This window comes from Polaribacter vadi (assembly GCF_018861005.1).
In the GTDB taxonomy this organism is placed as follows: Bacteria; Bacteroidota; Bacteroidia; order Flavobacteriales; family Flavobacteriaceae; genus Polaribacter; species Polaribacter vadi_A.
Map to the genome: position 1 here is coordinate 323 of NZ_JAHKQL010000020.1, position 45,940 is coordinate 46,262.

Below are 45,940 nucleotides of genomic sequence, written 5' to 3' on the forward strand. Positions count from 1 at the left end.
TTTTTTCTTAAAAATAAAGCTCACTTCATTCGTAAAAACATCCGAAAATGAACAATTTCCTATTCTTCAGTATTAACAACTGAAAATTTTGTGTAAACAAAAACTAAAAAATAAGAAACAAACCAATATCCAAGCGCTATTTTCAATCCGAAGAAAAAGTAAATAAGAAGTGCTTGTAAAAGGTAAAAAACAGGAAAAGCAATTACATTTACAGCATATCTCATAGTATCTACAAACTCAATTTCTTGAATGTTTTTCTTCATTTTTTTCCATAGTAAATAAGGGAAAACTCCATTGAGAAGTACCATATAAAATAAGACTTTTAAAAGATTAGCAGTTTTTTTTACAGGTTTAGGAAAACTGTTTTCTGCAATCATTTTATTTACTTGCGCTACTTTTGTAAAATCTACATTTGCTTTATTTAATTTACTTAAAACATGTTGGTAATTTTCATCATCAGGAATATGAACAGTGAGTTTTTGGAGCTGACTGCTTACAGCTATTTTTAAAATATTTATGGCTTTGGGTTTTTCGTTGTCATTAAAAATGGCTCTTGAATCTATTGCTTTCCCAAAATTTACAGCTACTTTACAAGGATAACTAGATGAGTTTTGATAAGTAATACCCACAGGAATTACAGCAATTTCTAAATCAGGATTTTGTTCTAAAGCACCAAAAACTATTCTTGTAAAACCTTTACTTAATGGTTTAATATTTCTATCTCTAGAATGGCCACCTTGTGGAAAAATAATTAATGTTTCTTTGTTTTTTAAAATTTTAAAGCACTTTTCAAAAACTTCTTCGTTGTTAGATAATTGTTTTCTACCATCTCTAATTCTGTAAATGGGCATTAAGTTTAAAGAACCCAATGCTTTTTTAATTAATGGTTTTTTAAAAACATCTGCTCTTACTAAAAAATGATTTTCTCTAGGGTTAAATGTAGTTACAAACAAAGGATCCATTAACGCATTTGGATGATTGATGGCAAATAAAACTGCACCTTTTTTTGGAATGTTTTCTTTACCAGAAATCTTAATCTTATTTGCATAAAAGTTTAAACTAATTTTTAAAAAAGCTTTTACGCTTTGGTACCATATCTTTTTAATCATCGCTTTTAACTTCTATTTTTTTTGAATTTCTTCCCCAAAAAGTGGCTAATGCCATTCCAGAAAACACATCCCATATTCCCCAAAAAGCAGCTAATAAAGCCATGCCTCCTAAACCATCAAAAAAACCAAAAATTAACAGTAACCCTAAACCACCATTTTGTATTCCTGTTTCCATAGAAATGGTTTTACAATCTTTTTTATTTAAACCAAAACTTTTAGCGGTATAAAAACCTAAGATAAAAGCAAAAATATTATGAAAAATAACCAATGCTAAAACATGGTGAATATGATTTATAAACACATCTAAATTTTGAGAAAATGCAACAAAAATTAGAGCAATAAAAACTAACATAGATAAAGGCTTTAAAACCTTTTCTATTTTACCAGCCATTTCTGAATGGTAATGTTTTATGAGCATTCCACAGATTAATGGAATTCCTAAAATTAGAGAAACCAATTTTAATAAATCTACCCAATTGAGTTCTACTGTTTTTAGAATTGTGTTAGTTGGCTCATATAAACTACCCCAAAATTGTAAGTTAAAAGGCGTCATAAAAATGCAAATTAAGGTAGCAAAAGCAGTTAAGCTTACAGAAAGTGCTGCATTACCACCAGCCATTTTGCTAAAAAAGTTCGAAACATTTCCTCCTGGGCAAGCAGCAATCATCATCATTCCTAAAGCAAAACTAGGATGGGGTTTTAGCAATACAATTGCTAAAAATGTTAAGGCAGGTAATAATATAAATTGAGACAAAACACCAACAAAAACAATTCTAGGATTTTTTAATAATCGTTTAAAATCATCTATAGTAATTGCTAAAGCAACACCAAACATAATAATGGCAATTGCAATATTTAAAACCCACAATCCACTAGAATCGAAGTTTATTTTTATGGCATCTATGTTTATTTGATTTTGCATATTCTTGTATTAGATTCAAGATTCAAGATTCAAGATTCAAGATTCAAGATTCAAGATTCAGGGTTTAAAATTTAAAAGGTTTTTCATTTTTGCCAACAGCCAACATCTAATTTGTAAACGCGTACTCAATAATATTTGCGCCCATTTTTAATGCTTTTTCTCTAACTTCTTTTGGGTTATTATGAATAATTTGATCTTCCCAACCATCACTTAAATCGGTTTCATAATCGTAAAAAACAATTAATCTACCTTCGTAAAAAAGCCCAAAACCTTGTGCGTTTTTCTTGTCATGTTCGTGAATTTTAGGAATTCCGTTAGGAAATTTAAACGTTTGATTGTAAATAGGATGGTTACTAGGTATTTCTTGAAACTCTAAGTTTGGAAAAACCTTTTTGAGTTCTCTTCTTATAAATTTATCCAAACCATAATTGTCTGAAATGTGTAAAAATCCGCCAGAAATTAAATAGTTTTTTAAGTTTTGTGCTTCATCATCAGAAAAATAAACATTTCCATGACCAGTTAAAAATAAAAGAGGATAATTGTAAATGTCTTCGCTATTTACAGCTACAGTCTGTGTATTTTTAGAAATATTGGTTTTAATAGTTTGATTGGTAAATGAAACCAAATTTGGTATTGCAGTTGGGTTTGCATACCAATCTCCACCACCATTGTATTTTAGAATGGCAACGTCTTGTGCATTAAACTGATAAAAAATAGAGAATACTAAGAGCGTTATAAATTGCTTCATAAATTTCAGAAATAATTTATAGCAATATAGTAAAAATGATTTTACTGATTTACAAAAGAAACTGTATTTACAGCAACTAAAGCAGCAGTTTCAGTTCTTAATCTACTTTCGCCTAAAGAAATAGGAGTTATTTTTTTTTCTAAAGATTTTTTAATTTCATCCAAAGAAAAATCGCCCTCTGGGCCAATTAAAATGGTAATTTTTTCTGATGGATTTATACTGTTTTTAAGTAATGTTTTATCATCATCTTCACAATGCGCAATACAAACTTTGCCTTCAAACTCTTGGTTGATAAATTCATTAAATTTTACTGAAGGGTTTAATTTTGGTAGCGTGAATTTTAAAGATTGTTTCATTGCAGACTGAATGATTTTTTCAAATCGTTCTAGTTTTACAACTCTACGTTCAGAATTATTACATATAATTGGTGTAATTTCATCAATACCAATTTCTGTAGCTTTTTCTAAAAACCACTCAATTCTATCGTTATTTTTTGTGGGTGCAATTGCAATGTGTAAATAATAATCCCAAGGTTTTGGTTTTTCTTGATGAGCTATAATTTCTGCAATGCATTTTTTATCACTAGCAATGGTAATTTTTGCATCAAACAAAAAACCTTTTCCATTGGTAATGTGTAAAACATCATCTTGTTTTTTTCTTAAAACACGAACAATATGTCTGCTCTCAATTTTATCAAAAGTTATAGAAGAAGTTGAGGTGTTAATATCAGAATTATAAAAAAGCTGCATTGGTAAATGGTCAAAATTAAAGTTAGTAGCAAAGTTACATAGTTACAGATTGAAAAAATAACAAAATTTCAAAGCAAAAAGTTGTAGACGTTTAATTTTTGCAAACTGCAAACAGACCTACTGAATACTCTTTCTATAAGTTCTTCTTCTTTTATGAGTTACAGGATTAAAGTCTTCCCAAATCTTTTTGATAGATTCATTTTCTTCTAACTCAGGAGTACGTATACAATTAACGATTCCTTTTTTAGTGAATGTTTTTGTGTATTGGTCAAAAATAATTGCAGTAACTCCTTTGTTTTGATAATCAGGATGTACACCAATTAAATAAAATGTAACGTCTTTAGAATGTTTTCTTGCTTTTAATAAACGAAACATGCCTAATGGAAATAACCTACCTTTTGCTTTTTGTAACGCACTTGAAAATGAAGGCATAACAATAGCAAACGCAACAAGTTTATTACTTTCATCTACCACAAATTTTATATATTCTGGGTTGATAAATGTGATATATTTTCTTTTAAAATAATCTATTTGAGATTCTGAAATAGGTACAAAAGTTGATAGTTTAGAGTAAGAAGCACTAAAAACTTCGAACATTTCATCTACATAAGGCATTATCTCTTTTGTTTTTGTGAAATCTAAAGCTTTAAGTTTAAAACGTCTTTTTATAATGTTGCTTACTCTATCAAAATAAACAGCATCAACATTTTTAAATTTAAATTTATTTTCTAAATATTCTTTTTCTTTAACAAAACCTAATTGCTCTAAATGTTCTTTATAATAAGGATGATTATACCAAGTAATCATTGTTCCTTGATGATCAAAACCATCAATTAAAACTCCAGTTTTGTCTAAGTTATTAAAACCTACAGGTCCTTCTATGTATTCTAAATTGTTTGCTTTACCAATTTCATTTATTTTGTTTAGAAGCACTTTGGTAACTTCAATATCATCTACCACATCAAACCAACCAAAACGCATTTTTTTTAATTGTTGATTATTTACTTCGTACCAATTAATAATAGCAACAACTCTACCTACAATTTTTCTACCTTTATAAGCAAGAAAAAATTGTGCATCCGCATTTTTAAAAACAGGGTTTTTTTTAATATCGAAATTGGCAATTTCATCTTTAATAATTGGTGGAACCCAATATTTGTTTTTTCTGTATAAAGAGAAAGGAAACAAAACAAATCGTTTTATTTCTTTTTTAGTAGTTGCTTGTTTTAGGGTAATCATAATTTATTTGGGGGTTAATTTTTCCTTTTTCTACTTCTTGTTCTTGCTGTTTTCTTCTCTTTCTTTTTGGTAAAAATACCGAAAATTCTACTAAAAAAACCTTTTTGTTTTTTATTGTAATTAGAAACAGGTGAATCTTTTATTTCTCTTCCATTTTCATCTAACTCTTTATAAGAATCTTTGTGTTTATTAATTCTGTAAGAAACACCAAAACCTCCATAAAAACCAGTAGACTGTCCTTCAGAAAGCAATCTAACAGAAGAATTAATTTGTAAATCTTTACTAAATAAATAAGCTAAACCAAAGCCCAGGTTTGTGTTATTTTGATATTCTTTAAACACAGTTTGGTTTTCTAAAAAAGAAGACCATCTGTCACTAAAATTATAAGTACCAGTAATTATGTAAGAGAATTCTGCAAAATCTGTACCTATTTCATCGTAATAAATATTGGTAATTACATTAAATTTAGAACTTAAGTTATTTTGTAATAACACACCCACTTTTGGAGACATGCTTTCTTTTTCATAAAATTCACTTACAAAATTGGTGTTTAAACCTGCATAAATTGCTACAGAAGGTATTAGTCGTTTTTTATCGAAAGCAAACCTTTTTTTCCAGCTTCTTACTTCTTTGCTTTTATCTTCATATTCTTGTTGAAAAATTAAATATTTTGCACCAACCGTAAATTTGCTTAAACCAGTTGTATTATAATGAGAAGTAAAAATATTTTTAAAAGCAATTTTATCTTTTTGATAACTTGCTTGTGCATTAATTTCTAATTTTTCTAAAAAAAAACTAGTTCTAAAAAGCATGTCAAACCCTAAAGTTTGTGGTCTAGAAAAAGTGGGTTCTATAGATGTGTTTCTAAAAAATATATTACTTTCAAACTGATAAACACCTGTGCCTACACTATATGGGCTTTCAGAAAAACCGGGTTTATTAGAATTTATAACCTCTGTATATTGGCTATATATTGATGAAAAACACAATAGAAAGAAGAAAAGAAAGGTTTTCAATTTAGGGTTTTTCATCGCCAATAAACAATTTTAATTTAAATATTGAATTACTAAACAAACATAGAACAAAAATGCTGTTTTTAAAAGCATTGCATACTTTTTTAGCTTTGTTAAAGTTTTATAGTTTGTTAACGCTACAATTATTATCAAATTGTTATTTTTGATAGATTTTTTAATACAATTATGAAATGGGTTTATTGAAAACTATATTTTTTATTTTAATTATTTACTACGCTCTTAAATTTTTAACAAAATTATTAGCGCCTTTACTGATGAAAAAAGTTGCAGATACAATGCAGAAAAAAGCAGAAGAACAATTTGGGGGCAGAACACAGCAACCAAAAAGTAATATTAAAGAAGGAGAAACAATTATTGATAAAGCACCTAGAAATGCCACACAAGGTAAAAACTCAGTAGGTGAATATGTAGATTTTGAAGAAATAGAATAATTCTATTAATCTTAACTGATACAAAGCAAAAACCAACTTAACTTTTAAATTAAGCAATTGAAACTTAAAAAAATATTTCCATACGCAATTGCAATTGCAATTTTTGTAATTGCTTCTATTATTTACTTTCATCCTGTTTTAAAAGGACAAAAAATAGCCCAATCAGATATAACTCAATTTACTGGTATGGCTAAAGAAATTAAAGATTTTAGGGCTGATAATAATGCAGAACCTTATTGGACAGGTGCTTCTTTTAGTGGAATGCCAGCGTACCAAATAAGTGCATATTATCCCTATGACTTTGTAAGAACTTTAGACAGAACAATTCGTTTTTTGCCAAGACCAGCAGATTATACTTTTCTTTATTTTTTAAGTTTTTTTGTGTTAATGATGGCTTTAAAAGTAGAATGGAGATTGGCTATTTTAGGTGCACTTTCCTTCGGGTTTTCTACTTATTTAATCATCATTTTTGTGCCTGGCCATAATGCAAAAGCACATGCAATAGCATATATGCCTTTAGTTTTGGCGGGTATTTTGTGGGTTTTTCAAAAGAAATATGTGTTAGGTTTTATTGTTACTGGTTTGGCAATGGCTTTAGAAATTTACACCAACCACATACAAATGACCTATTATTTAGGCTTTTGTTTATTGATTTTAGGAATTGTAGAACTCGTAAATGCGATTAAAGAAAAGACAATACCGAGTTTTATAAAACAAGCAGCAGTAATTATTGCTGCAGTAGTTTTAGGTATTGGTGCAAATGCACCTAGATTAATGGCAATGAAAGAATATGCAGATTTTAGTACCAGAGGTAAATCTGAATTAACTATAAATGCAGACGGATCTAAGAAAGAAGCAACCAAAGGATTAGATAAAGCGTACATTACAGAATATAGTTATGCCAAATTAGAAACTTTTAACTTGTTTGTACCGCGTTTTATGGGGGGTGGAACTGTAGAAGAGTTAGGAGAGAATTCAGCCTTATACAAAACTTTTGAAAAATCTAAATTAGGAAAAAAAGGAGCAGATTATTTCACAGAACAAACTTTAACCTATTGGGGAGACCAAACTATAATAGAAGCTCCTGCATATATTGGTGCAGTTGTATTTTTCTTATTTTTCTTAGGTATTTTCTTAGTGAAAGGAAAATTAAAACAATGGTTGGTTGCAGCAACAGTATTTTCTATTCTGTTGAGTTGGGGTAGAAACTTTGAAGGTTTAACCAACTTTTTTATTGATTATGTACCTCTTTATAATAAGTTTAGAGCAGTTTCATCAATACAAATTATAGCAGAATTGTGTGTGCCAATTTTAGGGATTTTGGCTTTAAAAGAATTCTTTACATCAAAAAAATCGGATAAAAAGAAATTAAAAGCGCTAGAAAAAACTGTTTTTACTTTTGGAGGGCTAATTGTTTTTGGTTTTATTTTAGCACATAGTTTTTCTACTTTCGAAGGAATACGAGATGCTAGATATTTAGAGATTGAAAGTGAATACTCTATATCAAACGTTTTAAACTCCCTTATTGCTGATAGAAAATCGATGTTATTAATGGATACTTTACGTTCTTTAATTTTAGTGATTTTATCTGGAGGAGTATTGTGGTTTTTCTTAAAAAACAAATTAAAACAACAATATGCAATGATTGGTTTATTGGTTTTTATTTTATTCGATTTAATATCTGTAAATAAAAAATATGTAAACGAATCTGATTTTAAACCTTCTAGAAGAGTTGAGCAGCCTTTTGTAAAATCGAATGCAGATAAACAAATATTAGAAGATAAAACACATTATAGGGTTGCTAATTTTGCTGCAAACCCAATGCAAGATGGATCAACTTCTTATTTTCATCAATCTATAGGTGGTTATCATGCAGCAAAAATGGGGCGTTACAAAGAGCTGTTCGATTTTCAAATTGCAAAGAATAATATGCAAGTATTAAATATGTTGAATACTAAATATTTTATTGTTGCAGATAATGATGGTAAAAAACAAGCACAATTAAATCCAGATGCCAATGGCAATGCTTGGTTTGTAGAAAATCTAAAAACTGTAAATTCTGCAAATAATGAAATAACAGCTTTAGATTCTTTAAATACAAAAACGACTGCTGTTTTAGACAAAAGTAAATTATCTGAAAATATAAATTTTGATATTCAAAAAGATTCTACAGCTACAATAGAATTACAGAATTATGATGTTACTACTTTAAGCTATCAATCAAAATCAGAGAAAGAACAATTTGCCGTTTTTTCTGAAATCTATTATAAAGATGGTTGGAATGCTTATATAGATAATAAGTTGGTGCCACATTACAGAGTAAATTATGTTTTAAGAGGAATGAGAATTCCTGCAGGCGAGCATAATGTTGTTTTTAAATTTGAGCCAGTAGTAATTCAGAAAGGTAGTTTTATATCTCTAGCTTCTTATGGTTTATTGATTTTAGTAACTTTTGGATGGTTGTTTTATGATGAAAAGAAGAAGAAAAAAGTAGCTAAAAATGTATAAGAAACTCCCATCAAAAAGATACGAACACACTTTGGCTTTTTTACAAAAAACAGTTCCTGCACCAGCAACAATTTTAGATTTAGGTGTTCGAAATCCGTTTTCTGAAATTATGGAAGCCAATGGTTATACTGTAATTAATACAGAAGGCGAAGATTTAGATCTTTTGCCAGAAATTGTAAAAAAGCATAAAGTAGATGCTGTTTCTGCTTTCGAAATTTTTGAACATTTAATAGCGCCATTTAATGTGTTAAGAGAAATTGAAGCGACTAAATTAATTACAACTATCCCTTTAAACTTATGGTTTGCTAAGGCATACAGAAGCAAAACTGACATGTGGGATAGACATTATCACGAATTTGAAGATTGGCAATTTGATTGGTTGTTAGAAAAATCGGGATGGGTAATTAAAGACAAATTAAAATGGACAAGCCCAATTAAAAAGATTGGTTTTAGACCCATTTTAAGAAAGTTTACACCTAGATATTATGCTGTTTTTGCAGAAAGAAAATAGTAAATATGAATATAGGAATGATTTTAGACGAGGAGTTTCCTCCTGATCCTAGAGTAGAAAATGAGGCTATTGCATTAATTAATGCAGGGCACAACGTTTTTCTTTTTTGTTTAAGATATAATAATAGTCAAGCTTCATCAGAAAGTATACATAAAATTCAAGTTAAACGCTATTTATCTAATAAACTTGCCTATAAATTATCGGCTTTAGCCTATACTTTTCCTTTTTACAAATTGATGTTAAAGAGTAAGATAAAACACTTTTTACAAGAGAATAATATTGATGCTATTCATATTCATGATCTTAGAATAGCTGATACTGTTTTTAGTACCAACCAAAAATTAAAACTTCCAACTATTCTAGATTTGCACGAAAATAGACCAGAGATTATGAAGTTTTATCCGCATTTAACAAAGTTTCCAGGTAAGTTTTTAATATCACCCAAAAAGTGGAAAAAGAACGAGGAGAAATTTATTAAAAAAGCAGATAAAGTTATTGTTGTAACTAAAGAATCTAAGAAGGAAATTAATAAAAGAGTACAAATTAATGCTGATAAAATAATTGATGTTCCTAACACAGTTCGTAAAGATTTTTTTACAAAGCATTCTACATATCCTGATATTTTAAATCGATATGAGAATCATTTTGTGTTGCTTTATATTGGTGATACTGGTTTAAGAAGAGGTTTGCAAACTGCTATTAAATCGTTAGTTTTTTTGAGTTATAAAATTCCAAATATTAAGCTAGTTGTTGTAGGTAAAAACTCAACAGATTTAATTCTAAAACAATTGGCAAAAGATTTAAAAGTAGAAAAGTATGTCGATTTTTTAGGATGGAAAGACCCAAAATATTTTAGTTCTTACATTTTATCTAGTGCTGTTTGTATTTCTCCTTTACACAGAAATTTACATCATGATACCACTTATGCAAATAAGATTTTTCAATATATGAGTTTTGGTAAACCTTTGTTGGTTAGTGATGCAACAGCTCAAAAAAACTTGACAGAAAATTACAAATCTGGTTTAGTACATAAAGCAGAAGATGTAAATGATTTTGCTGATAAAACTATGCAATTATATAAAAATGAAGCGTTAAGAACTGAACTTAGTGCAAATGGAAAAGGTTTTGTGAGAAATAAATTTTCTTGGGAGCAAACATCAAAAAAACTGATATATTTATATGATAATCTTCTAAATTGAAAGTACTAATTATAACATATTATTGGCCTCCTGCAGGTGGTTCTGGAGTTCAACGTTGGTTAAAATTTGTAAAATATTTACAAAATTTTGATATTGAACCAATTGTTTATACTGTTGATAATGTAAATTATCCAAAAGAAGATGCGTCTTTGGTAAATGAAATTCCTAAGGATGTAACAATTTTAAAACAACCCATTTGGGAACCTACAGATTTACTGTTTTGGAAAAAGAAAAATCAGCAAAAAAAAGACATTTCTAATAGTACAAATAGTGGCTTTTTATCTTTTATAAGAGGTAATTTCTTTATACCAGACCCTAAAATATTTTGGGTAAAACCTTCTGTTAAATTTTTAAATCAAATTTTAAAGGAAAACCCTGTTGACGTTATAATTTCTACTGGTCCACCTCATAGTATGCATTTAATTGCAAAAAAAATCAGCAAGAAAAATAATACAAAATGGTTGGCAGATTTTAGAGATCCTTGGTCAGATTTGTATTATAATAAAGAATTTAATCAGCTTTCATTTGCTAAAAAGAGAAATATTGAATTAGAAAATTCAGTTTTTAAATCTACAGATTGTCTTTTAACTGTAAGCAATACCTTAAAAAAGGAGTTTACAAACAAAACCCAAAGAGTAGAAGTAATTACTAATGGTTTTGATGATGAAGTTACCACTAAAAACAACGTAAGATTAGATAAAAAATTCACGATTTCTTATATTGGTTTATTGCCAAAACAAAGTAACCCAAAGTTATTGTTTAAAGTGTTACAAAAACTTTGCTTAGAGAATTCTGGTTTTAAAAATGATTTAAAAATAAATTTTATTGGTGATATTTCTGATGAGGTAAAAAAAGAAATCGAGTTCAATAATTTAATTGATAATACAGAGTTTAAAGGTTATGTTTCTCACAAAGAAGCGATTGTTTATCAGAAAAAAGCACAAGTTTTGTTGTTGTTAATTCCTAATGTAAAAAAATCAGAAGGAATTTTAACAGGCAAACTTTTTGAATATCTAACAGCAAAAAGACCTATTTTAGCTTTAGGTCCAGAAAAAGCTGATTTATCAGAAATATTAGAAAACACAAATGCTGGAGTTGTTGTTGGTTTTAATAATGAAACCAAACTAACCTCAGAAATTAAAGAATTATATCAAAAATATAAAGATGGGTCTTTACAAGTAAATTCTAAAAACGTTGAGCAATATCATCGTAAAAATTTAACAGCACAATTAGCCATCATCTTAAAAAGTATGAAATCGTAAAATGGGAATCGTATTAAAACAATCTTTTAAAAATACATTAATCATTTATTTAGCTTTTTTAATAGGAGGTGTAAATACTTTAATTTTTTATCCAGAATTCTTAGAAGCAGAGTTTTATGGTTTAGTAACTTATTTGTTGTCTACTTCTAATATTATTATGCCATTAATTGCTTTAGGAGTGCATTTTACAATGGTAAAGTTTTTTTCTTCTTACAGTACAAAAGAGCAAAAAGATAGGTTTTTAACTTCTTTAATTTTTTTACCATTAATAATTGCAATTCCACTTGGTTTTTTTTGGAACTACGCACATGAATTAATAATGAATAGAATTGCAGAGGATAATAAAACCATAGAAGATTATACTTTTTCTATTTATGTTATATCTGTTTGCTGCGCTTATTTTGAGTTTTTTTATGCTTGGACAAAAGTACAACTGAATACCGTTTTTGGTAATATTTTAAAAGAGCTTTGGAATAGAGGGGTTGTTATGATTTTGTTATTGTCTGTTTTTATAAAATTAATTACAAAAGTTGAATTTATTACATATTTAACCATTGCCTATGTTTTAAGAACTATTGTAATGATGTTATATGCTTTTAAAGTTTATTTACCAAAATTTCATTTTAAACTACCAGATAATTTTTCTGAAATTTTAAAATATTCTGGCTATATAATTTTGGCAGGTAGTGCAGGAGCTATTTTATTAGATATAGATAAGAATATGATACCTGGTAAAGATGCTATAGAAAAAGTTGCTTACTATACAGTTGCTGTTTTTATAGGTTCTTTTATAGAAGCCCCAAGTAGAGCTATGACTCAAATTTTACAACCTTTAACCTCTAAATCATTAAATAATTCTGACATAAAAGAAGTAGAAAATTTGTACAAAAAAAGTTCAATAAATTTATTTTTAATTGGTGGTTTATTCTTTTTATTAATAAATTGTGGAGTTCATGAACTTTTTAAATTGATGCCAGAAAAAGGTTATTCTGGTGGTGAATTGGTAGTGTTAATGATATCATTAGCAAAATTATATACTATGTTTTTAGGAAGCAATGGTGCAATTATAACTAATTCTAAGTTTTATAGAATTACTTTACCTGTTGGTTTAGGTTCTGCTTTAGCAGTGTATTTTTTAAATAAACTTTTTTATTTTAAATTAGATTTTGGAACAGATGGTTTGGCTTTAGCGACTTTAATAACTATTCTGATTTTTAATACAGTAAAGCTATTCTTTGTAAAAAGCAAGTTCTCAATAACTCCTTTTACTAATAAAACATTTACATTGTTTTTATTAATCTCTGTTCTAATGCTATCATTCTATTTCTGGAATTTTTCAATTCCACAAATAACTATTTTTAATAGAAATATTGCTCCATTATTTAACATCATTTTAAAAAGTATCATAATTTCAGTAATTTATATCTTTTTGATTATCAAATTAAATATTTCTGATGATATAAATCGAATTTTTAAAAGATTCTATAAGTAGCAATCTATAAAATCTGTGAGCATATGAAACAATAATGCTATACATAGAATTCTTGTCTTTTTAATAAATAAGCCTGTAACATAAAAAATCATTGCAATATAAGTATGCAAAGGATGAAAGTTTATACTGCATCTGCTTTCTTCAAAAATTGGATTGGCTACTAGATGATCTAAATCTACTAACATCGATAATAGAAAAATAAGGTAAACTTTCTTCCATTTATCCTTAAAAAAGAAATAAGCAATTAAAACAGGTACAACAAAATGAAGGGAGTAATGAATGGCAAATTTTAGCATAAAAAAAAGACTTATAGTAAAAATAAGTCTTTTTTTACAATATGAATAATTATAGAATAACTGGGGGAATCCATATTATGTGGTAAATGTAAGTGTTTGATTAACTTAGTGCATTTACATATGTTAATAAAACGTATTTTTTTAGTTTTTTTATATAAAAGACTATGATTAGTTGGGTTTTTAAAATGAAATTTCAATAAAAGACTTAAAATTGAATTAAATCTTTTTTACATTAGAAAAAAAATGAATAAATTTTGGGAACTTTAAATTTAAATTTTAGTTCCGAAAAATTATTTTATTTACGTTAATAAAATTATTGAGAATATAATTTTTTTCTAATTCTACTTAATTGAACTGCAGAAATATTTAAATAAGCAGCAATATGATATTGCGTTATAATATTCTCTATTTCTGGTATTTCATTTTTAAGTTTTAAGTATCTTTCAGTTGCATCTAATATGGCAAGATTGTAAATTTCAGATTCCATTATAAAAAACACATATTCTAATAACTTAGCATATAGATTGGCTATGTTAATATCTGTTTTTGTTAAACTCAAAAAATCTTTGTAATTTATTTTATACAGTGTGCAATCTGTTAAACATTCATAAGCAAGTTTACTTGGTTGTTTAGATATGAGTGAGTTTAAAGAAGCTGCAGGTTTACCATGGGTAAAAAAGGTTCTTGTGTATTCTTTCCCTTTTTCATCAACCAAATAAGACCTAATGATACCAGATTTTATAATATAAAAGTTTGTGGATATATCATTAAATTTAATAACAAATTCATTTTTTTTAAACTCAACTTTCGATGCTAATTTTATAAATGTGTCAAGACTTTTTTCTGGAATATCTTTAAATTGATACGTAAATTCTTTTAATGATAGCATACATTTAAGATTTTCTTTTAAAGATAAGAAAACTTAATGACTTATAAATAACTTATTGCATTGGGGCCTTCCATAAAAAGTAAATCTAAAATCGATAAATTAGGGATAAAACCATGTTTATCATCAAACATTTGTATATATCTTTCAACCATTTTCTTTGGTTGATGTTTTTTATCAGCCAAAATTCTAAAGTCATTTACTAAGTTTTCATTCTTATATTCTTTAGTGAAAGTAAAGTCTGAATTCAATTGTAAACCATCAGTAATAAAAAGAAAGGTATCAATATTTAAATCGTGTAAATATTTATATTTCTTATTAAATATAGGTGCAATGTCATCTTCTAAAAAATCAAAAAAAGGAGAAGTTCTGTAAGCTATTTTTAAAGATTTAAAATGTTGGTCTTGCCAGGGAACATTATTTTCTACTAATGTGTCTTTGGTTTTCTTTCTTCCATCTTTAATTTGATGTTTTACAGGAATAGTTAAGAGTTGTTTGCCACTAGAATTATAAATATAACAACGATTTCTATAACTCTGCTTTTGAAAATTATCTTCTACTTCAAAAACAATGTCTTTAGCTTTTACAATTTCAGAATATTGTGAAATAGGTGAAAAATATGTTGGTATAAATAATGACATAAGTCCCTTTTAATTCTCTAAAGAGAAAAATTAACTAGTTTATAAAGAGTTTTTAAGTTTTAAATCAAAAGAAATTAAAACAAAACTTAAGCTTTCTTTTTAGATTTATAAAAACTCCAACCAATATAAAGCGCAATTAAAGCAAGCACTAAATACCTATAAGAAACTGGTTCTCCATCTCCATGAACAGTGGTAAACATTCTGTCCCAACGAATTGATTTTAGTTTTGCGCCAAAACTAGGTGCATCAGCATCCCAACTAAACCAAACCATAACTGGTTTTCCTAAAACGTGATCGAAAGGAACATAGCCCCAATATCTAGCATCTAAAGAATTGTGTCTGTTGTCACCAATTAAATAAAAATAATCTTGTTGAAAAGTGTAAGAATCTACTTTTTCTCCGTTTATAAAAATATCATCACCATTTACAACCAAATCATTATACTCGTAATTTTTAATAATTTGCTCATAAAAAGGAAGCGACTCTGTATCTAATTTTACAGTGGCTCCAGCTTTAGGAATATAAATAGGGCCAAAGTTATCTTGGCTCCAACCTAATTCTTTTACATGAGGGAAAATAGCATTATCTGCACCATGATTAATTTTTGTAACAGATTTAGTTAGAGGATATTTTTCTAATCTAGCTACTTCTTCTTCTGTTAAATTAATATTGATTTTATTCTCAACATTAATCATTTTAATTTTTCTAGCAAACTCAGGGTTTATACCTCCAGCAACTTCTGTGTATAAAGAATCTTGCCCTATTTTAGATAAACTTCCATTTTCTTTTATTGCAATTTGTACTTTATCATTTTCCCAGTATTCTGTAAGTATTTTGTATACTCCAGTTCTTTCTTTAGATAGTAAAAACTTAGGGAAACTAGTTTGACTTATTGGTTCTTTACATTCAAAAGTGTAGTAAAACTGCAATTTTGCTCTGTAAGGCAATTCGTTCTTTTTACCATTTATGTAAAAATAACCATCTTTCATTTCTAAAGAATCACCAGCAATACCAACAGAACGTTTTACATAATTTGTTTTTTTATCTACAGGTTTATAGGTGAATTTTCCAGAATTATCACCCCACATTGTAGCTAAAGAATCTGCAGGCCAGTTAAAACAAACAATATCGTTATTCTTTATTTCTTGTAAACCAGGTAAACGTGTATAAGGTAATTGAGGTTTTTTTAAATAAGAAGGTAAACCAGTAAGAGGCAAAGAATCGTGAACCATAGGTGCAGCAATTACTGTAGATGGAACTCTAGCACCATAATGAAATTTACTAACGAATAAATAATCACCAACTAATAAAGATTTTTCTAAAGACGATGTTGGTATTGTAAATGGCTGCATAAAATAAGTGTGTACCAAAGTTGCAGCTATAATTGCAAATGTAATAGAGCTAACCCATTCTCCCATTTCAGATCTTGGTTTTAAACTTCTATTTGCATTGTATTTAGCATCTGTTGCATAATTGATATAAAAAATATACAAACCTAAAGTAACAATAGCTAAAAGCGAATCTGTTTTTTTATAATACCCGAAAGTTCTAATAGTTTCAATCCAAATTACAGGAAACATTAATAAATTAACAATTGGTATAAAAAGTAGAATAATCCACCATTTTGGTCTGTTAATTATTTGCATTAAAACAATACCATTATAAACTGGCACTGCTGCTTCCCAAGCTTTTTTACTTGCTTTTACATACAATTTCCAAGTACCTAAAAAGTGCAATACTTGCACTACTAAAAAGAAGATAAACCACTGTGAATAAGTCATAATATATTTTTAATTTCTTAAAATAGAAATAATTTTTAATGTTTTATAAGGCGCAAAATAGATAAAATGTTACAGTAATTAAGAGATGTTTAACACATCTTTCATAGAAAATACACCTGTTTTATCTAAAATCCATTCTGCTGCAATTACTGCACCTAAGGCAAACCCTTTTCTGTTATGTGCAGTGTGTTTAATCTCTATAGTATCTACCTCAGAATTGTACCAAACTGAATGTGTACCTGGTACATCTGGTATTCTTTTAGCCACAATTGGTATACTATTTTCTTCGGATGTTTTATCACCTAAAACCCAACCTTCTTTTGATGAATTTTCTATAACCCCTTCTGCCAAAGTTATTGCGGTTCCACTTGGTGCGTCTAATTTTTTAGTATGATGAATTTCTTCCATAGAAACATTGTACTCTTTTAAAGTACTCATCATTTTTGCCAATTGTTTATTCAGTTCAAAAAAGATATTTACTCCTACACTAAAATTGGAAGCGTAAATAAACCCTCCTTCTTTTTCTTTACAAAGAGCAACAGCTTCATTATAATTTTCTAACCAACCAGTAGTTCCAGAAACTACAGGAACATTGTTGTTAAAACAATTTGTTATATTGCTAAAAGCTGAATCTGGTATACTAAAATCAATAGCAACATCTGCCAAAGTTATGTCTATAACATCATTGGCATCTTTACGAATTACTATTTCATGGCCTCTAGAAACTGCAATTTTTTCAATTTCTTTACCCATTCTTCCATAACCTAAAAGTGCAATCTTCATTTTAAAAAGTAAATTTAATTTGTAATCCTACTGTTGGTGCTTCAAACTGAATTGGATCAGGAATAAAAGCTGGTTTTATAGATAAGTTATCATCAGTATTAAACTGTATTAAATGTGCATTTACACTTGCTTCTACAATTTGTAAAACATAAATAATAACTCCAGATAAAAGAGAGAAATCTCTGTTTTCTTTTAACTGTTCTTGTGCAGTCTCTAAAGTTTCTGTAGATACTAAAACGCTTCCATCATCTGATGTAAACTCATCTTGCAACCCTGCTTTTCTTAATCTATAAGCAGTTCTATAACGTTTGTAATCGTTGTTGTTTATTTGATAATAATAAGTTGGTATTGCTAAGGCTCCCCAAACAATGGGTGCTTTCCAATATTTTTTATTATAAATTTGACCCATCCCTGGAAAAATAGCTGAATAAAAAGCTGCTTTTGATGGTGCTAGTGGGTCATAAATTCCTTGTGAAGTTTTTATGTTGCCTAAAATTTTTACATCGTTAATTTTAACGTCTGTAGAATCTTTTTGAGCAAAAGAAAGAACAGCATTAAATATGAGTAAAATAATAAGTATATTTTTTTTTAAAAGCACTTATTTTAATAAGTTTTTTATTCGATTAAAATCTTCTTCAGAATGAAAAGGTATTGATATTTTACCTTTTCCATTAGATGCTACTGAAATGTCTATTTTATGGCCAAAAAATTCGCTAATTTCTTTTTTACTTTCTCTAACAAAAGGAGGAATTACGATTTTCTTTTTAGGTTTAGCTAAAGCACCTGTTTTTAGGCTTTTTACCAATTCTTCTGTTTGTCTTACAGATAATTTTTCGCGTAAAACTTTCTCATAAATGGCTAATTGATCTTCTGTATTATCAACATTAATCATTGCACGACCATGTCCCATAGAAATAAATCCATCTCTCATACCAGTTTGTAAAATAGGATCTAATTTTAACAAACGTAAGTAATTTGTAACTGTAGATCGTTTTTTACCCACTCTTGTACTCAACTCTTCTTGTGTTAACTGAATTTCATCAATTAAACGTTGGTAAGAAAGCGCAACTTCTATTGGATCTAAGTTTTTACGTTGAATGTTTTCAACCAAGGCCATTTCTAGCATTTCTTGGTCGTTTGCCAATCTTATATAAGCAGGTATTGTAGGGTTACCTATTAATTTAGATGCTCTAAAACGACGCTCACCAGAAACCAATTGAAACTTATTGCCTTCTAATTTACGAACTGTAATTGGTTGAATAACACCTAATTCTCTAATAGAACTAGCTAATTCTCTTAATGCTTCTTCATCAAAATAAGTTCTTGGTTGATAAGGGTTTACATCAATTAAATCTAATTCTATTTCTATAATATTACCCACAACTTTATCTGCATTCTTGTCTGATGCAGAGTTAATGTTAGGTGTTTCTTGTAATAAAGCAGATAATCCTCTTCCTAAAGCCTGTTTCCTTGTTGCTTTTGCCATTATTTTACAAATTCTTTTTTAATAATTCTTGGGCTAAATTTAAGTAATTTATTGCACCTTTACTAGTAGCATCATAGGCTATAATGCTTTCTCCATAACTTGGTGCTTCTCCCAAACGTGTATTTCTTCTAATAATTGTATCAAAAACCATACTAGAAAAATGTTTTCTTACTTCATCTACAACTTGGTTTGATAAGCGTAAACGAGAATCGAACATTGTTAATAATAAACCTTCAATATCTAAATTAGAATTATGAATGTTTTGTACACTTTTTATTGTGTTTAGTAACTTTCCTAATCCTTCTAAAGCAAAATATTCACATTGTATAGGTATAATTACAGAATCTGAAGCCACTAAAGAGTTTAAAGTTATTAAACCTAAAGAGGGTGCACAATCTATTAAAATATAATCGTAATCATTTTTAATTTTTTCGATAGATTTTTTAAGCATGTATTCTCTTTCTTGCTTATCTACCAATTCAATTTCAATAGCTACCAAATCTATATGTGCAGGAATAATATCTACATTAGGTGATGTTGTTTTAACAATAGCATCTTTTGCATCTATAGTATGCTCTAATACTTGATAGGTGCCAAATTCTACAGCATCTACATCAATTCCTAGTCCAGAAGATGCATTTGCTTGTGGGTCAGCGTCTATAAGTAGAACTTTTTTTTCTAAAACCCCTAAAGAAGCTGCTAAATTAACACTTGTTGTAGTTTTACCTACACCTCCTTTTTGATTTGCAATAGCAATTATTTTCCCCATAATAACTCAATGTTAATTAAGAGTAAAATTACATTTTTTTATGATTTCTGAAATTTAAAGATGTTAACAAAAAGATAAATTAATAAATATCTAAAAATCAAGTAAATATACTTTAACTTTAATCTTTTTTAAACAATTTTATAAAAAAAGAATGTAATTTTAATTCATTTATAAAACCTAAGCTTTTTCAGGTATCTTTTTAAGAACTTCTTTTAATAATTTCCAGAATTTTTGGGTAGATTTAATACCTGCTCTTTCATCTGGTGAATGTGCTCCTCTAATTGTTGGGCCAAAAGAAATCATTTCCATCTCTGGGTAATTTTGTCCTAAAATTCCACATTCTAATCCTGCATGACATGCAGCAACATGAGGTTGCTCATTAAATAATTTAATATAATTACCCTCAACAATTTTTAAGATTGATGAATTCATGTTTGGCAACCAACCAGGATATGTACCAGAAAATGTTACTGTAAAATTGGCTAATTCAAAACAAGATTTTAATGAATTTGCTAAATCCCATTTACCACTTTCTGATGATGAACGTGTTAAACAACCTATTTTAATAGTTCCATTTTTTATAGTTATTTTAGCAATATTATTAGATGTTTCTACTAAACCATTAACATCAGGGCTCATTCTATAAACTCCGTTTAAAGCTGCGTAAATAGATTTTATAAAGTCTTCTTGGGCACTAACTTCCATTACTTTTTCTGGTGATTGAACTTCTTGAATTTCAATGGATAATTTTTGTTCGAGTGTTAAAAACTCAGCCTTTATTTTGTTGATAAGTACAGTAGTTTCTGATAAAAATGTTTCTTTATTTTCGTTATTAATTACAACAGTTGCAAAACTTTCTCTTGGTATTGCATTTCGCAAACTACCACCATTTAATTCTGCAATTCTTAAGCCATAATTTTTATAACCCTCAAATAATAAACGATTCATTATTTTGTTGGCATTACCTAACCCTTTAATAATATCCATACCAGAATGACCACCATTTAAACCCCTAACTGCAATTGAAAAAGCAGTTGTATTTTTTGGAAGGTTTTCTTCTGTATAATTTTTTGTAGCAGTAACATCTACGCCACCTGCACAACCAATACCAATTTCATCATCTTCTTCAGTATCTAAGTTTAGTAAAATTTCACCTTTTAAAACACCACCTTCTAAACCCATAGCTCCTGTCATACCAGTTTCTTCATCAATAGTAAAAAGTGCTTCTATTTCTGGGTGAGGAAAATCTGTTGAAGATAAAACAGCCATAATTGCTGCAACACCTAAACCATTATCTGCGCCTAAAGTTGTACCATCTGCTTTTACCCAATCACCATCAACATACATTTTAATACCTTCTTGATCAAAATCGAAAACAGTGTCAGAGTTTTTTTGATGCACCATATCAATATGGCCTTGCATAACAGTAATTTTTCTGTTTTCCATTCCAGAAGTAGCTGGTTTTTTTATAATAACATTTCCAACTTTATCTACAAAAGTTTCTAGGTTTAAACTTTTACCAAAATTAACCATAAACTGTATAATTCTTTCTTCTTTTTTTGATGGTCTTGGTACTGCATTTAAATCTGCAAAATGATTCCAAACTGATTTTGGTGCTATATTTCTAATATCTTGATTCATAAAGTTGTTGTATTAATAAGCTACAAAAGTACCAATTTTAAAGGCCAATAAAAAAGCCTTCTTGTTAAAGAAGACTTTAAATTGAGTAATATTTAATTGATGTGTATTATACTGTCATCAATATTTTTTCTAACTTTTTTTAAGTCTTTCATGTAATCATCTTCAGCTCTAAAACCAACAGGTAAAACTAAAACAGAAGTTAAATTTTGCTCATATAACTTTAAGACTTCATCATATTTTTCAGGTATAAAACCTTCCATTGGGCAAGCGTCTATTTTTTCTATAGCACAAACTGTTAGTAAATTACCTAAGGCAATATAAGCCTGATTTTTATTCCAAATTGTTAATTCTTCTTGAGTTTTATTAGCAAGTTGAGCTGTTAAAAACTCTTTAAAAGGATTGATGATTTCATCTGGAGTTTGCCTAACTTTTTGAACTAAGTTAAAGTAGTTTTCAATTTCTTTAGTTTCGTATGTTTTAGGGATACAAATTACTAGTAGGTGAGAGGCTTCTAAAACTTGCGGCTGATTCATAGAATGCAAAACCAATTCCTCTTGAATGGTTTTATTTTGAACTACTACTAATTTTAATGGTTGTAATCCGTAAGAAGTAGGTGTAAGGTTAAATGCTACTTTTAAAATATCTATTTGTTTTGCAGAAAGTGTTTTGTTTTTATCAAATTTCTTAACAGCATATCTCCATTGTAAACTTTCTATTGTATTCATAAATTTAAAATATACTACAAAAATAAGGGATTCATAGTTTTAAAAATTAAGTTTCTATTGGTAAAATTGATGCGCTTATAAATTTTTTGTACTTTTAAAATAAAAAGGATGAACGAAGATTTTTTGTATTATGTATGGCAATACAAACTTTTTTCTAGTACAAGTTTATCTACTTCTGATGGACAAAAAATCCATATAAAAAAGGCAGGAACTCATAATAAAAATGAAGGTCCAGATTTTTTAAATGCTCATATTGAAATAGACAATCAGCTTTGGGTTGGTAATGTAGAAATGCATTTAAAATCGTCTGACTGGTATTTACATAAACACGAAGAAGATGTAAATTATGATGCTGTAATTCTACACGTTGTTTGGGATTATGATGCAGATATTTTTATGAAAAACAACAAAGCTTTACCTACTTTGGAATTAAAAAATGTTGTTGAAAATAACATTTTATTGAATTATAAAAGTTTAGTTTATCAAAAACAAAATTGGATTCCTTGTGAAAATCAAATTGATTTAGTTGATGGTTTTTTGATTGATAATTGGTTAGAACGTTTGTATTTTGAACGTTTAGAACAAAAATCGATCTTTATAAAAGAATTACTAAATGTATCTAATTACGATTTTGAAGCTGTTTTATTTCAGCTTCTTGCAAAGAATTTTGGCTTAAAAATAAATGGAGACGCTTTTTTACAATTGGCAAAATCTATTGATTTTTCAGTAGTAAGAAAGGTTCGTTTTGATGAGAATCTATTAACAGCTTTATTTTTTGGTCAAGCAGGTTTTTTAGAAGATGAAATTGAAGACAGTTATCATCAAGAATTAAAAAAGGAATATGAGTATTTAAAGCATAAACATCAACTAAAACCAATTTCTAAAAATACGTTTCAATTCTTTAGAATGCGACCTCAAAATTTTCCAACAATAAGAATTGCACAATTGGCTGCTTTATTTTTTACACATCAGAATTTATTTTCTAGGTTGATGAGCATCAGTAAAAAAGAAGATTTTTATGAGGTTTTTAATTTTGGGATTCAAGAGTTTTGGCAAACTCATTATACTTTTGAAAAGTCATCAAAAAAAACATCTAAAAAATTAACAAAAACTTTTATCGATTTAATTTTGATAAACACCATTCTGCCTTTAAAGTTTGTGTATTTAAATAACAGAAATGAGTTTTTAAATGATGATTTTCTAAAACTGATTAAACAAATAAAACCAGAAAAAAATAGTGTTATTTCTAAGTTTTCTGATTTAAAAATAGGAGTAAAAAATGCAATGGACAGTCAAGCTTTGTTAACGCTTAAAAACAACTATTGCACAAAGAAACGTTGTTTACAATGTGCAATAGGTAATACTTTATTGAGAAAGTAAGTTTACAAAACATAAACTTATCTATAAGAAATTTAGATTATTTTGGATTTAAAATTTCTTTAATTTTAGCCATACAATCTCTGTAATGGTACTTTGTAATTCTATTTACACCTCTGTTTTTTGCAATATTTAATTGAAAGTTTAAGCTCTCTAATTCTCCTCTAAGAATAGAAGAAATATCAGAATTTTTAGCATCCTTAGAATTTAGTAAAGTACCCATTCTGTCAATTAAAGATTTCTGTAAATTACGTCTAAAAACATCAACATTTTTAGTGTAATTTGCTTCAGAAAAAATACCTGTTCTTAAATCACGAACCATACTTAAAGCATCGTAACTTTTTGGGTTTAAAATTTCTGCATCAATCATTCTTTCTAATTTTGATGTGTTTAAAAGCGAAAATAATTGTCTGGTTTGCAAACGTAGCATTGTATTAGTATAACCACTTTCATCAATATTTGCTAAAATTTTAGGATCTAGTAACCAATCTTGAGTAGCAAAAGCATTTTTTTGCAACCAAATCATAGATTCTTTTTGTTTTTCTTTAGATACAGGTTCGTAAATAATTCCATCTTGTACAGGTTTTTTATTGTATTCGTAAATACCACCAATATTACCAGTAACATGACCAACATATCTGCTCCAAACACTTATAAGTTCACCATATAATTCTGATAAATCTTCGTAATTATTAGTTTGATCAGAAGTCCATTCAGGTAAATTTTTTGCAACTATTTTTAAGTTTTTTACACCATAAGTAGATGCTTTTACTTGATCATTTCCTATGCCTTCTGTTTGAGCTGAAGGATCAAAACGTTGTGCACCAAATCTGTAAATAGGATCATCAGCTTTTTCTTCAATCCATTTATCTAGAGTTTTAACTTCTTGTTCTGGTGTTTTTGCTAATGGTACTTTACGATAACCCCAATTAATTGAATAATGATCATAAGGCCCTAATTGGCGTACAAATCTTACGTTTTCATCACCTGGTTGAGCTATATAGTTATAACGAGCGTAATCCATAATTGTAGCAGCAATTCCCATTTTTTGAGTAAACTTCCCTGATCGTAAAGAATCTACAGGATAAGCATAACTTGCAGCCATATTATGAGGTAAACCTAAAGCGTGACCAACTTCATGAGAAATTACCATACGCATCATTTCACCAATTTCTTCAGCAGGTGTATCTAAAGTTCTTGCAGAAGGATTTGCAGCGCCAGTTTCTAATAAATATCTATTTCTATAAGAACGTAAATGATTGTGATACCAAATAATATCACTTTCAAGAATCTCTCCAGTTCTAGGATCAGAAACACTTGGTCCAGTAGCATTTCTAGTAGTACTTGCTACATACCTGATAGAAGAATAACGAACATCTTCCATACTAAACTCAGGGTCTTCTTCTTTTGTAGGTGCATATTTTGCCATAATTGCATTTTTAAAACCAGCAGTTTCAAAAACTTTAGCCCAATCATCTACACCTTGTTTTATGTATTTTTTTAATTTATCTGGTGTACCAGGATCTAAATAATACACAATTGGTTTTATAGGTTCTACTAATTCACCACGATTGTAAGCATTAATATCTTTAGGTTCTAAACGCCATCTTCTTATATATCTTTTTTCATCTGCTTTTAAGGCTTCTGAACTATAATCTACATTTCCAAGAGAGAAATAACCTACACGTTTGTCATATAATCTAGGCATCATTTTATCTTCTGGTAACACAATCATAGATTGATTTACACGAATTGTAATGGTATTTGTTCTTGAATTGCTTGGTGGTTCATCTGCATCAAAAGTAAAATCTTGTACTACTTCTATGTTATTTGGATAACTTTTTATAGAGTTGATAAAACTTCTAGAAGCATCTAATCTTTTTACTTTATAAGTTCTTCTATAACGTGCAGGTAATGCTGTAATTGCTTTAATATCTGAAGTAAAAAATTTAGTAACATCAACCAATACAGCAGTTGAATCTGTATTTTGAGTTTTTATATCGAAAGCATAAATAATAGGTTCTAGGTTATTGACTTTTACAGATTTGTAAATTGGTAATGAATCATTGGCAACTGCGTTGTAAGATTTTACTTTTAATAAAATTTTATCCTGAAATTTTTCCCAAACAACAACTTGGGTATTTATTTTAGAACCAGCATTTACGTAACCACCACCTAAACCTGCAGGAATTTCTTTAATTCTAGTTACAAGTAGCATTTCTTTGCCTAAATGTGATTCTGGTATTTCATAAATGAATTTGTTATTGGTGTTGTGTACTTTAAATAAGCCTTCATCTGATTTTGTTTTTGCTGTTACAAAATCTGAATATTTTGGACTTTTGCTTTTTTTAAGTGTTGATTTTGTTGGTGTTTGTTCGGTTTTTTCTTTTTTTGATTTCTTTTTTTGTGCTTTTATTTCTGTCTGAAAAGCAAATACAGAGATCATTGAAAAGAGTAATAGTTTCTTCATGAGTTATGTTTATTGGGAATTGAAGCTTCTAAAGTAAGTAAAACTGAAAATAGAAACTCTTTAGATTTTGTTAAAATATTTATAATCTGATTTCTATTTGTTATTTATTTTATATATTTTCATTAAATTTATTTTATATGTTAAGTAAAAAATGAAATTAAAAACAAAATTATATAAAGAACAATTACAAGAATGGCCAGAAAAAGGGCATCATATTATGGCTCAGTATGATGAAGAAAAAGTAGTTGTTTATCAATCTTATAGACCAGAAATAGGGAATTTTGCATTTGAAAATCAGTATTTTGGTGGTGCTTTTAGTTTAAAAAGAATGACATGGATTAAACCTAATTTTCTTTGGATGATGTATAGAAATGGTTGGGGAACTAAAGTTGGACAAGAAATTATTTTGGCAATTCATTTAAAGAGAAGCGCTTTTGAACGATATTTGAATCAAGCAGTGTATTCTGGTTTTCAGAATGATATTTATAACGATATTGAAGAATGGAAAATTGCTGTTAAGAATTCTAATATTAGATTGCAATGGGATCCAGATCATGATCCTTATGGAGTTAAATTAGAAAGAAGAGCAATACAGATTGGTATAAGAAATAAAGAAATTGAACAATATGCAAAAGATGATATTTTAGAAATTGAAGATATTTCTGAATTTGTGAGAACACAACATCAGTATGTAATTAATCAACAACTAGAAAAATTAATTGTTCCTGAAGAAAAACCTTTTATCCCAAGTAAAAAATCAACATTTAATCACTTAAAATTAACTGATTTTTAAATGATTATTAATACAAACTTTTAAATTTAGTTGGATTCGATTCGTGCATAATGGCATATACTTTTTCGAAAATATCTTCTACAGAAGGTTTAGAAAAATAATCGCCATCAGTACCATAAGCAGGCCTGTGTGGTTTAGAAGTTAGTGTAGATGGTTTGCTGTCTAAATATTGATACCCATCTTGGTTTTCTATAATTTCTTGTAAAATGTAAGCAGAAGCTCCACCAGGTACATCTTCATCAACAACTAATAACTTGTTGGTTTTAGTTAAGCTTTTTACGCAATCTTTGGTTAAATCGAAAGGCAATAAACTTTGAGCATCAATAACTTCAATATTAATACCAACTTGATTCAAATCTTTTGCAGCTTCAAGTACTAAACGTAGAGTAGAACCGTAAGAAACTACAGTTAAATCTTTACCTTCTTTAACAGTTTCTACGATACCTATTGGCGTTTTAAAATCACCTAAATTAGTTGGTAATTCTTCTTTTAAACGATAGCCATTTAAACATTCTATAACCAAAGCAGGATCATCACCTTCTAAAAGTGTGTTGTAAAAACCTGCAGCTTTTGTCATATTTCTTGGTACTAAAACGTGTATACCTCTAATGTTATTTATAATTCCACCCATAGGCGAACCTGCGTGCCAAATACCTTCTAATCTATGACCACGAGTTCTTATAATTAAAGGTGCTTTTTGTTTTCCTAAAGTTCTGTATCTTAAAGTGGCTAAATCGTCACTCATAATTTGAAGAGCGTACAATAAATAATCTAAATATTGTATTTCTGCAATTGGCCTTAAGCCTCTCATTGCTAAACCAATTCCTTGGCCTATTATAGTAGCTTCTCTAATTCCAGTATCAGAAATTCTGATGTTACCAAATTTTTCTTGTAAACCTTCTAATCCTTGATTAACATCGCCAATAAAACCAGCATCTTCACCAAAAATTACCACATCTTTATGTTTGTTAAGAATGGCATCAAAATTATCTCTCATAATAATTCTGGCGTCAACTAAGTTTTTTTCTTGAGCATAAATAGGTGCTTTGTCTAAAACCTCTAAAGCACTTAAATCAGTTTCGCTTACTAAATGTGTAGAATATTTTTGATATGCATCTTTGAAAAATGATTTTATGTAAATCTGTATTGCGATTTTTTCAGCAGAATTTTCATCTCTTAAATACCATAAACATTTTCTAACTGTGGATAAAACATCTTTTCTTGTTGGTTCTGATATTGCGTTTAAATCATTTTTATATTTATTGATAAAAGGTTTGTTAGAGCTTTTATTTGCAGCTTTTTCTAATAATTCAGAAGCGTCTAAACGTTCTGATTTTATTTCATTTAAATAAGCGTTCCATGCATTTCTTTTTGCATTGGTTACTTCTTTTTTAGCTTCTTTTTCTAAAATGATTAAATCAGTTTCATCTTCTACAAATCGTAAAACATCTCCAGTTTCTGTTTCTAATTCAAAATCTAAAATCCATTCACGTAGTTTTATGATACAATCATGGTTTTTTTCCCATTGTAAACGTTCTTTAGATTTGTATCTTTCATGAGATCCAGAAGTAGAATGGCCTTGTGGTTGTGTTAATTCTTTAACATGTATTAAAACTGGGACATGTTCTTCGCTAGCTAATTTTGCTGCTTTTTGATACACATCTACTAATTGAACATAATCCCAACCATTGATTACAAAAATTTCGTAACCTTTATTTTTTTTATCTCTTTGAAATCCTTTTAAAATTTCTGAGATACTTTCTTTTGTTGTTTGATGTTTTGCGTGTACAGAAATTCCGTATTCATCATCCCAAACACTCATTATCATTGGTACTTGTAGAACACCTGCAGCATTTATGGTTTCGAAAAATAAACCTTCGCTTGTACTAGCATTACCAATTGTACCCCAAGCAACTTCATCTCCATTTATAGAAAAGTTGGTGTTGTTTTGTACACTTTTTTCGTTTCTATAAATTTTTGATGCTTGTGCTAAGCCTAATAAACGTGGCATTTGGCCAGCAGTAGGAGAGATGTCTGAACTAGAATTGTATTGTTTTGTTAAGTTTTTCCAGTTTCCATTATCGTGTAAACTGTGGGTTGCAAAATGGCCTCCCATTTGTCTTCCTGCAGACATTGGGTCTGCATTTATATCTGTGTGAGCATATAAACCAGCAAAAAATTGTTGTGGACTAAGCTCACCAAGAGCCATCATAAAAGTTTGATCTCTATAATAACCAGATCTAAAATCACCTTTTTTAAAGGCTTTAGCCATAGCTAATTGCGGTACTTCTTTTCCATCACCAAAAATACCAAACTTTGCTTTACCAGTAAGTACTTCACGTCTTCCTAATAAACTGCATTCTCTACTAATTCTTGCAATTTTGTAGTCTTTTAACACCTCTTTTTTAAATTCGTTAAAAGAAATTTCTTGAGTGTTTAAAGCTACTGGTTGTTGCAACATAGTTTTCTGAATTTTTATGGTGCAAAGATAGTTTTTTTAATTGATATTTAAAAATATCAAATTTGATTGAGAATATGATAATTAAATCCTGTTTTACTTGTGTTTTGTTAATAATTACACAATATATGTGTTTTTGTTTGAATTTATATGAAAATACCTTTAAATATTGAGAATATTATGTGTTTTTTTAGGTTGAATTTTTATATTTTCTTCAATGTTTTATTTATTACTGAACAATTAAAAAAGAGATATTATTTTCATAATATCTCTTTTAAATGATTATTTTTTGTTCTAGTTAGAATAATCGATCACATAATTCAGAAGGAATTTCATAACTGTCATTTACATATTCTGTTTTATCAAAAGTAATATTCTGATAAAAGTATTGACCATTAAAGTAAGTTCTGAATTCGTATTCTTGATTTAGGTTAATGTTTCTTATTGTAATTCTACCATTATAAACATATCCTAAATATTTCCAGTATGTATAGCCATAATATGATTTTGTTTTCATGTAAAGAGGTATGGTTGGTGCTATAATCTTGTCATTACATTCCCCTTGATAGTTAACAGTTACATTAACTGGTTGTGGAGGTAGTTTAGCTACAATACTTGAAACATCTATGTCTACAGATCCTATTGTACAAAGGTTAAATGCTTGAGATCTAAACAGTATTTCTCCTTTATCATATCTGCTAGATCCACTATATACAATCATTTGAACTTTTCTGTTTGAAGGGGCATTAGTCATTTCAAAAGTTTGACCATCATACCAAGAAAAAACTTTTCCAGAAAAAGGTGATATTGGCTGATTCCCATTTTCATAATAGAAATCACTAAACAATCGATAACCATCAGAACTATTAACTCCACTCATAGCTATATTTATTTTAGCAACACCTGAAGGATAGTAACTTGAACATCTACTTCCTTTATAGTCTAAATTGTACCAAGATAAATGTGTTGTTGTATACTCTACGATTAAATTACCATTATCAGCTTTTACTACACCATCTGTATGATAATCCCATTCACCATTATCTTTACTATAAGACCAAATAGGAATTATATCTCCGACTTTAATATTAACACCAGTTTCTGGATTGATAAAATCAGGATCTATTTGCATTTTAATGATTATTGGCTGAGAAAAGTTTTTAACTTCTTTATTTCCTATTACCATATCTATTGAAGCAAAACCAGCAGTTATAAAATACGCATCATTTACACTATCACCATTTTCATCTGTAATTTCTGTAGGCATAAAACCACCAGGAAAAGAATCTAAAGATTCAGAATCGCTACTATTAAAATGAACCAATTCACTTTCAATTTCGGAACCAGAAATATCATTACCATCTATATCCTTAAAAACTGTACCAGATTTAATTGTTATTTCTGTATTAGTACCAGCTTTAGTTCCTGTTGTCTCAAATGTAAAATCTTCTGTTAATGTGTTGTTCGCCAATGTTTTTGTAGTTTTTATATAATCAATACCGGGTGCAGTATTTAATTTATTAACTACGTTGGCACTGATTGATGCAATTGAATCTGTTGGAGATAAAACTATAGGAATTGTTGTTGTTAAGTAATTGTCTCCAGTAATTTTAACCATAAACTCTACAGTTTCGTTACTTACGTTTTTATTTGGGTTAACAGCAAGAGCAATTGTACCACCAACAACTTTTGCAGTACTTACGTTATTACCAGCATCTGTAACAATTTTGTCAGCATCTTTTCCCATAATTTCAACTTGTAATACATTGTCACCTTCTAGGTTTTGTTGGTCTACTGGGTCAAAAACTTCTACAATTACTTGTTGTTTAAATATGGAGTTTTTTACAATAACGTCAAAATCATCAGCAATTTCATCAATGCCTTTACAAGACATAATGATTGTAATTGATATGGCAATAAATGCAATGGCTGTTGTTAGTAATTTTCTTGTTTTCATAGTGTTTGTTTTTTAAAATTTGTATGCAATTCTTAGTTGTATTCTCGGAATAAATTTGAAATCTTCTAAAGATTTTTGTAGGTTTTCTTTTTGTGAAGCCGTATTTTCTAATAAGTTTGTTGCGTTAAGGTCTATTTCTGGAGATGAGGTTATGTAAGAGCCAAACTCAATACCAAACCCTAATCTGTTTTTCGGAATTGCTCTACCAAAACCTATACCAACATAAGGGGCTACATCTGTCCATGTAACATCTGCTATAATTTGACCTGCATCTTCGTTAGTGATAATTACATCACCAAAAACAATCTCTTCATTATAAGTAGCAACAGCATTTAGGTTTACCTTATTTAATACACCTAATCCAGCTGTTAGTTTAAAAGAAGATTTTTTAAATGGCAAATATTCTATACCAATATCTACAATTGAAACATCTAGATTGGCTAAAATGTCTACAATATCAGATTTAATTTCTACATCTTCTATTTCGAAATCCTCTAGTTTGAAAAAGTGATAAGCTACTTTGGCATTAAGGTGAGGAGTTAGTTTTCTTGCATATTCTACACCAAAACCTGGTAAGCCAGCAGAAATGGCTAATGCATTCTTTTTTTCAGGAACTTCTTCTTCTTCTTGCGAGTATGTATTTAAAGCAATAGCAGCAAAAAGAATACAGATAAAGTAATTTTTCATATTCATTTAGTTTTTTGTTTTTATTTTTGTAAAACTAAAGAACAGTGTTTACTTGTGAAATACCTATTGATAGGTATTTTTAAGTTTTGTTTATAAGAATCCTCTTTTAAAGAAATTGTAAATAGAACCTATATCTGCAGTTAAAGTAAATCTAATTTTTTCGGCATAAGCAGGTTGTGAAACTTCCCAGCCATTATTTGAATATAAAGGAAAGTAAATTTCAAAAATATGGTGAACAAAATTAAAACGTATTCCATTATTATATCCGAAGTAAAGTGGGTGATGCTTATTTTTTAAAAATGCTACATCATTATAAAATTCTACCCATCTCCATAAACCAAAACTAGAATTAAAAGCTAGCATATATTGGTTGGCAAATCTTGTTGGTAAAACCGATTTAAAACCCCCTTCTGCAATAATAAATTGCTGACTAAAAAAACCACTATTTTCTGAACGTCCTAAATAATTAAGTTGAAATAAATAGTCATTTGCTCTGTCTAAACCAAAGCTAAAATAATCTCCTTTAGTAGAGTTATTTAAAAATGTACCTGCAAATATTCTAAAATCTAATTGAGTGTTTGATGTTGACAAAGATCTATACCTAATATCCGCAGCAATTTTAGAAAAATTTTGAGCAACTTCAAAACTAAAGTTATATCTAAACTCTTTTATTATGTCTGGATTAACATAATTGTAATTTACACTAAAAATACTGTAACTATCTTCATCTGTTCTAATAACATCTATGGGGATTTCTTTATCAATATGTAGTAATTTTGCACCAATTGATTCATAAGTTGCATCTCTTAAATCTTTTCTTTTAAAAATTAAATTTACATAAGGTACAAACGATTTGTAAGCTAAATTTGGTGCGTAATCTGATGTTGAGCCAGAGATACCATATAAAATTCTATAAATTTTAGTTTTTTCGAAATATTGACTGTATCTAACAGAAAATGAACCAACAACAGAATTGCTCTTTGTTGCGTAAGAAGGTGATAATGAGAATTCTAGATTTCTTTTAATTAATGGTTGGTTATTTAATTTTATACCTAAAATTAATCCATTATAAAAATTGTAACTAGCATTTGGTTGGTAGAATACTTGATTGTAATATGGGTCTTGAATATCTTTAAACAGGCTAAATTTTAAAGGCTTATTAAAAATTCTATCTTTTAAGCTTTTCCAATTGTCTAAAGTGTTTAATTCTGGGTATAAGTTTTCGTAATTTAATGCAACTTTATTTATTCCATCTTTAGGTAAATATACAGTTGCAGTATCATTAACATTTGTAACCCATTTTTTGTATTTTATGTTTTTATCTTCTAAACCATACAGTAAAACAGGTGTTGTAATGTTTCTTTTATTTTTAATGGTTACAGCTACACTGTCTTCTCTTATAATAACTTTTTTTATAGTGTGATCTATTTTTTTATTTGTATTAATAAAATCATTAAAAAACCAATCTAAATTTTTATCTGTTTTAGAAGTAAGTGCATTTTTAAAGTCGTTACTTGTAATTATTTTTGTTTGATTGTTTTGATAACATTCTTTAATGGTTTTGTTTAAAATACTATCGCCTAAATACCCTTTTAAATACCTAAAAGCTAAGCCAGCTTTATATTTATTGGCTATTTTTCTGTTAAAATTAGATAGAGAATCTGAAGATGTTGTTAATGATTGGTCTAAAAATCTACGAGATATAAATTGATAAATTAAAGGATACTGATCGTTAAAATCTGATTTTGCAATGTAAAACCTTTTAAGAAACCAGGCATCAGAAAATTTACCTAAAAGTTTCTGATTTGGGTAAAACTCATCTATGTATTCCATCATTAAATAGTTCTGTAAACCATCTAAATACCAATTGTCTTTCCTTTTATTTAAAAGTAACGTATTCTCAATAAATTTAATGCTTAGGGCTTTAAACATTGTAATTTCTGTTTTAAAATCCTCTGTAAAAGGGCGCAAGAAATTAGGTAGTTGAGTTAAGCCATAAACAGGGTCTTTACGTTGTGTAATTTTATCAACATAAATTTCTTTATGTGGGTATTTACCAAGAAACTTCTCTAAAAATTTAATGTTTTTATTCAGAAGTTTAGTTGCGGTTTGGTAATCTATTTCTTCATTAAAAACATCAGTATAAACAGTAATTTTATTGGTTTTGTAAGTTTTTAGTTGATGTTCTTTGTTGATGCCTAAAATTATATCTGTTTTCTTTTTACCAACTAAATAATAGTTAGTTGTATTTTCTTTTTTTGTAACATATTGATATAAATTACTTTCTAAAACATAATCTTCTGGTATGTTTATACTAATTTTAAAATCAGTAGCTTTTTCATATAAATCATTTATGTTTAAATTGCTCATTAATTCCCAGCCATTATTGTAAACAGCTGGTGTTATGTACCAAAAACGTAAATGATAGCCTACTTCTGTTTTGCCATAACCAGTAAATGAAGCATTAGGTATTTTTATTGAATAGGTTATGTTTATCTTAACTGTATCGTTTTTTGATAGATTTTTTTGAAGCTCGACTTTTAAAATATCAGCTTGGTCTTTAAGCTCGTAAAAGGTAGTTGAATCGAAATTTACGGTTAGGTTTCTAATTGATGTGCTGCCTAAATCTTCTTTATCAGCAAAATATAAATCTTTTCTAAAATCTTTAATAAACCTTTTAGATAATGGTGTTTTACGATCTCTAAAACTATTAGCCCAATTGTGTAAATAAATGTTGCTTAAAATTGAATCTGTAGTATTTATAAAAACAATTTCTTGATTTACCAACAACTCATTTTTATCAGTATCTAAGGTAGCTTTTATGTCTATGGAATTTTCTTGAGCGTAAGAAAATGCATAACAAAAAAAACAAATAATAAATAATCTTAGATACTTTTTCAAATTAATTTTTTACAAATTTAAGGGTTTTATACGCATCTGTTTTTAAGTAGTAAATTCCTTTAGAAAAATGACGTATATCTATTTTTAATTCTTGTTGATTAATGTTTTTGGTTTGATACATTATTTGCCCAAGCTGATTGTAAATAATAATTGAATTTACATTTTCTTTTAAAGCTAAGGTTATCTCGTTTTTAACAATATTAGTGTTTATAAACGAAACTGGTAGAATGTTTGGAATTAATAATACATTTTCTGATGTTTCAACTTCCATTACTATAGGTAAGTGGTCGCTAAAATTGTATAGTGCATTTCTTAATTCTTGTGTAAAAGCACCTGTACAATTGGTATTGCTAACATAAGAATTATAACAGTTACCATTATTACCAATTGTTTTATAACTATTATCTACATAATACAAATCAGAACTTGTAGTCAAATTTTTAGACATCATTATAAAGTCAAAACGATCATCCATTCCACCTCCAGCACCATCTCCATTTAATTGATAATTTCTTGTGGCTTGTGAATGTACATCAGCAAAAGAACTATTATTCCAAAAATATGTTGAGTTATAATCATCATCAAAATAATCTTTATCATCATTAGGGAATTCTGGGCAGAGTCTATTTATTGGGTCTACAATTTGTATTGAATTGTACTCATCTATCAAAGCTGTAAAACCTTCTTCGTTACTTGTATAAAAATTAAAATCGCCAGCAAAAAGAACAAAACTGTTAGGGTCTAATTGATCTAAATAAGTTGTGAATTCTCTAATAGAACTTAATCGTTTTTGTCTGTTTGTATAACCACTTGATGCTTTTAAATGTGTAACAAAAAACTCTAAGTTTATAGGTGTTGTTTCAGAATTTTCTGTGTTTAATTTAAAAGTGTAATGGTTTATATCTCTAGTAGTTGTAGGTAAAATAGTACTTTTTTCTAAAGTTAATTTATCTGAATTAAAATATACCATTTGTAACAAACCTGTAGCAGGAGAGTTACTGTAATTAAAATCGGCTTTTTTAAATTTACTATTATAAGTTAAAACTGCATTATTAAATAAATAATTAGATGCAGTTTCATTTTTAAGTTCACAAACCATAAATAAATCTGGTTGTATATCTTCTAAAATTGTCTTTAAATACGGTGTTCTATTTTGACTATTAAAATCAGAATCGTAATTTAATAAATTGTAAAACATTGTTTTTACTGTAGTTTGGCTGTTTATTGAAAAGCCATAAAATATAAGCAAAAAGAGTATGTTTTTTTTAATCATTAAAAGTTCGGTTTTAATTTATACTTAGCGTAAAATTTATTAAAATGTTCTACAGCTTCATCTGCATTGTCTACTACTCTAAAAAGATTTAAATCATCTTCGCTAATATTACCCTCTGCAATTAATGTGTTTTTTATCCAATCTAATAAACCAGCCCAAAACTTTTTACCAACTAAAACAATAGGAAAACGACCAATTTTTTTTGTCTGAATTAAAGTAATCGCCTCAAAAAGTTCATCCATAGTACCAAAACCACCAGGCATTACTACAAAACCTTGAGAGTATTTTACAAACATTACTTTTCTAACAAAAAAGTAATCGAAATCTAAGCTTTTTCCTGGGTCTATCCAAGGATTATCATGTTGTTCAAAAGGTAATTCTATGTTTAAACCAACAGAAAGTCCTTTTCCTCTATTTGCACCTTTATTACCAGCTTCCATAATTCCTGGGCCACCACCAGTTATTACTCCAAAACCATTTTGTGTTAATTTAAAAGCAACTTCTTCTGCTAATTTATAGTAAGGATGATCTGGTTTTGTACGTGCAGAACCAAAAATAGAAACACAAGGTCCTATTTTACTTAATCGTTCGTAGCCTTCTACAAATTCTGCCATTATTTTAAAAATAGCCCAAGAATCGTTTGTTTTTATTTCGTTCCAAGTTTTTGGTTGAAATTTTTCTTTTATTTTTCTGTCTTCGTTAATCATCTCTAAATATTTTTATCAATTTGTAATTAGGCTAATTCCTTTTTCAAAAATTTAGCTGTATAACTTGTTTTGTGTTTTGCTACTTGTTCTGGGGTACCAGTTGTTAAAATTTTTCCACCTTTTTTTCCACCTTCCATACCAACATCAATAATATAATCTGCCAATTTAATTACATCTAAATTATGTTCTATAATTAAAACTGTATTTCCTTTATCTGTTAGCTTGTTAAGTACTTCCATTAATACTCTAATATCTTCGAAATGTAAGCCTGTTGTAGGTTCATCTAAAATATAAAATGTATTTCCTGTGTCTCTTTTCGATAATTCTGATGCTAATTTAATTCGTTGAGCTTCACCACCAGAAAGTGTTGTTGATTGTTGCCCAAGTGTAATATAACCCAAACCTACATCTTTAATTGTTTTTAGTTTTCTATGGATTTTAGGTATGTTCTCAAAAAAATCAGTGGCATCTTCAATTGTCATATCTAACACATCAGAAATAGATTTACCTTTGTATCTAATTTCTAAAGTTTCTCTGTTAAAACGTTTTCCTTGACAGGTTTCACATTCTACTTGTACATCAGGTAAAAAGTTCATTTCAATTACACGAACTCCTCCTCCTTGACAAGTTTCACAACGACCACCTTTTACATTAAAAGAAAAACGGCCAGGTTTATAACCACGAATTGCAGCTTCTGGAGTTTTTGCAAATAAACTTCTAATTTCATCAAAAGTCTTGGTGTAGGTTGCTGGGTTAGATCTTGGTGTTCTTCCTATTGGAGATTGATCTATATCTATAACTTTATCAACATTTTCTAAACCTTCAATTTTCTTATAAGGTTTTGGCTTTTTTACACCTCTATAAATATGAGCGTTTAAAATTGGGTAAAGTGTTTCGTTAATTAATGTAGATTTTCCACTACCAGAAACCCCTGTAACACAAATCATTTGTCCAAGAGGAAAATCAACAGAAACATTTTTAAGATTATTACCAGAAGCACCTTTTAGTGTTATGGTTTTTCCATTGCCTTTTCTACGTTTTTTAGGAACTTCAATTTTTTTTCTACCAGTTAAATAATCTGTGGTTAAAGTTTCGTTTTTTATAATATCATTATAGGTACCAATACTTACTATTTCTCCTCCATATTTTCCTGCTCCAGGGCCAATATCTAAAACATAATCTGCTTTTTTCATCATATCTTCATCATGTTCAACGACTAAAACAGAATTACCAACATCTCTTAATTTTATTAAAGAATCTATTAATTTTTGATTGTCTCTTTGATGTAAGCCAATACTTGGTTCATCTAAAATATATAAAACACCTACTAATTGTGAACCAATTTGAGTTGCTAAACGAATTCTTTGAGCTTCGCCACCAGAAAGTGATTTAGAGGTTCTGTCTAAAGTTAAATAATCTAAACCAACATCTAATAAAAACTGAATACGAGTTCTTATTTCTTTTAATATTTCTGATGCAATTGTAAGTTGTTTATCTGATAAGTTTCTTTCGATTGTAGAAAACCAAGAAGCTAATTCAGTTACATCCATTTGTGCTAAATCACTTATATTTTTATCAGTAATTTTAAAATGTAGCGCTTCTTTTTTTAATCTTTTTCCACTACAAACAGAGCAAGTAACTTCATCCATAAAGCCTTTTGCCCAGCGTTTTATACTTGTGCTTTCTGCATTTTTATATTGGTTTTCTATAAAAGCAACAATACCTTCAAAATCAATTTTGTAATTTCTAGTTACACCAACAGTTTTAGATTCAATTTTAAAAGTTTCATTACCACCATTTAAAATAATTTCTAATGCTTCTTTGGGTATATCTTTAATAGCATCTGTTAATTTAAATTGATAACGTTCTGCTATATTCTGAATTTGTTTAAAAATCCAACTACTTTTTTGTCCACCTAAAGGTGCAATTCCTCCATTTTTTATAGAAACTGTATCATCAGGAATCACTTTTTTTAAGTTAATTTCTTGAGTAATACCTAGTCCATTGCATTTATTACAAGCGCCTTTTGGCGAGTTAAAAGAAAAAGTGTTTGGCTCAGGATTTGGATATGCAATTCCTGTTGTTGGACACATTAATTCTCTACTAAAATAACGAGGATTATTGTCATCAATATCAATAACCATCATTATATTATTACCAGAATATAAAGCTGTTTTTATAGTTTCTTCTAATCTTTTTTCTGATGATTTATTTACCAAAAGGCGATCGATTACAACTTCAATATCATGCGTTTTATACCTGTCTAAACGCATTCCTTTTTCTATTTCTCTTATTTCTCCATCAACCCTTACTCTAACAAAACCTTGTTTAGAAATTTGTTCGAACAATTCTCTATAATGTCCTTTTCTAGATTTAATTAAAGGCGCTAAAACTGCAACTTTTTTATTGTCAAAATCTTTTAGAATTAGCTCTTTTATTTGTTCATCAGAATAACTTACCATTTTTTCGCGAGTATTGTACGAATAAGCATCAGCTGCTCTTGCAAATAAAAGTCTAAGAAAATCGTAAATTTCTGTAATTGTACCTACTGTAGAACGTGGACTTTTATTAGTAGTTTTTTGTTCTATAGAAATTACAGGAGATAAACCATCAATTTTATCTACATCAGGTCTTTCTAAGCCACCTAAAAATTGTCTGGCATAAGCAGAAAAAGTTTCTATATAGCGTCTTTGGCCTTCAGCATAAATAGTGTCGAAGGCTAATGAAGATTTTCCACTACCACTTAAACCAGTAATTACAACTAGTTTTTCTCGCGGAATTTTTACATCTATATTTTTTAAATTATGGGCTCTTGCTCCATAAACTTCAATATATTCTTGGTCTTTCAAAAAAATGGAGTTTTTGCAAAGATGCAAAGTTAATCAATCTGTATTACTTTTTTATTAAAAAGCAACTATTGCCTAAATTAGAATTAATATATTTTCAAATTCATAGTTTAAATCACTTTTCTTAACGAATTCTAATTTTTAATATTAAATTTTTATCAAACTTAATTTTAGTGATTTTAAGATAAATCATCTCAATATACTATCTTGCATTTAAATGTTTAATAATAAATTGTATGCATTCAATTCGTCATTTTTTTGAAAGACATGGTTTTGGGGTTTTTTCTAGGCTAGCAGATAGATTAGGTATTAGAGCCAAAAATGTACGTATATACTTTGTTTATGTAACTTTTTTTACTGTTGGTTTATCTTTTGGGTTGTATTTAACTTTAGCATTTTTAATGAAGCTAAAAGATTTAGTTTATACAAAAAGAACTTCGGTTTTTGATTTATAATTTATGGGGTTTTTAGCATCTAAGATTTATAAGATACTGTTTTTAGTAGTTTCAATTTTAACTGTTGGAACTGTTGGTTACATGCTTTTATCTCATTATTCTTTTGTTGATGCACTTTATATGACTGTTATTACTGTAACAACAGTAGGTTTTGGTGAGGTGCAACCTTTTACGCCAGAAGATAAGATTTTTACAATTTTTTTAATTTTAACAAGTATTACTATTTTTGGTTATGCAGTTTCAGCATTTTCAGAATATTTAGTTAGCGGACAATTTTTTGAACATTTTAAACATAGAAGGGTGGAAAAACAAATAGCACATTTAGAAGGGCATACAATTGTTTGTGGTTATGGTAGAAATGGAAAACAAGCAATTGTAAAATTGCAAAATTATCGTAAAGATTTTGTTGTTGTAGAAAGAGATAAAGAAATGATTGCTTTATTAGATGAGCAAGGTTTGTTAAATATTCATGGTGATGCAACTATGGATGAAACTTTAATTAATGCTGGTATACATAAAGCTACAGCATTAATTGCAGCATTACCTTCTGATGCTAATAATCTTTTTATTGTTTTAACAGCCAGTCAACTAAATAAAAAATGTAGAATAATTAGTAGAGCTTCTGATGAAAGTTCTTACAGTAAATTAAAAATTGCTGGAGCAGACAACGTAATTATGCCAGATAAATTAGGTGGTAATCACATGGCTTCTTTAGTAACAACTCCAGATGTTATAGAATTTGTAGATCGATTAACAATAGAAGGAGAAACAACTGCAAATTTAGAAGAGATTGATGTAGATGAATTGCCAATAAAATATATAGGCAAAACTATTTTAGATTTAGATTTAAGAAAAAAAACGGGTTGTACAGTTATAGGTTTTAGAAACCCTGATAAAGATTATATAATAAACCCAGATGCTGGTTCAGTTTTAATAAATGGTTCTCACTTAATTGTTTTAGGTAGGCCAGAACAAATAACAAAACTTAGACAGTTATTTTAAAATGAATAAAGTTATTATTACAGGTAGTAATGGATTATTGGGTCAGTCTTTACTAGAATTATTACTACAGGATAAAGAAAACTACGAAGTTTTTGGATTTTCGAGAGGTAAAAATAGAAGTGGAAGAGAAGATTTTACTTACGTTTCTATTGATATTACAAACAAAGAAAACCTGAAAAATACAATAAGAGAAATTAAACCTGATTTTATAATAAATACAGCTGCAATGACACAAGTTGATGCTTGTGAAAATGATAAAAATGCTTGCGATTTATTAAATATCATTGTTGTCAAATGGTTAGCTGAGGTTTCGTTAAAAATAAAAGCACATTTAGTTCATCTTTCTACGGATTTTATTTTTGATGGAAAAAAAGGATATTACAAAGAAACAGATACGCCAAATCCATTAAGTTATTATGGTATGTCAAAATTAAAATCAGAAGAAGTATTATTAGATTCAAATATCAATTATACAATTCTAAGAACCATTTTAGTTTACGGAAAAGTATTTGATATGAGTAGAAGCAATATTGTACTTTGGGTAATAAGTATGCTAAAACAAGGCAAAGAAATTACAATTGTTGATGATCAGTTTAGAATGCCAACCTATGTAGATGATTTAGCCTTAGCTTGTAAAATTTCTATGGATAAAAAAGCGAAAGGTATTTATCATATTTCATCAAACAAATTATTAAGTGTTTTTGAGATTGCACAACAAATTGCTGAGGTTTTTAATTTAGATAAAAGTTTAATAAAACCTATAACTACATTAACCTTAAATCAAACAGCACCAAGACCAGCAAAAACAGGTTTCGATTTGTCAAAAACAAATAAAGGGTTAGAGTTTTATCCAAAATCATTTAAAGAAGATTTGCACAGATTTAAAGAAAAGTTAATGTAAAAATGACATTTAACATTCAAAAATTGTTAAAACTTCATTTTTTTTAAGATATTGCACATCAGTAAATTTAAAACTAACAATACGAATATTATGAAGAAAAAACTTCTTTCTTTGTTGCTTTTAGTAGCACCAATATTAACTTTTGCCCAAGAAAAAGGACTAGACCAACAAATAGACGAAGCTTTTGGTAGTGCCACTGGCTGGTTTGTGGATTTTATTTTTTATCAAATCCCATTTACAGATACAGTAAGTATTTACTGGGTATTATTTCCGCTTATTTTAGGAGCATTATACTTTACTTTCTATTTCAATTTTATCAACTTTAAAGGTTTTATTACATCAATAAATATTGTTAGAGGTAAATACGATAGTTTAGAAGATAGAGAAGATCATAAAGTAGAAATTGCTAAATCAGAATTTACTGACGAAGAAGATAATCCAGATACTATTAGAGTAGAAGGTCATAGTGGAGAGGTTTCTCACTTCCAAGCATTAACAGCAGCACTTTCTGCAACTGTTGGTTTAGGTAATATAGCAGGTGTAGCAATTGCAGTTTCTATTGGTGGTGCAGGTGCTACTTTTTGGATGATTGTTGCAGGTTTTTTAGGAATGGCATCAAAATTTGTGGAGTGTACTTTAGGTGTAAAATATAGAGATATTGAAGCTGATGGAACTGTTTATGGAGGCCCAATGTATTATTTAACAAAAGGATTAAAAAATAAAACATTAGGTAAAGTTTTAGCAGTGTTTTTTGCCATTTTTGTAATTGGAGGTTCATTTGGTGGTGGAAACATGTTTCAAGTAAATCAAGCTTTTCAATTAGTAGAAAATATTACAGGAGGTTCAGAATCTTTTATTCATGGTAAAGGTTGGTTATTTGGTTTAGTAATGGCAATTCTTGTAGGTATTGTAATTATTGGAGGAATCAAAAAAATAGCTAAAGTGACAGATAAAATTGTGCCTTTTATGGTGGCAATTTACGTTGCAGCTTCGTTATTTGTAATTTTTGCAAACTTCAGTATGGTTGGTGATGCGTTTTCTCAAATCTTTACAGGGGCATTTAGTCCAGAAGGAATTGCAGGTGGTGCAGTAGGAGTTTTAGTACAAGGATTTAGAAGAGCAGCTTTTTCTAACGAAGCAGGTATTGGTTCTGCATCTATTGCACATTCTGCAGTAAAAACAAAATATGCAGCAAGTGAAGGTATGGTTGCATTATTAGAACCTTTTATAGATACAGTTGTGGTTTGTACAATGACAGCTTTAGTGTTAATTATTACTGGTAATGTAGCTGCAGAAAATGCTTCATTAAATGATGCACAAGCAATTTTATTAACCTCTGGTGCATTTGAATCTGCAATTTCTTGGTTCCCTTATGTATTAACAGTAGCAGTTGTTTTATTTGCATTTAGCTCAATGATTTCTTGGTCTTATTATGGTTTTCAAGGTTGGGTATTTTTATTCGGTAGATCTAAAAAAATGGAATATACTTATAAAGTAATCTTTTGTGTGTTTGTTGTAATTGGTGCAGCAGCAAGTTTAGGTTCTGTAATTGGTTTTTCTGATGCAATGGTTTTTGCAATGATGGTGCCAAATATGATAGGTTTAATTTTATTGGCTCCTAAAGTTAAAGCAGAGTTAACAAAATATATGGATGCTATAAAAAGTACTAAAGCATAAAATATAAAAATGAAAATTTTAAAATCCCATTTCTGGTATAACAAAAGCCAAAGAAATGGGATTTTTTTATTGGCAATATTTATCATTATTCTTCAAATATTTATTTTTTCTGATGTTCTTTTTGATGATGATAAAATAGATACAAATCAACCAAATTTACTCGCTTTTCAAAATCAAATAGATAGTTTAAAATTAGTTGAAATAGAAAACAGAAAGCCTAAAATCTATCCTTTTAATCCAAATTTTATCACAGATTATAAAGGCGAACAATTAGGGATGTCTTTAAAAGAAATTGATCGATTATTATCTTTCAGAAAAACAAATAAATTTGTGAATTCTAAAGAAGAATTTCAAAAAGTAACGAAGATCTCAGATTCTTTACTGGCAAAAATATCTCCTTATTTTAAATTTCCAGATTGGGTTGTAGAAAGAAATAAGAATAATCAGAATTCTACTTCAAATACCAATTCTAAAACTTTCGATAATTCTAACAAGAAGTACAACTATAAGAAGAAGGTAGTATCAACCACAGACATCAACAAAGCAACAGCAGAAGATTTTAGAACTATAAACGGAATTGGTGCCGCTTTTTCTGAAAGAATTATTAAGTATCGTTCTAAATTGCAAGGATTTTCTTTGGATGCTCAATTGTACGAGGTATGGGGTTTAGAAAAAGAAGTTGCAGATAAAGCGCTTTCGGTTTTTAAAATTGTAGATAAACCAATCATTAAGAAAGTGAATGTAAATACTGTGGAATTCAAACAATTATTGAAAAATCCTTACATAGATTACGAGTTGTGTAAAAAGATTTTTAATTATAGAGATGAGGTTGCTGAGCTCCAAGATATATCAGAATTAAAAAATATCAAGGGTTTTCCTTTAGATTTGTATGATAGAATAACCTTATATTTGTTGGCTGAATAAATAAAAATATCCTGCCTAATGAACAGTATGTATTTTACTGAAGAACACCAAGCTTTTCGTGCTAGTTTTAAAGAGTTTTTACAGAAAGAAGTTGTACCTCATATAGATAAATGGGAAAAAACTGGAACTATAGATCGTTTCATCTGGAAAAAGTTTGGAGAAATGGGTTATTTCGGTTTATCAACTCCAGCTGAGTATGGAGGTTTAGATTTAGATTTGTTCTATACAGTTGTTTTTTTAGAAGAAATGCAAAAAATTAATTCTTGCGGATTTGCAGCAGCAATGTGGGCGCACGAATATTTAGCAATGACGCATTTAAATAAAGAAGGTAACGATTTTCAAAAGAAAAAATATTTAGAACCAAGTGTTCATGGAGATATGATTGGTTGTTTGTGCATCACAGAACCTTTTGGTGGTTCAGATGTTGCAGGTATGCGTTCTACAGCAATCAAAAAAGGAGATAAGTATGTTTTAAATGGTTCTAAAACATTTATTACAAATGGTGTGTATTCAGACTATTTAGTTGTTGCTGCAAAAACAGATCCATCAGATAAATATAAAGGTATTAGCCTTTTTATTGTTGATAGAAGCTCAAAAGGATTGTCTGCAACAATGCTAGATAAGCTAGGTTGGAAAGCCTCAGATACAGGAGAAATTGCCTTTGATAATGTAGAGATTCCTGCAGAAAATTTATTAGGAGAAGAGGGCAAAGGTTTTCCTTATATCATGCAACATTTTGCTTTAGAAAGATTACTCATGGGTGTAAATGCGCACGCAAGAGCAGAATATGCAGTAGACTATGCACTTAAATATATGGAAGAAAGAATTGCCTTTGGCAAATCTTTAGATAGCTTTCAGGTCTTAAGACATAAAATTGCAGAAATGGCAAGTAGAGTGGACATGTGTAGAGAATACAACTATTCAATTACTAAAAGATTAGATAATGGGCAATATGTAGTAAAAGAAGCAAGTATGTCTAAATTGTTATCAACCAAAATGGCAGACGAAGTAATTTACGATGCACTTCAACTTTTAGGAGGTTATGGTTACATGGAAGATTATCCTATGGCACGATTGTTAAGAGATAGTAGGCTAGGCCCAATTGGTGGTGGTACATCAGAAATCTTAAAAGAGATTATCGCAAAAATGGTAATTGATGGTAAAGAATACAAACCAGCTACGTAACTTTTTAAATTAGTTTTTTTGTGAAAATAATCCTAAGATTATCGAAAAAAAAATAATTAATAAGAAAGAATACAAATTGCTGCCATTTTTTATTTTTGCTAACTGCTAACTGCTA

The 45,940-nt window shown here is 28.7% G+C and carries 38 protein-coding genes; 14 read left to right on the plus strand and 24 right to left on the minus strand.

Annotated elements, in window-relative coordinates:
- Positions 1–59 precede the first annotated feature (59 nt).
- The 6 genes from KO506_RS10495 to KO506_RS10520 all read right to left on the minus strand — a co-directional run bounded on the left by KO506_RS10495 (position 60) and on the right by KO506_RS10520 (position 5,783).
- Complete coding sequence (locus tag KO506_RS10495) at positions 60–1,109, minus strand: 1-acyl-sn-glycerol-3-phosphate acyltransferase (protein WP_215994865.1); 1,050 nt, start codon at positions 1,107–1,109, stop codon at positions 60–62.
- Entirely contained in the window at positions 1,102–2,031 is a 930-nt protein-coding gene (locus KO506_RS10500; protein WP_215994866.1) for a bile acid:sodium symporter family protein, read from the minus strand. Before KO506_RS10500 ends, KO506_RS10495 begins: the two co-directional genes overlap by 8 nt.
- Positions 2,032–2,137: 106 nt before the next feature.
- Positions 2,138–2,779 carry a DUF4159 domain-containing protein gene (locus KO506_RS10505; protein ID WP_215994867.1) on the minus strand — a complete coding sequence of 214 codons (642 nt, stop codon included), beginning with the start codon at positions 2,777–2,779 and terminating at the stop codon, positions 2,138–2,140.
- 41 nt (positions 2,780–2,820) lie between these two features.
- A complete protein-coding gene (locus KO506_RS10510) occupies positions 2,821–3,528 on the minus strand; it encodes a 16S rRNA (uracil(1498)-N(3))-methyltransferase (RefSeq protein ID WP_215994868.1) in 708 nt (235 codons plus the stop codon).
- Positions 3,529–3,645: 117 nt separating this feature from the next.
- Complete coding sequence (locus KO506_RS10515) at positions 3,646–4,767, minus strand: GTP cyclohydrolase (RefSeq protein ID WP_215994869.1); 1,122 nt, start codon at positions 4,765–4,767, stop codon at positions 3,646–3,648.
- Between the two features lie 14 nt (positions 4,768–4,781).
- Positions 4,782–5,783 (minus strand): transporter, encoded by a 1,002-nt coding sequence (locus KO506_RS10520; protein ID WP_252726841.1) that lies wholly within the window; start codon positions 5,781–5,783, stop codon positions 4,782–4,784.
- A 188-nt stretch (positions 5,784–5,971) separates the two neighbouring features.
- On the opposite strand from KO506_RS10520, the gene KO506_RS10525 reads away from it, so the two are divergent.
- From KO506_RS10525 to KO506_RS10550, 6 genes are read left to right on the plus strand one after another with little or no spacing between them, the layout of a single operon-like run.
- A complete protein-coding gene (locus KO506_RS10525) occupies positions 5,972–6,232 on the plus strand; it encodes a DUF4834 family protein (protein ID WP_215994871.1) in 261 nt (86 codons plus the stop codon).
- A 48-nt stretch (positions 6,233–6,280) separates the two neighbouring features.
- Positions 6,281–8,740, plus strand: a complete 2,460-nt coding sequence (locus KO506_RS10530; RefSeq protein ID WP_215994902.1) for a YfhO family protein — start codon at positions 6,281–6,283, stop codon at positions 8,738–8,740.
- The gene (locus KO506_RS10535; RefSeq protein ID WP_215994872.1) at positions 8,733–9,251 is read left to right on the plus strand and encodes a methyltransferase; all 519 of its coding nucleotides are present in this window, start codon (positions 8,733–8,735) and stop codon (positions 9,249–9,251) included. The genes KO506_RS10530 and KO506_RS10535 overlap by 8 nt, the downstream gene beginning before the upstream one ends.
- Before the next feature lie 5 nt (positions 9,252–9,256).
- Positions 9,257–10,450: a glycosyltransferase family 4 protein gene (locus KO506_RS10540; protein ID WP_215994873.1), complete on the plus strand. Its 1,194-nt coding sequence runs from the start codon at positions 9,257–9,259 to the stop codon at positions 10,448–10,450.
- On the plus strand, positions 10,447–11,712 hold the full coding sequence (locus KO506_RS10545) for a glycosyltransferase family 4 protein (RefSeq protein ID WP_215994874.1): 1,266 nt from the start codon (positions 10,447–10,449) through the stop codon (positions 11,710–11,712). Before KO506_RS10540 ends, KO506_RS10545 begins: the two co-directional genes overlap by 4 nt.
- A gap of 1 nt (position 11,713) precedes the next feature.
- A complete protein-coding gene (locus tag KO506_RS10550) occupies positions 11,714–13,204 on the plus strand; it encodes a lipopolysaccharide biosynthesis protein (protein WP_215994875.1) in 1,491 nt (496 codons plus the stop codon).
- Here KO506_RS10550 and KO506_RS10555 read toward each other — a convergent pair.
- The 10 genes from KO506_RS10555 to KO506_RS10600 form a co-directional block, all read right to left on the minus strand.
- Positions 13,195–13,500, minus strand: a complete 306-nt coding sequence (locus KO506_RS10555; RefSeq protein WP_215994876.1) for a DUF6122 family protein — start codon at positions 13,498–13,500, stop codon at positions 13,195–13,197. The two genes, KO506_RS10550 and KO506_RS10555, sit on opposite strands and share 10 nt — an antisense overlap.
- A 313-nt stretch (positions 13,501–13,813) precedes the next feature.
- The gene (locus KO506_RS10560) at positions 13,814–14,389 is read right to left on the minus strand and encodes a Crp/Fnr family transcriptional regulator (protein WP_215994877.1); all 576 of its coding nucleotides are present in this window, start codon (positions 14,387–14,389) and stop codon (positions 13,814–13,816) included.
- Between the two features lie 41 nt (positions 14,390–14,430).
- Complete coding sequence (locus KO506_RS10565) at positions 14,431–15,027, minus strand: WbqC family protein (RefSeq protein ID WP_215994878.1); 597 nt, start codon at positions 15,025–15,027, stop codon at positions 14,431–14,433.
- Positions 15,028–15,113: 86 nt separating this feature from the next.
- On the minus strand, positions 15,114–16,808 hold the full coding sequence (gene lepB, locus KO506_RS10570; RefSeq protein WP_215994879.1) for a signal peptidase I: 1,695 nt from the start codon (positions 16,806–16,808) through the stop codon (positions 15,114–15,116).
- A 78-nt stretch (positions 16,809–16,886) separates the two neighbouring features.
- Complete coding sequence (gene dapB, locus KO506_RS10575; RefSeq protein WP_215994880.1) at positions 16,887–17,591, minus strand: 4-hydroxy-tetrahydrodipicolinate reductase; 705 nt, start codon at positions 17,589–17,591, stop codon at positions 16,887–16,889.
- A 1-nt stretch (position 17,592) separates the two neighbouring features.
- Positions 17,593–18,189: a DUF5683 domain-containing protein gene (locus KO506_RS10580; protein WP_215994881.1), complete on the minus strand. Its 597-nt coding sequence runs from the start codon at positions 18,187–18,189 to the stop codon at positions 17,593–17,595.
- Entirely contained in the window at positions 18,190–19,077 is an 888-nt protein-coding gene (locus KO506_RS10585; protein WP_215994882.1) for a ParB/RepB/Spo0J family partition protein, read from the minus strand.
- 4 nt (positions 19,078–19,081) lie between these two features.
- A complete protein-coding gene (locus KO506_RS10590) occupies positions 19,082–19,846 on the minus strand; it encodes a ParA family protein (protein WP_215994883.1) in 765 nt (254 codons plus the stop codon).
- A gap of 177 nt (positions 19,847–20,023) precedes the next feature.
- Complete coding sequence (locus KO506_RS10595; protein ID WP_215994884.1) at positions 20,024–21,487, minus strand: aminoacyl-histidine dipeptidase; 1,464 nt, start codon at positions 21,485–21,487, stop codon at positions 20,024–20,026.
- A gap of 92 nt (positions 21,488–21,579) precedes the next feature.
- Positions 21,580–22,212, minus strand: a complete 633-nt coding sequence (locus KO506_RS10600) for an NAD(P)H-dependent oxidoreductase (RefSeq protein ID WP_215994885.1) — start codon at positions 22,210–22,212, stop codon at positions 21,580–21,582.
- A 108-nt stretch (positions 22,213–22,320) separates the two neighbouring features.
- Here KO506_RS10600 and KO506_RS10605 point away from each other — a divergent pair, with 108 nt between their 5' ends.
- Positions 22,321–23,592 (plus strand): DUF2851 family protein, encoded by a 1,272-nt coding sequence (locus KO506_RS10605; RefSeq protein WP_215994886.1) that lies wholly within the window; start codon positions 22,321–22,323, stop codon positions 23,590–23,592.
- A gap of 37 nt (positions 23,593–23,629) precedes the next feature.
- On the opposite strand, the gene KO506_RS10610 is transcribed toward KO506_RS10605, so the two are convergent.
- On the minus strand, positions 23,630–26,059 hold the full coding sequence (locus KO506_RS10610) for a zinc-dependent metalloprotease (RefSeq protein WP_215994887.1): 2,430 nt from the start codon (positions 26,057–26,059) through the stop codon (positions 23,630–23,632).
- Between the two features lie 151 nt (positions 26,060–26,210).
- Here KO506_RS10610 and KO506_RS10615 point away from each other — a divergent pair, with 151 nt between their 5' ends.
- Positions 26,211–26,852, plus strand: a complete 642-nt coding sequence (locus KO506_RS10615) for a DUF4291 domain-containing protein (protein ID WP_215994888.1) — start codon at positions 26,211–26,213, stop codon at positions 26,850–26,852.
- Positions 26,853–26,859: 7 nt separating this feature from the next.
- Here the strand turns inward: KO506_RS10615 and KO506_RS10620 are convergent, their stop codons facing one another.
- From KO506_RS10620 to uvrA, 7 genes are all read right to left on the minus strand, one after another.
- A complete protein-coding gene (locus tag KO506_RS10620) occupies positions 26,860–29,313 on the minus strand; it encodes an alpha-ketoacid dehydrogenase subunit alpha/beta (RefSeq protein ID WP_215994889.1) in 2,454 nt (817 codons plus the stop codon).
- A 295-nt stretch (positions 29,314–29,608) separates the two neighbouring features.
- Positions 29,609–31,267, minus strand: a complete 1,659-nt coding sequence (locus KO506_RS10625) for a hypothetical protein (RefSeq protein ID WP_215994890.1) — start codon at positions 31,265–31,267, stop codon at positions 29,609–29,611.
- A gap of 12 nt (positions 31,268–31,279) precedes the next feature.
- The gene (locus KO506_RS10630; RefSeq protein ID WP_215994891.1) at positions 31,280–31,954 is read right to left on the minus strand and encodes a hypothetical protein; all 675 of its coding nucleotides are present in this window, start codon (positions 31,952–31,954) and stop codon (positions 31,280–31,282) included.
- A gap of 90 nt (positions 31,955–32,044) precedes the next feature.
- On the minus strand, positions 32,045–34,855 hold the full coding sequence (locus KO506_RS10635) for an aminopeptidase (protein WP_215994892.1): 2,811 nt from the start codon (positions 34,853–34,855) through the stop codon (positions 32,045–32,047).
- A 1-nt stretch (position 34,856) separates the two neighbouring features.
- On the minus strand, positions 34,857–36,128 hold the full coding sequence (locus tag KO506_RS10640) for a T9SS type A sorting domain-containing protein (protein WP_215994893.1): 1,272 nt from the start codon (positions 36,126–36,128) through the stop codon (positions 34,857–34,859).
- Positions 36,128–36,835, minus strand: coding sequence for a TIGR00730 family Rossman fold protein (locus KO506_RS10645; protein ID WP_215994894.1), 708 nt, complete (start codon positions 36,833–36,835; stop codon positions 36,128–36,130). The genes KO506_RS10640 and KO506_RS10645 overlap by 1 nt, the downstream gene beginning before the upstream one ends.
- A 26-nt stretch (positions 36,836–36,861) precedes the next feature.
- Positions 36,862–39,684, minus strand: coding sequence for an excinuclease ABC subunit UvrA (uvrA, locus tag KO506_RS10650; RefSeq protein ID WP_215994895.1), 2,823 nt, complete (start codon positions 39,682–39,684; stop codon positions 36,862–36,864).
- A 233-nt stretch (positions 39,685–39,917) separates the two neighbouring features.
- Between uvrA and KO506_RS10655 the strand changes: the two genes are divergently transcribed.
- From KO506_RS10655 to KO506_RS10680, 6 genes are all read left to right on the plus strand, one after another.
- Positions 39,918–40,136, plus strand: coding sequence for a PspC domain-containing protein (locus KO506_RS10655; protein ID WP_215994896.1), 219 nt, complete (start codon positions 39,918–39,920; stop codon positions 40,134–40,136).
- 3 nt (positions 40,137–40,139) lie between these two features.
- Positions 40,140–41,138, plus strand: a complete 999-nt coding sequence (locus tag KO506_RS10660) for a potassium channel family protein (protein ID WP_215994897.1) — start codon at positions 40,140–40,142, stop codon at positions 41,136–41,138.
- Position 41,139: 1 nt separating this feature from the next.
- A complete protein-coding gene (gene rfbD / locus KO506_RS10665) occupies positions 41,140–42,039 on the plus strand; it encodes a dTDP-4-dehydrorhamnose reductase (protein ID WP_215994898.1) in 900 nt (299 codons plus the stop codon).
- A 90-nt stretch (positions 42,040–42,129) separates the two neighbouring features.
- A complete protein-coding gene (locus KO506_RS10670) occupies positions 42,130–43,716 on the plus strand; it encodes an alanine/glycine:cation symporter family protein (RefSeq protein WP_215994899.1) in 1,587 nt (528 codons plus the stop codon).
- 9 nt (positions 43,717–43,725) lie between these two features.
- Entirely contained in the window at positions 43,726–44,640 is a 915-nt protein-coding gene (locus KO506_RS10675; protein ID WP_215994900.1) for a ComEA family DNA-binding protein, read from the plus strand.
- Positions 44,641–44,658: 18 nt separating this feature from the next.
- On the plus strand, positions 44,659–45,825 hold the full coding sequence (locus tag KO506_RS10680) for an acyl-CoA dehydrogenase family protein (protein WP_215994901.1): 1,167 nt from the start codon (positions 44,659–44,661) through the stop codon (positions 45,823–45,825).
- Positions 45,826–45,940: the final 115 nt, after the last annotated feature.

Bases quoted from the DNA above. Each gene is read 5' to 3' on its own strand.
- KO506_RS10590 (WP_215994883.1), bottom strand. From the start codon at position 19,846: ATGGGGAAAATAATTGCTATTGCAAATCAAAAAGGAGGTGTAGGTAAA.
- KO506_RS10500 (WP_215994866.1), bottom strand. From the start codon at position 2,031: ATGCAAAATCAAATAAACATAGATGCCATAAAAATAAACTTCGATTCT.
- KO506_RS10525 (WP_215994871.1), top strand. From the start codon at position 5,972: ATGGGTTTATTGAAAACTATATTTTTTATTTTAATTATTTACTACGCT.
- KO506_RS10585 (WP_215994882.1), bottom strand. From the start codon at position 19,077: ATGGCAAAAGCAACAAGGAAACAGGCTTTAGGAAGAGGATTATCTGCT.
- KO506_RS10595 (WP_215994884.1), bottom strand. From the start codon at position 21,487: ATGAATCAAGATATTAGAAATATAGCACCAAAATCAGTTTGGAATCAT.
- KO506_RS10610 (WP_215994887.1), bottom strand. From the start codon at position 26,059: ATGAAGAAACTATTACTCTTTTCAATGATCTCTGTATTTGCTTTTCAG.
- KO506_RS10640 (WP_215994893.1), bottom strand. From the start codon at position 36,128: ATGATTAAAAAAAACATACTCTTTTTGCTTATATTTTATGGCTTTTCA.
- KO506_RS10660 (WP_215994897.1), top strand. From the start codon at position 40,140: ATGGGGTTTTTAGCATCTAAGATTTATAAGATACTGTTTTTAGTAGTT.
- KO506_RS10510 (WP_215994868.1), bottom strand. From the start codon at position 3,528: ATGCAGCTTTTTTATAATTCTGATATTAACACCTCAACTTCTTCTATA.
- KO506_RS10535 (WP_215994872.1), top strand. From the start codon at position 8,733: ATGTATAAGAAACTCCCATCAAAAAGATACGAACACACTTTGGCTTTT.
- KO506_RS10605 (WP_215994886.1), top strand. From the start codon at position 22,321: ATGAACGAAGATTTTTTGTATTATGTATGGCAATACAAACTTTTTTCT.
- KO506_RS10555 (WP_215994876.1), bottom strand. From the start codon at position 13,500: ATGCTAAAATTTGCCATTCATTACTCCCTTCATTTTGTTGTACCTGTT.
- KO506_RS10560 (WP_215994877.1), bottom strand. From the start codon at position 14,389: ATGCTATCATTAAAAGAATTTACGTATCAATTTAAAGATATTCCAGAA.
- rfbD (WP_215994898.1), top strand. From the start codon at position 41,140: ATGAATAAAGTTATTATTACAGGTAGTAATGGATTATTGGGTCAGTCT.
- KO506_RS10550 (WP_215994875.1), top strand. From the start codon at position 11,714: ATGGGAATCGTATTAAAACAATCTTTTAAAAATACATTAATCATTTAT.
- KO506_RS10645 (WP_215994894.1), bottom strand. From the start codon at position 36,835: ATGATTAACGAAGACAGAAAAATAAAAGAAAAATTTCAACCAAAAACT.
- KO506_RS10615 (WP_215994888.1), top strand. From the start codon at position 26,211: ATGAAATTAAAAACAAAATTATATAAAGAACAATTACAAGAATGGCCA.
- KO506_RS10620 (WP_215994889.1), bottom strand. From the start codon at position 29,313: ATGTTGCAACAACCAGTAGCTTTAAACACTCAAGAAATTTCTTTTAAC.
- KO506_RS10625 (WP_215994890.1), bottom strand. From the start codon at position 31,267: ATGAAAACAAGAAAATTACTAACAACAGCCATTGCATTTATTGCCATA.
- KO506_RS10515 (WP_215994869.1), bottom strand. From the start codon at position 4,767: ATGATTACCCTAAAACAAGCAACTACTAAAAAAGAAATAAAACGATTT.
- KO506_RS10630 (WP_215994891.1), bottom strand. From the start codon at position 31,954: ATGAAAAATTACTTTATCTGTATTCTTTTTGCTGCTATTGCTTTAAAT.
- KO506_RS10565 (WP_215994878.1), bottom strand. From the start codon at position 15,027: ATGTCATTATTTATACCAACATATTTTTCACCTATTTCACAATATTCT.
- KO506_RS10670 (WP_215994899.1), top strand. From the start codon at position 42,130: ATGAAGAAAAAACTTCTTTCTTTGTTGCTTTTAGTAGCACCAATATTA.
- KO506_RS10495 (WP_215994865.1), bottom strand. From the start codon at position 1,109: ATGATTAAAAAGATATGGTACCAAAGCGTAAAAGCTTTTTTAAAAATT.
- KO506_RS10540 (WP_215994873.1), top strand. From the start codon at position 9,257: ATGAATATAGGAATGATTTTAGACGAGGAGTTTCCTCCTGATCCTAGA.
- dapB (WP_215994880.1), bottom strand. From the start codon at position 17,591: ATGAAGATTGCACTTTTAGGTTATGGAAGAATGGGTAAAGAAATTGAA.
- KO506_RS10600 (WP_215994885.1), bottom strand. From the start codon at position 22,212: ATGAATACAATAGAAAGTTTACAATGGAGATATGCTGTTAAGAAATTT.
- KO506_RS10505 (WP_215994867.1), bottom strand. From the start codon at position 2,779: ATGAAGCAATTTATAACGCTCTTAGTATTCTCTATTTTTTATCAGTTT.
- KO506_RS10680 (WP_215994901.1), top strand. From the start codon at position 44,659: ATGAACAGTATGTATTTTACTGAAGAACACCAAGCTTTTCGTGCTAGT.
- KO506_RS10675 (WP_215994900.1), top strand. From the start codon at position 43,726: ATGAAAATTTTAAAATCCCATTTCTGGTATAACAAAAGCCAAAGAAAT.
- lepB (WP_215994879.1), bottom strand. From the start codon at position 16,808: ATGACTTATTCACAGTGGTTTATCTTCTTTTTAGTAGTGCAAGTATTG.
- KO506_RS10655 (WP_215994896.1), top strand. From the start codon at position 39,918: ATGCATTCAATTCGTCATTTTTTTGAAAGACATGGTTTTGGGGTTTTT.